This window comes from Flavobacterium omnivorum, assembly GCF_900099915.1.
In the GTDB taxonomy this organism is placed as follows: domain Bacteria; phylum Bacteroidota; class Bacteroidia; order Flavobacteriales; family Flavobacteriaceae; genus Flavobacterium; species Flavobacterium omnivorum.
Genome location: NZ_FNDB01000005.1, coordinates 173,015 through 230,685, shown reverse-complemented (window position 1 = coordinate 230,685; position 57,671 = coordinate 173,015). Strand labels below are relative to the sequence as shown.

The window sequence follows — 57,671 nt, the reverse complement described above, 5'->3', positions numbered from 1 at the left end:
AAGTGCTTTCTTTTTTTACTTCTAATGATTCATATTTATTATTAATTGCTAAAACAATAACACCAAATAATACGGCAGTTACAATAAGAACGGTGTTCATAATCCCTTCTGTTTCGAAAGAAAGTTTGATTAAGATTGTTGAAATTATGAATCCTGAGTTTCGAATAACTCTATTGAATTTATCGGATAGAAAGAAAGAGAATAATAGTAAAAGTACTTCTGTTAGAATTAAAATTGTAAAAAACTTTTCGAAGAAAATCTTGTTGATATCCTTAATATTATCTACTATTTCTCGCAATGAAAAAAAACTTTCATATATCCAGTGTCCTAAACTGTATATCGATAACACGAAAAATATAGGAATGAGTGCAATTGCAAAAATGTTTTTTAGAGTGATAAATTTTGTTAATTCTATATTTTTTTGAGTAATGGCTTGATTTATTTCATTTTGTCTGTTGAGCTTATAAAAAATATAAATAAGGTAAAATAAAATTACAGTTGCTATTATATCTAACGTAAAATTGATATTGGCTTTAACTTCAAACCAATTCGAGTTAATTTCTAACTTAGTTAAGTCTTTGAATATTCTACGAATTATAATTAATGTTATAATTTCATATTGTTTGCCTATGTAAATTGTTGTTGATTTAGGTAAATAATAGACTAAAAGATATACTTCGTATATCAATATAAAGGAAAAAGGAGTATAAATGGCAGAGATTGGATTGCTCAACAATTTCGAATAATCATTGACCAAAATAATTTCAAGATCAACCAATGCTATAACAAGCAAATGAAGTAAATAGCTTATTATAGCTACAGAGATAAAAAACTTTTCGGTTATTTTCTTTGTCTTTTCAGATAAAAGTTTGTCGTAAACAATACTATTTAATGATTTAGTTTCTGTCATTTGAGTTATATAGATAGTAAACGTAATCAAAAAAGCCTGAAACTCATTTGAATTTCAGGCTTTTAACTTTCGTTTAAGCGTCTTTTAGCTATTAAATATCATCAAAATCGATATCTGTAAAACTAGATGTTTGCGGTAGGATCTCATCATCTGATTTTTCAGATGCATATTCTTTTTTGAAATCTTTTTGGTGTCTTTCTGAAATTACCTCTTCGCCTTTATGGTTCAAAACGTAAGTAGTCATATCTCCTAAAATTTCAGCAAAAGCAGCAAAATCCTCCTTGTATAAATAGATTTTATGTTTTTTGAAGTGGAATGATCCATCTTCCTCAGTAAATTTCTTGCTTTCGGTAATGGTAATGTAATAATCATCTGCTTTTGTAGCTCTCACATCAAAGAAATAGGTTCTTCGTCCAGCTCGTAAAACTTTAGAAAATATCTCTTCTTTTTCTAACATGTCATGTTCTCTCATAATCCTTTCTGTCAATTTATGGTTGTTAACTAGTTTCCAAAAATCTATAAAAAATATGTATTACACAACAATTAAAGCATTTCTTTTTCTGAAAGTTGTTTCAAGTACAAAGCGGCGTAATAGCCTTCCTGATTTATCAATTGATTATGAGAACCTTGTTGTATAATTTGGCCTTTATCAATGATAATAATTCGGTCTGCGTTTTTAGCCGAAGAAACACGATGACTAACAATAATAGTTGTTTTGTCTTTGCATATTTCATGCAAGTTGTTTAGTATCTCTTCTTCGGTTTGGGTGTCCACAGCGGATAAGCAATCGTCAAATAGCAAAATCGGAGGATTCTTAATAATAGCTCTCGCAATAGAAACTCTTTGCTTTTGACCACCTGAAAGGGTAATTCCTCTTTCGCCCAAAACTGTTTCATATTGTTTACTGAAGCCCATAATATTATCATGAACAACAGCGCTTTTAGCAGCAGATTTCACTTCTTCTTCTGTAGCATTTTCCTTTCCGAACATAATATTGTTCTTGATACTGTCTGAAAATAAAAAGGCATCTTGCGGTACAATCCCAATACTGTTGCGTAAATCAAAAAGATTGATGGTGCTTATTTCATTTTTATCAATATTTATTATTCCTTCTGAAACATCGTACATTCTTGAAATTAGAGATAAAATGGTAGATTTTCCAGACCCTGTTTTGCCTAGGATAGCTAAAGTTTCTCCCTTTTGTACGGTGAAAGATATGTTTTGAAGCGCTTTAATATTGGTGTCCTTATAGGTGTAACTTACATTTTCAAACGAAATAGTTCCTTCTATTACCGATTTGTTTTCATTTTTATTTTTTATTTCTGGTTCTATTTTTAGAAATTCATTAAGCCTTTTCTGCGATGCTTCTGCTTCTTGAACCATAGATGAAACCCAACCTAAGGATGCTACTGGCCAAGTAAGCATATTGACGTACAAGATAAATTCAGCAATGGTTCCAATGCTTTTAATGGTGCCATCGATATACATTAAACCACCAAAATAAATTACCACTAAGTTACTGATTCCTATTAGAGCCAACATTAATGGACCAAATAAAGACTGTACTTTGGCCAAATTCAAGCTTTTACTTTTGCTTTCATTCGCTAAATTAACCATGTTGTTTTGATGTTGATCCTCCAAAGAATAAGCTTTTATCACGCGGATTCCAGAGAATATTTCTTGTGAAAAGCTGGAAACTTTGGATAAATATTGTTGAAAAATGGTGCTTCTTATATTGATTTCTGAACTTAACTTGAAAATCGCATACGATAAAAGGGGTAAAGGCAAGAGTGTGTACAATGTTAATGTAGGCGATACATTATACATGTAAACAATAACAATAGCAAAACGGATAACCGTGTTTATGGTATACATTACTGCGGGACCAACATACATTCTCACTTTTGAAACGTCTTCGCTGATTCGGTTCATCAAATCTCCTGTCCGACTTTGCTTGTAAAAATTTTGAGATAAATTCTCATATTGACGGAATACTTCATTTTTAAGGTCAAATTCAATATGGCGCGACATAACAATTAGGGTTTGTCGCATTAAAAAAGTAAGGAAACCCGCAATAATCGTCGTGGCTATAATCAGTAAAATATTCGTAATTAATTCTTGATGAATTACTGATTTAGCAACTGTTTTGTCTTTGGCGAAAGCTTCAATAACCATAAATGATTTGCTGATCAACTTAGGAGTGAACAACATAAAAATCTGAGCTATAATCGTAAAAACGATTCCGAGTAGAAAACTGTATTTGTATTTGACGAAGTATTTGTTTAAATAACGTAATTCTTTCATTTTTTTAATATATTCTGTGTTGAAATGATTTTATTTTTAGGGTAAAATTTCATTTTTAATAATTTAGAGGCTTAACTTTTAATTGTAAATTTTGCTAATTTGGCGATTTTTTGACAAAGCATTCGTATATGTTTATATTTTGTGTAAATTTGGATTGTCTTTTTGACAAATTCATAATTTATCACTATTAAAACTTACACTATGAAGGCAGCTTTCACAACTGGCAAGGAACTTCAAAAAATGGATCCCGTTTTTGGCCAATTATCATTTGATGATCACGAACAAATTGTATTTTGCAACGACAAAGATACAGGTTTAAAAGCAATTATTGGTATTCATAATTCGGTTATGGGTCCTGCTTTAGGAGGAACACGAATGTATAATTACGCAAATGAATGGGAAGCATTAAATGATGTTTTGCGTCTGTCACGGGGAATGACTTTTAAGGCAGCAATCACAGGATTGAATATTGGTGGTGGTAAAGCAGTTATTATTGGTGATGCTAAAACACAGAAAACACCAGAGTTAATGCGTAAATTTGGTGAATTTGTACATTCTTTAAGCGGAAGATATATTACTGCTGAAGATGTAGGAATGGAAACCGCAGATATGGATATCGTTAGAGATGTAACGCCGTATGTTACAGGAATTTCTGAATCTAGAGGTGGTTCTGGAAATCCATCTCCAATTACGGCTTATGGAGTGTATTTAGGAATGAAAGCAGCGGCTAAACAACAATTTGGTTCGGATGTTTTAAGCGGCAAGAAAGTATTGGTTCAAGGAATTGGTCACGTTGGTGAAACTTTAGTTGATTATTTAACCAAAGAAGGAGCAGTCGTTACTATTGCTGATATCAATGAAGAAAAATTGAATGAAGTAGGATCGAAGTACAATGCACAAATTTTTAGAGGTGACGATTTGTATAGCGCAGATGTTGATATTTATGCGCCTTGTGCTATGGGAGCCACGTTAAATGACGCTACTGTTTATAAAATTAAAGCAAAAGTTATTGCTGGTGCAGCTAACAATCAGTTGGCAGATGAAAATGTGCATGGAGCAATTCTACAAGAAAGAGGCATTTTATATGCTCCTGATTTCTTGATTAATGCGGGTGGAATTATAAATGTTTATGCGGAATTAGCACATTATGACAAAGTTGAAATTATGCGTAAGACAGAAAATATTTATAACACAACGCTAGAGATATTTGATTTTGCTCTTGCTAATAAGATCACACCGCACCACGCTGCTTTGACGATTGCTCAAAATCGAATCAATCAAAGAAAATTGGAGAATAGCAAAAAGTAATTTTAACTGTTCCGTAATCCGTATTCAGTGTTCATTTCGTCTTGATTGAAGCATACGGATTATGGAATACTTTTAAAATAAGCGATTATATATTTTATTTTAAAAAAGTAAAGACTTATTTTTGCAGGCTAATTAATAAAAGTTCTTACAAGGTGGTAAATAGAAGACACATTCGCGTTAAAGTCATGCAATCCATTTATGCGATGCATCAAAGCGGTTCAGATAATTTAGAAAAAGAAGAGAAATTTCTTTTTTACAGTATCGACAATATTCAAGATTTATACCTAATCATGCTTTCTTCGCTGATTGAGATTTGTAAAACAGAAACAATCTTTTTGCATAAGTCAAGTTTAAAGCATCTTGCAACCGCAGAGGAACGTAAGCCCAACGAGAAATTCATCAAAAACAGGATTTTTCAAATTCTTTCCGAAAATAACTCATTAAGTATTGCGCTGGAAAATCGTAAAATTAATAATTGGACTTTAAACGACGATTATATTTTATTGCTTTTGAATGCTATAAAAGCAAGTAGTTTGTATTCCGATTACATGAGTAATGCAGTAAATACCTTTGAAGAAGACCGACAATTTATTGTTGATTTGTTTATGGAGGTTATTGTTCCTAATGAAAAATTGTATGATTATTTAGAAGATGATAAGTTGACTTGGGTTGATGATATTCCATTAGTCAATACTCATATCATTAAGCAATTGAAAGCGATTAAACCAGGTGAAGATGACAATTTTAGAGTTCCAAAATTGTATAAAGACAATGAAGACAAGGATTTTGTAAAAGACTTGTTTCGAAAAACAGTTTTAAATGAAACTGAATTGGCAAAGGAATATCTAGATAAAACGCCCAACTGGGACAGCGATAGAATTGCTGAAATTGATACGATTATCCTTAAAATGGCAATTTGTGAATTCTTGAAATTCCCGTCCATTCCAATAAAAGTTACTCTTAATGAATATTTAGAAGTCGCTAAGGAATATTCTACACCAAAAAGTAGTATTTTTATCAATGGAATTTTAGATAATTTAGTAAAAGAGCTGCAAACCAATAAAAGAATCATCAAAGCTGGTCGTGGTTTAATGTAATAATTAACAAATAAAAAGAGAATTAAAATTATGGAACAATTAACTCAATTTGCACCGTTTATATTAATGTTTGTGGTGATCTATTTCTTTATGATTAGACCACAACAAAAAAGAGCTAAAAACGAAAAAGAATTTGAAAGTACGTTAAAAGTAGGTGACAAAATCATCACAAAAAGCGGTCTTCACGGAAAAGTTTCAGAATTAGCGGATACAACTGTTGTTGTAGAAACGATGTCAGGAAAATTAAAAATGGAGCGTTCTGCAATCTCTATGGAAATGAGTGCTGCATTGAACAAAAAATAATTCACTCCTTCTTATTAGTATAAAAGTCCCAATCCGATTTTCGGTTTGGGACTTTTTTTATGTAAAAAACAATCCTATTATTTCTTATTCTTTTTATTCTTCTTTGCTTTTTTAGATTTTGCCTTGGCTTTTTTTGCTTTTATCTTGGTTTTAACTTTTGCTTTCTTCGCTTTATCTTTTTTAGCTTTTTTAGCTTTTTTTGCCTTTTTAGCTTTCGCTTTCGCTTTTTCTTTTGCATCGGCTTTTTTAGCCTTTTTCTTGTCTTTGTCTTTCATTTTCACTGTCTTTTTAGTGGTTTTTTTCTTGTCTTTTTTTTCTGCTACAACAGGAGTACTAGTGTCGCTTTCAATCGCGATAGTTATTGTTTCTTCAATAATTTCTGTTGTGATGTTCTCGTCTTGAGGTTCTATAATCGCTACAGGCTCGTCTTTAACTTTGATTACGGGTGTTCTTTTGGCTCTAACCGACTTTTTAATCTCTGGTTTTGATTCAGACGGCTTTGTTGTTTCCTCTTCGTTTTGTTGTGTCATAGTTTATATTGTTAGTTTACCAATTATTTTAATTACATTCTATATTCTGAATAATGTTATTAAATTGTTGTGTTATTGTAAGTAAATATAGTGATTTAAAACATAATGCAATGTTAAGCTTTTCATAGAATAGCTTTTTTTTATTTCAGTAAATCAATTATTTTAGAAACGATGACATCTGAATTAGAAGTGTAAAACAAGGTTTTAATTTTGTTTTTCAAATAAAAATCGATCAAACTTATGGATGTACGTTGGCTTATTAAAACAATAAAGCCCCAACTGTGAATTTCAGAAATGGGGCTTTATTTTACAGTAACAATTATTTAAACCTATGTTTTTTAATAACACTGGAGATAAAGAAGTATTAATTTTATACTATCAACAGGTTAACTAGTTATATTCCAATATTTTATTTTCTTGCACTATTTTCTATAGCGGTCAATTCAGCTATTTTAACGATTACTTCGACTGCTTTTTGCATGCTTTCTGCAGGAACATATTCGTATTTTCCGTGAAAATTATGGCCACCTGCAAAAATATTAGGGCATGGCAATCCTTTGTATGATAATTGAGAGCCGTCTGTTCCACCACGAATAGGTTTAATTAATGGTTTTATTCCAATTTCTTTCATTGCTTGTTCTGCAATATCCACAATATGCTTCACCGGTAAGACCTTTTCCTTCATGTTGTAATATTGATCCTTTATTTCGGCATTAACGATATCTTCACCAAACTGTTTAGCAAATTTCTTATTTATTTTTTTTGTTATTTTTTCTATTAGCTCTTTACGCTTTTCAAATTTTTTCTTGTTGTGATCGCGAATGATTAATTCCAAAACGGTTTCTTCGATACTTCCTGATAAGTGATGAACGTGAAAAAAACCTTCATATCCTTTTGTTTCTTGTGGAGTCTCTCCATGAGGAAGTTCATTAATGAAATTATTAGCGATCAGCATGGAATTGATCATTTTACCTTTGGCATAGCCAGGATGCACGCTTTTTCCTTTGAAAGTTATTTTGGCTCCCGCTGCATTAAAATTTTCATATTCTAGTTCCCCAACTTGGCTACCATCCATAGTATAGGCCCAATCAGCTCCAAATTTATCTACATCAAAATGATGGGCACCACGGCCAATTTCTTCATCTGGTGTAAAACCTACTCTTATTTTTCCGTGTTTGATTTCAGGATTATTGATAAGAAATTCCATTGCCGTTACAATCTCTGTAATACCGGCTTTATCATCGGCACCTAATAATGTAGTTCCGTCAGTGGTAATCAACGTTTGTCCTTTGTAAAGCAATAAATCTTTGAAATAACTAGGCGATAAAACAATATTTTTATCGGCATTTAAGAGGATGTCTTTGCCATCGTAATTTGGTACAATTTGTGGTTTTATATTGGCTCCACAAAAATCAGGTGAAGTATCGAAATGCGAAATAAATCCAATGGTTGGTACCTTATGTTTCACATTACTTGGTAGTGTAGCCATAATGTAAGATTTATCGTCTATTGTAACGTCCTGCATTCCAATGTTTTTCAATTCCTCAACTAGTTTATGAGCTAAATTCCATTGTTTTTTGGTACTGGGAGTTGTTTCTGAATTCGCATCGGATTCTGTATCTATAATTACGTAGCTGATGAAACGATCGATGATATGTTGCATGGATTTTTAAATGTTTAATTCAAGCAAATATATAAAAATGGAAAGGATAAGAATGTTTAAAAAAGTATAATTTATTAATTGTTTCCAAACATATTATAGGGATCGTAGGGTGAGGCGCTCACTTCTATAGTATCAATCGTGCCATTTTGATCGATGTCATTTTCAAAGGAAAAAGTAAAATTAGTAGCTGTTAATGCAATCACTTTGTAAGTCAAAACAACTTGATTTCCAATGTAGAAATATAGTGTATCCTTTTTTATTTTCCAGTCTAATGTAGCACTGTTGTTCGTGCAATAATCATTTGTAAAAGTGGTTTCAATAAATTGATAAGCTTGTCCAGGTCTATTTAGAAAACCAAAAAAATCATTATTACAATTTGGATTATGCTCGTAATTATAATAGATTCCGTTTATTTTTAAAACGTCATAACGCCACCCTTTTAATAGTAAATTGACATTGAATGTAGGTTGGTCAATTGAACTTACCTCTTCGTCGTCATTTGAGCAAGAAATAGTTAACAGAATTAGCGCAAGCAAAATTATTTTTTTCAAGTAATTTATTTTAGTGGTGATTGTACAAAAATAGCTTTTATTGTAACTAATTGTTCAAATGTATGTAGCGAAATAGCAACTATTTTCTATTTTTGCACCACACAACTATGTACCCATGTATAAATTACTTATTCGCCCCATACTTTTTAGCTTTGATCCTGAAAAAGTGCACTATTTTACTTTTTCATTGATTCGCTTTGTGTCAAAAATACCAGGTTTTCCAGCACTTTTTAAATCCCTTTATGAGGTAAAGGATTCTAGATTAGAGACGGAAGTTTTTGGATTAAAATTTAAAAATCCAGTTGGATTAGCAGCAGGTTTTGATAAAGATGCAAAATTGTATAAAGAACTATCGAATTTTGGTTTTGGTTTTATTGAAATAGGAACACTCACGCCAAAAGGACAGGATGGAAATCCTAAGAAACGCTTGTTCCGTCTAAGGGAAGATAATGCGATCATTAATAGAATGGGCTTTAATAATGGAGGTGTTCATGAAGCAGTGGCACTTTTAAAGAAAAATACAAACGTTTTAATAGGTGGTAATATTGGGAAAAACAAACTGACGCCAAATGAGGAAGCTACCTCAGATTATGAAATCTGTTTTGAGGCGTTGTATGATTATGTTGATTATTTTGTGGTTAATGTGAGTTCGCCTAATACACCTAATCTTCGTGCTTTGCAGGATAAGGAACCGCTGACCCAGTTGTTGCAAACACTGCAAAACAAGAATTTGGCAAAGCCAAAACAAAAGCCAATTTTATTAAAAATCGCACCTGATTTAACCGATGAGCAGTTACTAGATATTATTGATATCGTAAACGAAACTAAAATAGCAGGCGTTATTGCTACCAATACTACTATTTCCAGAGAAGGTTTACAGTCCGAAAATAAAAATGAAATGGGCGGATTGTCAGGGAAGCCGTTAGCAAAACGTTCTACTGAAGTGATTCGGTTTTTATCCCAAAAAAGTAATCAATCTTTTCCAATCATTGGAGTAGGGGGAATTCATTCTGCGGCTGACGCCCTAGAGAAATTAGAAGCGGGAGCAAGTTTGGTACAATTGTATACTGGTTTTATTTACGAAGGACCCGCATTGGTAAGAGCCATAAATAAAGAAATTTTAAAAAGATTGTAGTTTTTAAATTGTAGTGAAAGACAGTTCAATATCAATTTTAATGAAATTTGAAAACCATAATTTTAAATTCCTAATTGTTTTTCTATCTTTGGCTGTCTATGGAAGCAATAAAAATTATAGAATGCCCACGTGATGCCATGCAAGGTATCAAACCATTTATTCCTACGAAAAAAAAAGTGGCTTATATTCAGTCTTTGTTGCGTGTAGGTTTTGACAGTATTGATTTTGGGAGTTTTGTTTCGCCGAAAGCGATTCCGCAAATGCAAGATACAGCCGAAGTTTTGGCACAACTTGATTTGTCTCAAACCCAAAGCAAATTACTAGCAATTATTGCAAATACACAAGGCGCGACGCTAGCTTCTGTTCATCCCGAAATACAATATCTAGGTTTTCCATTTTCGATTTCTGAAAATTTCCAAATGCGAAATACGCACAAAACTATAGCCGAATCCTTAATCACACTTCAGGAGATCCTTGAGATTGCAGATAAAAGTGACAAAGAAGTAGTGGCCTATTTATCCATGGGTTTTGGTAATCCGTATGGAGATCCATGGAACATGGAAATTGTTGGGGAGTGGACGCGGAGATTAGCTGCTATGGGTGTTAAGATTCTGTCGCTCTCGGATACAGTGGGAAGTTCTACACCTGAGGTAATCTCGTATTTGTTTTCCAATTTAATTACCAAGTATCCTGAAATAGAATTTGGAGCTCATTTACATACCACTCCAGATAAATGGTTTGAAAAAATTGATGCAGCTTATAAAGCGGGATGCCGCCGTTTTGATGGCGCTATCCAGGGTTTTGGCGGCTGTCCAATGGCGACTGATAATCTCACGGGTAATATGCCTACGGAGAAATTGTTGTCCTATTTTACTGCTCAAAAGGAATTTACCAATTTGAGTCCAATGAGTTTTGAAAGTGCTTACAATGAAGCTTCTAAATTGTTTGGAGAATATCATTAAAAATAACATCCTGTTATTTACAAACATCAAGTACTTCAAAAATAATAAATTTAGGATTGGTTCGTTAGTTATACTGTTCTCTAAATTTTACCATTAAATTACATAATTATGAAATTTCGGACTCTCCATAAAGTTTTAGGAATACTACTGTTGTTTCTTTCATTTTCCTGCGCAAGTGATTTGGATTTCAATCAGGTGAATGATGTAAAAATAGAACCGGTAGTGGTGACTAATTTAGCGTATTTTGATGTACTTGCAAAACAATTTGTCACCAATGGAGTAGAACAAAATATAATTTTTGATGCCCCAACGGTTGATATATTCAACGGCTCTTTCTTTAGACAGCGATTAAAAAAAGTCGAACTTTTCTTTGAAATGGAAAATACAATAAATAGAGGGTATGCAGTAGATTTAGTATTTTTAGATAGAAATAATCAACCTGTTCACGCTATTAATCTGGCTATTCCGCCGTACTCAGGTGTAGAAAATAAAGTGACCAAAACGGAAGTGTTTGAAAATACGAAACTTGATCTTTTAAAAAGAACTACAAGAATTGCCTTTACAATGACCATGTTGCCAGGTGCTGCATTAAGCCAAAGTAGTACAGGTAGTTTGAAATTGCGTTCAGGTGTAACCGCTTATTTAGTAGTAGAATGAAAAAAATAGCGTGGGTTTTAGTTCTAATGCTAACGATAAATTGCTTTTCACAAAACAAACAAATATTATATAATTTTACTTCGGTTCCACAGTCATTGCTGACTAATCCTGGTGCTGATTTCAAATATAATTTTTATTTTGGGATTCCTCTCTTGTCTGGAATTTCTGCAAATGTAGGTTCCAGTGGGTTTTCAGCATATGATTTATTTGCGGATAATGGTATCGATTTTAATGTAAAACTGCGGAATGTTGTGTTTTCTACTTCAAGAAAAGACAGGCTGGCGATAAATGAGCAAATAGAAGTTTTTAACGGTGGTTTTAAAATTGCTGGAGAACAAAGTGATTCCTACATTTCGTTTGGTATGTATCAGGAATTTGATGCATTGAGTTATGTTCCTAAAGATTTAGCCATTTTAGCTCTAGACGGAAACAGAGACTATTTGGGTAAAGTTTTTGATTTAGGGGATTTAAATGTAAAAGCTGAAATGCTATCCGTTTTTCATATAGGATTCCATAAGAACATTAATAAAAACTTTATTTTAGGTGTACGGGGAAAGATTTATTCTAGTATTTATAATGTCAGTTCTACAAATAACTCCGGTTATATTTACACTAATCCATCCTCAACCGGCGTGTACGAACAGATGATTTATTCTCAATTGCAACTTAATACATCGGGCATTGCAAAATATGACGACGATAATTATGAACCTAATATAGTGAAAGACATCACAAAAAGGGCTTTTCTAGGTGGTAATTTAGGTTTGGGATTTGATGCTGGTTTTACTTATTATCCAAAGAAAAATGTACAGCTTACTGCAAGTATCATAGATGTTGGATTTATTAAGCACAGCAAAGAAGTGGAAAGCTTAACCTATAAAGGAACGTATGAATATAAGGGTGTAATTCCGAAATTCGGTTCAGGTGAATCTGTTGAGAACGGATTTCAAGATTTTAAAGACGCTATTCCTTTGGACACTTTATATGCAGATTATACTACTTGGCGCCCGGCCAAATTCAATTCTTCCGTTCAGTTTTCATTTGATGAAGAAAGACCAGAGGACTGTAATTGTTTGGATTATAATCCCGAAACGATCTATAAAAGTGCGGTTGGAGCTCAGTTATTTGTGATGTCTACACCTAGAACACCGTTGGTTGCCTTTACTACCTTTTACCGAAGAAAGATTTTCAAGTCATTGCAAATGAAGGCAACATATACTTTAGATTCGTATTCCTACAAGAACATAGGTTTGGGATTATCCAGCAACTTTGGACCCGTAAATTTCTATGTTCTTGTTGACAATCTTTTGGAATACAGAGATGTTTCCAAGGCGAACAGTCTTTCTTTTCAACTGGGACTAAATGTCATCTTTAAGAATAGAAAAAAATAAATGTTATTGTAAATCGGAGGCCTTCCGCCGTTTAAATCCTTTGTAAATTTCTATCCAAAGTACGGACGCAATCCCTACTAAAATACTCAATCCCATTTGGATTCCAGAAACCCTTTCAAAGTGGAAAAAAGAGGCGAATAAAGGGACAAACAACAAGGAAGCTGTTACTAAAATGGTAGTACCGATGATCCATAAGACCAAATTATTCTTATACTGTAATGTTGTAAAAATGGAGTAATAAAAAGAACGATTGGTAAGTGTTAGAAAAATATTGGACGATATTAAGGTTAGGAATACTACGGTTCTTGTAGTATTCTCAGAACAATTCGTAGCTACGCAATACTGGTACATGAATAACAGCCCTATTGTAATGACTAGACCTTGAATGATACTGATTGTTATTTCTTTAAGTTTAAAAAATGTACTCGTAAAAGGTCTGGGTTGTAATAGCATTAAGTTGCGTTCCATAGGTTCGTTCTCATATATTATTGAGCAAGTTGGTCCCATTATTATTTCTAGAAAAATAACGTGAACTGGGGAGAAAATATTAGGATAAATCCATCCTAATGCCAAAGGGATAAAGACAATCAAGATGATAGGGATGTGTATTGAAATGATATATTGGATGGCTTTTTTTAGATTGTTGTATATTTTCCTACCCATGGCAACCGCATCAATCATTTTGGAGAAATCATCCTCAATCAGGATCAGATTGGCAGCTTGTTTTGCAATTTCTGTTCCCTTTTTTCCCATAGCAATTCCTATATGGGCTGATTTTAATGCGGGGCCATCGTTTACACCATCACCAGTCATAGCTATAATTTGATTGTTGTCTTTTAGCGCTTTTATAATTTTTAGTTTAGCTTCGGGAAACATTCTTGTGAAAATGGCAGTTTCCATAACCTTTTCTCTAAGTGTTGCGTCGTCCATTGCCATTAATTCATCTCCATTTATTGTTTTTTCGGCATTTCTAAAACCAATTTGTTTAGCAATTGTCGCTGTTGTTTCCGCATTGTCGCCTGTAACTATTTTTACTTGGATTCCAGCTTTGTATAGGGTTTCGAATACAGCTTTTATATTTGCTTTTGGAGGATCGTAAAAAGCAACTAATCCTTTAAATTTAAAAGAAAAATTCTGTTGTTTTTCAGGATAATCAGAGCCTGAAAATGCTGCAAGTCCAACACCTAAAACCCGATAACCTTCTAAAGCCATTTTGCTCATTGCGGCTATAATTTTTTGTTTTTCATTTTCGGACAAATTTGAAGTTGCTATTAATGCTTCAGTAGCACCTTTGGCAGCGATAATTCTGTTCCCATTTTGATTCTCGAAAACATGAGTCATCATAGGTGGTTTTCCATCCAATGGATATTCATGTACAAGTTTAAAATTAGGCCGTTCGTCTGCTGTTTTTAATTTGGAATAGGCTTCATGCAACGCGATTTCCATTGGGTCAAAAGGAATGGGTTCGCTGGCCCACATCGCTATAGTTAATAATTCAGTATTATTGTCCGAACAAGGTTCGTTAATAGTATCATTCGACAGCGTATAGCATTGGGCCAGACTCATCTTATTTTCTGTAATGGTTCCTGTTTTATCTGTACAAATTACGTTTGCACTTCCTAAAGTTTCTACGGTTTTTGTTTGTTTGACGATAATCCCCATTTTCATCAAGCGCCAAGAACCAAGAGCCATAAAGGTGGTAAAAGCAACTGGAATCTCCTCTGGAATAATACTCATCGCCAAAGTTAGCGCTTTCAATAGGCTGTCTAGAACCTCTTTTGAATTGTAATAATTTATAAACCAGACAAAGCCAAAAATCACCAAACCAACAAGAGACATTTTTTTGACAAAATTTCCGATCTGAATTTGCAAAGGTGTTTTTTCTTCCACAATAGATTCTAGACTTTTGCCTATTATTCCCAATTGAGTTTTGTTGCCTGTAGCGGTTACTTCACAAATCGCCAAACCACCTGTGACAATTGTTCCAAGAAATACAGTATTATTTTTTGTTGTTTCATTTTTAAAAACAGCCAGCGATTCTCCAGTAAGAATAGATTCATTAACAGAGAAATCATTGGATTGCAGGATGATGCCGTCCGCAGGAATAAAAGTGCCTTCTTCCGCTTGGAGCAGATCACCTATGACAATTTCCTCGCTTGGAATTTCTATTATTTCATTGTTGCGAATGACTTTACTTTTGGGCTGGGATAATTTTTTTAAAGCTTCAATTGCTGACCTGCTTTTTGATTCCTGATAAAGTGAAATAGTAGAAACTAATAGTATTGCTACGGTCATGAAAATTCCATTTCCAAAATCGCCTGTAATGAAATAAATACTAGTTGCAGTAAGTAAAAGCAGGAACATGGGTTCTTTGACCATTTCAAATACCGAATTCAGAAAAAGATTTTTTTTCTGTTGAATTATAGCGTTTGATCCAAACATTGTTCTCGAAAGTACTACTTCTTCATTTGAAAGTCCTTTCAGCGGTTGTTGGGTTTCTGTCATAACAAAATAAATTAATCAGATTCAATAGATTGGAAACCATAGCGTAAATCAGGAACAAGGATTGCCTTCGAAATGCAATTTAATTATTTATTGTAGAAAGAAGCTGTTTTTTTTGCTTAAAATTGTCTATATTTGCACGCAATTAAACTCCAACTACAATTGCAATGATCGCACACAACTCTAAGATTATCGGTGAAGGATTAACTTACGATGATGTTCTATTAATACCCAACTACTCTAATGTGCTTCCGCGCGAAGTGAGTATTCAATCAAAATTTTCAAGAAATATAACACTAAATGTTCCAATTGTATCCGCTGCAATGGATACGGTAACCGAAAGTGCAATGGCAATTGCTATGGCTCAAGAGGGTGGAATAGGTGTTTTACATAAAAATATGACAATCGAGCAGCAAGCTGCTAAAGTACGAAAAGTAAAGCGTGCTGAGTCTGGAATGATTATCGATCCAGTTACTTTGCCGTTGACTTCCACTGTAGCTGATGCTAAAAATGCGATGAAAGAATATGGAATTGGAGGAATTCCAATTGTAGATGATAATCAAATTTTAAAAGGAATCGTCACTAATAGAGATTTGCGTTTTGAAAAAAATAGTGCCAGACCTATTATTGAGGTGATGACCAGCGAAAATTTGGTTACTGTTGCTGAAGGTACTTCGCTAGAACAAGCAGAAGTAGTTTTACAGGGACACAAAATCGAAAAATTACCAGTTGTTAACAAAGATTACAAATTAGTAGGCTTGATAACATTTAGAGATATCACTAAATTAACTCAAAAACCGATAGCAAATAAAGATGTGTACGGTCGTTTGCGTGTAGCAGCTGCCATAGGTGTAACTGGAGATGCGGTGCAAAGAGCTGAGGCATTAGTTAATGCAGGTGTTGATGCAATCATTATTGATACGGCTCATGGTCACACACAAGGCGTAGTGAATGTACTGAAAGAAGTAAAGAGTAAATTTCCTCAAATTGATGTTATTGTAGGTAATATTGCAACGCCTGAAGCGGCTAAGTTTTTAGTTGAAAATGGAGCTGATGGCGTAAAAGTAGGAATTGGACCTGGTTCAATTTGCACCACGCGCATTGTTGCGGGTGTTGGTTTTCCTCAATTTTCTGCTGTTCTTGAAGTGGCTGCAGCTATCAAAGGAACTGGAGTTCCAGTTATTGCTGATGGTGGAATTCGGTATACAGGTGATATTCCTAAGGCTATTGCTGCTGGTGCTGACTGTGTAATGTTAGGTTCTTTATTAGCAGGTACCATGGAATCTCCTGGTGAAACTATTATCTTTGAAGGAAGAAAATTTAAATCGTACCGCGGAATGGGTTCTGTTGAAGCGATGCAGGAAGGTTCAAAAGACCGTTATTTTCAAGATGTGGAAGATGATGTAAAGAAATTAGTTCCAGAAGGAATTGTGGGTCGTGTACCTTATAAAGGGGAATTGAATGAAAGTATGCAGCAATTCATTGGGGGTCTTAGAGCCGGAATGGGTTATTGTGGTTCGAAAGATATTCCTGCACTACAAGAAACTGGGCGCTTTGTTCGTATAACTGCTAGTGGAATCAATGAGAGTCATCCTCATAATGTAACTATTACAAAAGAAGCTCCAAATTATTCAAGATAAATTTTAAGCTAAAAGCATAAAAAAGGCTGCCTAGAGTGTTGAAACTTTAGGCAGCCTTTTTTAATAGTAGTTAATCTCTTTTTGGAGTGTTTTTCTTGTCTCTCTTTTCTTCTTTCTTTTCCTTAGCCGTTTTCAATGGCTCTTTTTTAGCTGTTTTCTTTGCGTCTTGACTTTTTGCCATGATATAGATTTTTAAGATTAGTTTTTTATGATGTAAGTAAAAGTATATAATTTTTTTGATTTGGAATCAAAAAATATTTTTAAAACGTTCCTTCAATGATTAATTATCAATACTCCCATGGCATACAAAGAGTGAGATGTAATTGACATATTGAAAAGATGGAGGAGTCTCTCTTCGTAAATAAGAAGTTCTGTTCTAGATTTTAATTAACATATAGAATCTTTACCGCAGTAATAATTATTTTGAAACTAACAATTGTCGCGATAGACCCTGATAAAAAATACTACCAAGTTTAAAGTTTACGGCATTGACACCTGTAAATTCCTATAATTGTATTATCGTTATTGTTGTAGTGTATACTTTGAAATGCAATCCTATCAATCGATTAAATTTTATTGGAATTTTAATTCTGACATAAATGTATCGGATTAAAGTAAAAATTTCTAATCGCTACTGCTAGCGAGGAATTGTAGAATTAGAAATTAAACCGACTGGATTTTCATTGTATTTATTTCTTTTTCAAAACCTTATATTCCTCATAACAACCACTTATAGCATCCATGATTTGTAAGTCGTTTGCGGATTGTATAAAAGATTCGGAATAGTTGCAACGCTGGAGAATTTCAGCTATTTCATTTTTTTCAACGCCTAAAAGTACGGAAATCATTTCTCTGTCAAATTTAGATTCTAGTAGATTTCGAACCGTGTCATCTTTTTTCATCTCTTTAAGTTTCTTAAGCTCTTTTGGGTTTTTACCAAAAAAATTATAGAGCACATCTGCTGGATTAAAGATGGATCCAAGTACTCTTCCAAAGGCATTTGGAGAATAAGCGCCTGCTTCATATCCTTGGGTTAACCCTGAAATGCTGTACCTGTAGTTTTCTTTAACGGGAATAATTTTAGTGTCAACTTCTAGATATCCTGTTAAATTAAAGGGACGTATTACTATTTCTTCAAGTGCAATGGCTTTTTCAGTAAGTTGTATTTTTGTGCTTTTATTTTTGATCCAGTCATTGGTAACGCGCACGCGGAGCGATTGAAAACCTAAGCTAGTAATGTGAAGTGTGTCGTTGAGCTGCACATCGATTTCAAAATATCCTCTTGAGTCAGTAGTTGCACCTCTTACTTTATTGATATTTATGATATTCACATTAGGTAAAGACTGTCTAGTTGTGTTACTGATGATGATGCCATCAACTTTTTGGGAAGGTTCTTTAACTTGTGCAACAGCAATCGCAGAGAGGATTGTAAACAAAAAAACTACAAAATATTTCATACACTGATTTAAGACTTTAAAAGTAATAAATCAAGATTAAATATTTTGTAGTTCCAGTATATAATTACAAGAAAATTAACAATGAATGTTAGTCTCTTCTTGGTCTTCTTGGTCTTGGTGCGTCACCAAAGCTTTCAGAGCGTCTAGGTGCTCTATCTGATGAACCTTCAGTTCTAGGTCTGTCAGATGAAAAACCACCTTCTCTTCTTGGAGCAGCACTTCTAGAATCGCTTCTTCCGCCAAATCCACCTTCTCTTGGAGCTGAATTTCTATCGCTTCTAAAGCCACCGCCTGAACCTTCTCTTCTTGGTGCAAAACTACCTTCTCTTCTTGGAGCAGAACTTCTTTCGCCACCAGAGCGACCTCCGCCAAAACCACCACCAGAGCTTCTTCCATTATGGTCACGTCTTCCGCCACCTTCATTTTTAGAAATTTCAACATTGATTCTACGTCCTTCTAATTGTACGTTGTTCAATACTTCCATTACTTTATCAGTATGTTCCGGATCAGTGTTAAAGAAAGAGAAACCTTCTTTTACATCAACTTTGAAAACGTCATCACGACCTAAGTCTAATGTTTCTTTCAAGTAATCTTTCAATGACATCCAATCAAAGTTATCTCTAGAACCTATGTTCACAAAATATCTCGTTGCACCACCATTGTTGTTTTCTCTTGGAGCACCATCTCTGTCATCACGTTCTCTTCGTTCGGAACCTGAAGCTTGATTAGAAAGGTCTCTCGTTTTCTTGTAGTAATTGATAAAACGATTAAATTCAACCGATACCATTTTCTTGATTAATTCTTCTTTCGAAAGATCTTCAAGAACGCTGTTTATTGCAGGTAAATAGTTGTCAATTTCGTGATCAACCTCTACATCTTTAATTTTATTAGCTAAGTGCAATAATTGGATTTCGCAGATTTCAATCCCAGATGGAATAGTTTTTTCTTCGAATTTTTGTTTGATGATTCTTTCAATAGAAGAAATTTTACGCAATTCGCTTTTAGTTACAATTACAATAGAAGTACCCAATTTACCAGCACGACCCGTACGACCTGAACGGTGGTTGTACGTTTCAATTTCGTCAGGAAGTTGGTAATTTACTACGTGAGTAATATTATCAACGTCAATTCCACGAGCAGCGACATCTGTCGCAACAAGCATTTGGATTTGGCGACCTCTAAAAGATTTCATTACACCATCACGTTGCGCTTGAGATAAATCTCCGTGCAAGGCAGCAGCGCTGTATCCATCTTCGACTAATTTTTCAGCAACAGCTTGTGTATCTCTTTTGGTACGACAAAATACTACTGAGAAGATGTCTGGATTAGCATCAGCTAAACGTTTCAAAGCTTCGTAACGGTCACGTGCATTTACAAGGTAAAATTCGTGAGAAACGGTAGCTGAACCTGAATTTTTAGCTCCAACAGTAATTTCAATTGGATCAGTCATGAACTGTTTTCCAATACGTGCTACTTCAGCAGGCATTGTTGCAGAGAATAACCATGTGTTTTTTTCGTCTGGCGTGGTAGACAGGATGTTTACGATATCTTCGTAGAAACCCATGTTTAACATTTCGTCAGCTTCGTCAAGAATGCAGTAGTTGATTTGAGAAATGTTTACCAATCCTCTATTAATCATGTCTTGCATTCTTCCTGGAGTTGCTACAATAATTTGTGCTCCTCTCTTTATGTCTCTCGCTTGTTCTGTAATGCTAGCTCCACCGTAAACTGCTACCACATTAATACCTTTTTCGTATTTCGAGTAGTTTTTAATTTCGTTGGTAATCTGCAAACAAAGTTCACGTGTTGGAGATAAAATTAATGCTTGTGTGTTTCTGTTGTTGGCATCAATTTTCTGAATAACTGGAAATCCAAATGCTGCCGTTTTCCCTGTCCCTGTCTGAGCCAACGCAACCATATCTGTGTCTTTTTCCAATAATAGGGGAATCGCTTTCTCCTGTACTTCGGTCGGATTTTCAAATCCTAGATCTAAAATCGCCTTCAGTAACGATTCACTCAATCCTAATTGTTCAAATTTATTCATATGTATTTTTAAAATAGGGTGCAAAATTACTGTTTATAATCCATATAAACTAATGCTATTTTAAGAATTAATGATTTATTACAATTTGATTATCAGATTGTTATATTTTCAATTGTAAATTATACTATGCAGTCACAGCTATTTTAGTGGGATTATACCCTTTAGAATTTAATAATTTGCTCGAAAGAGTGTGTTTGCAGTGCTCTATTCGGATGTTTTCAAAAAATCAATTAGTTTTTTAGTTGCCTTTCCCCTATGACTGATTTTATTTTTTATCTCTAATGATAATTGGGCGAATGTTTCGTCATATCCGTCTGGCTGAAAAATGGGATCGTATCCAAAACCCTGATCTCCAATTTTTTTTGAAGTGATCAATCCTCGTGCTATTCCAGTAAAAAGATGCTGGTTGCCATTTAGATTTAATGCCATAACGGTTTTAAACTGTGCAGCTCTGTTATTTTTGCTGCCAAGCATAGCCAATAATTTATTCATATTATCATCTGCGTTGCGCTGTTCCCCCGCATAGCGAGCGGAGTAAACGCCAGGATCACCATTCAAAGCGTCTACTTCTAGTCCAGTATCATCGGCAAAGCAATTGTAGCCAAATTTTTCAGTCACATAATTTGCTTTTTGAATTGCATTCCCTTCAATAGTTCCAGCTGTTTCTGGAATGTCTTCAAAGCATCTAATACTTTCAAGACTCAATATAAGTATTGTATCAGGAAGCATGCTTTGTAATTCTAGGATTTTGTTTTTGTTATTAGAAGCGAAAACGAGTTGCATTTTTTTTGATTTAATTTGATTCTCCAAAGATACATTTTTTAAATATTCTACAATATATGTCATCAATACCATTGCCGAGGCACTTTTTCAGTATTATAATCTGCTGCTTTTGTTTTAACAGAAATCATTTGTAACTAATTGTAAATTAGTATTTTAATGAATAGTTAAAATCTTTATTTTTAATTTTTTTAACTAACATAAGTTGTATCTTTGATATGTGGTTTTGATTAATCACTTGAGTAAAACCATCTGCAAAGAGAAGCTTATTCAAATAGTCATTTCATACTGAAAGGTATGAGTTGATAAATGGTAAATCAAAATCTACAATCGGAGGCCCTTCAAAAGGCCTCCTTTTTTTATTATTGATGCAGTCGTTCATTGCTTTTATTGATTCGGGCTTAAAATGCTTAAAATCATTAAGTTAATAATTAGTTAAAGTGCTTTTTTTGAGTATTTTAAATTATAATATGCCTTATCTTTGAGTATGATTTTGCTTTGTTCTTGAATATGGCCATCTGCAAAGAGTAGCGTATTTGATAGTTAGGTGCATCGAAAGATGTAATCTGATAATAACAAATCAAAATCTGAATTGGAGGTCTGTAACAAGACCTCCTTTTTTTATGGCCTTATGCCAAAATAGGATTTTTGACCTGGTCTATTTTTTTGATCCAATTTTTGTTGAATTAATTTTTTATTAAAATTTCCTAAACTAATTTAACGGTATAATGTGTAATTGAAGACAATTTGTAGACCACAAATTAATTGCGTTAAATATTGGTTAAATGCTGATTAACAGTTGATTGTTGTAGAAACAAATTATATCTTTGGGAGTGATTCTGATTGAATACTTGGGAATGTCAATCTTATAATGAGATTGATAACTCACAATAGACTATACCAGCAACGGTAAGAGTTAATATCGGTAATTCAGAATCACATAGGAGGCCCTTTAAAAAGGCCTCCTTTTTTGTGGCTTATGTTAAAATGTATTTTACCGTTCTTAATTAATATATTGAATATCATATAGTTAATAATTAGTTAAAGTGCTTTTTTAAAATTGTTTAAAATGAAATTTGCGGTATCTTTGAGTATGATTTCGCTTTGTTCTTGAATACGGCCATCTGCAAAGAGTAGCATATCTAAGAGTTAGTTGTATCGAAAGATATAAGCTGATAATAACAAATCAAAATCTGAATTGGAGGTCTGTAAAAAGACCTCCTTTTTTATGTCTTCACTGAAAATTAATATTTATTTGTCAATTCATTTTAAAACATATTTTTCAAAAAAGAGGCTAATGAATAATGCTGTTTTAATGGTTTATATTCAGATAGTTAATGATTAGTTAAGACCATGATTGATGTCTTTTTTACTGAAAGTAAATGGTATCTTTGAGTGTGGTTTTGATTAATTACTTGAGTGTTTATCTTCACCAGAAGATTATTGACAATTCAATAATCAGCTATACGATATACAGTATGAGTTGATAATGGTAAATCAAAATCAACAACTGGAGGACTCAAAAGGTCCTCCTTTTTATTGGTATAATTTTCAATTTTAATTTCTGATTACGCTTTTTAAATTATCGGGAAAGTACAAATCGGTTAAATGAGCAAATTCATCACCACGCATGAAAATGTTTATATCTATCTTTGTAGCTTTTTTTCCTGCGGCAGCGAGTAGTTCATTTGCCGAATGCAATGTGTTTTTATGAAAATGAAAAACACGTTCTGATTTGTCTGTTACAACTAATCCTTTTATTAAAATTTTGTCTTGTGTAGCCACTCCTGCAGGGAATGTATTGGTATTGCAACGTAATGCTTGAATACAGCCTATTGAAAACATAAAGCTTCGAGCGCTATTGCAAATATGTGCACCAAGTGCAACTGCGCTCAATATTGAATAGCCCGATATCATTTTCCCACTGCAAATAATACGTATGCTGTTTCTAATTTCAAAACTTACTAAAGTTTTATTGACAAATATAAGTGCAGGTTCAAATGGCATTCCCGCACAATCTGCAAATTCTAATGGTGCAGCTCCCGTTCCACCTTCGGCACTGTCAACAGTGATAAAATCGGGGAAGCAGTTTTGATTAATCATTTCTTGGCAAATCATCTCAAATTCTGTAGTGTCCCCGATGCAAAGTTTCAAGCCTATTAGTTTTCCATTTGAAAGTGCTCGTAATTTTGATATGAAAGCAATCAAACCTTTAAAATCTTCAAAAGCAGAATGATTGTGTGGTGAAAGAATCGTTGTATCTAGTGAAATACCTCTTATTTTAGCAATTTGTACCGTGTTTTTTGCTGCCGGTAAAACTCCTCCATGGCCTGGTTTAGCTCCTTGTGATAATTTAATCTCAATCATCTTTACTTCTGGTAAATTTGCTTTTTTAGCAAATTTACACCGTCAAATCCACCTCTATCATCGCGACAACCAAAATAACCCGTTCCTATTTGCCAAGTAACATCACCTCCTTGCTGATGGAATTCGGTTAAGCCGCCTTCACCTGTATTGTGATAGAAGTTTCCTTTTAATGCTCCTTTATTTAGAGCCATGATAGCATTCTCACTCAAAGAACCAAAACTCATTGCAGAAATATTCAATAAAGAAGCTGAATAAGGCTGTAAACAGTTTTTTCCTCCAATTGTTATTCGAAGAAGTTCCTCATTGACAACCGGAGGAAAAATGGAATGTTTAATGCCTTCATAATGGGTATCGTTTAAATTGAGTTGTGTTCCAAAAGGAGTAGTAGAATCGATATTTTTGGCTCTCTGATATATGAGGGAACGCTCATTTCTTGAAAAAGGTTTTCCATCAGTGGAACGTTCTATAAAATATTGTTGTATTTCTGGAGCTATCATTTTGAATAAATATCTGAAATAACCCAAAACCGGAAAATTTCTTAAAATAGCATGTTTGTGTTGGATGCTGTTAGCCAAACCAATTAATAATATAATGGTCAAGAGAATCATAAATAGCAGGCCTATATTGAAATAAAAATAAATAATACCGTTTCAAATTAATGCGGATAGTACTTAAATGAACAACTTTTGTCTCATTCTCAGATTTGTTTAAGCCCCTAAAATACTAAGAACGTTAAATATTTCTTACTTTTAAAGCTTTTAATTATAGAGGATTTTTTTAATTCGCATTCGCGTTCCTGATTAAGGACGTGGTTTGAAAACCAGAAGGTCCTTTTTAACGTATCTGTTTTTAATTAATAACAATTCACAAACTATGAGTCTAAAAATAGATAAACAGCCACTTGCTGTTTCAAAATTTTTATTTTTCGTCTTGTTTTTTTCTAATACGTATGCACAGTATGTCTTCCCAAGAGATGCAATTCCTCAAAAAATTTCTTTACACAAATACACCACGATTGCTGATGTAGGTCAAAGAAATTTAGATGTGAAATTTGTTATGGCTAATTTTGATGCTTTGAAACCACTACAATTAGAAACTGAAAATGACGATTTAGGTTTTACTCAAAATAATTTCTGGTCAAAAACAGTACTAAAAAACCCGACTAATTCTAGCTTGAATTACTACTTAGAAACGGCCAGACCTATTACTGATTTAGTCGAATTATATAGCGTAGATAGTATTAATGGGAAAATTACAAAATTAGTAAGTGGTGATGCCATTCCGTATTCGGAACGAAGTTTTGAGAACCGTAAAGCTATTTTCAAAATAGACCTTGCGCCAAGATCGACTCAGCAGTTGTATTTGCATTTAAAGAGTGATGGTGAAGCTATTAAAATTCCAGTCATGCTGTATTCAGCAGAAAGTTTTATGACAATGATATCAAATGAACAATTATTCTTTGGTATGTTTTATGGAATTTTAGTCATTGTTGCGATAATCTATTTCTTCTTCTTTTTTGCTTTGAGCGATAAGATCTTTTTATACTATAGTTTGTATGTTTTTTTTGTGGGTTTGTTACAATTTGCTTTAGATGGATTTTTCTTTAAATTCGTTACGCCAAATGCAGGTTGGTTTTCTAATCATGCCTTATTGTTTATAGCGATTATTGCGGTTTTTCTATCGGGTAAATACAGTGAGTTATTTTTGAAAATTAAAAGTAATAGTCGAAAAATCTACATTCTTTTTAATGTTGCCTATGGTTTGTTGTTTTCCTTATTGTTCTGCGTTATTTTTATCCCGTCCATTTTGTTGTTTTCTTACATTTTGGTTAATGTGCTTACACTCGTATTTCTAATCTTAATTGTTTATTCGATAGCCTATCTCTATTATAAAAGGAAGCCCGTAGATGCCTTCTTTACTGCTGGTATTTTATTTTTAATCACAGGTTTTGGCATCTTTATTTTGTACAATTTCGGATTATTACCGAATACCTTTTTTACTCAAAACAGTTCGAAATTGGGAACCGGTTTAGAGGTTATTTTCCTATCCCTTTCGATGTCCAAATTAATTAGAAATTTGAAAAACGAAAAAAATGAACTCAATCGGATAGCCTTGATCCGTTCTGAAGAAATGAACGATTTGAAGTCTTACTTCTTGTCCAACATCAGTCATGAATTGCGAACGCCATTGAATGCTATTGTAAACTTGATTGATTCCATTTCTAGTGAAGTTCAGGATGATAAAATTAAACAAAACTGTCAGGTCATAAAATATTCATCTCATAGTTTATTAAGTTCTGTTAATGATATTTTAGATTTTTCTAAAATTGAAAAAGGGGAATTGAAGTTGGAAATGAATCAATTTGATCCCTTGCAGGTTTTGCAGCATTTAAAAGATAATGCCAATCGAATTGCCATAGAAAAAGGATTGCAGTTTGAATTTTCTGCCTCAAGAATTGTTCCTCATTTATTATTTGGGGATCAAACTCGTTTACAACAGATTGTTAATAATGTTCTAAATAATGCTTTAAAATTTACATCCACAGGTTTTATTAAATTTATTATTGATAGTGAACTGAAAGCGAACAATAGAGCTCGTTTAATTTTGACTATTTCTGATTCAGGTGTAGGAGTTCCAAAAGAAAAAATGGACCGTATTTTTGCTTCTTTTTTTCAAAATAATAGTAATGATAAGCGCCAATTTGGTGGACTTGGATTGGGTCTTTATATCGTGAAAACATTGGTCAATATGCAAAATGGAACTATCGAAATGAATAGTACAGTCAACCAAGGAACAACGTGCATAATTGAATTAGATTTTGATGTAATAATACAGGAAAAAAAGGAAGTAACAGGAATTGAGCCCGTAGTTTGCGATTTAGGCGGTAAAACTATTTTGGTAGTGGAAGACAACCCCATTAATCAAATGGTTGTTAAAATGATAACTAAAAAATGGTTGAACACCACCGTTATTTATGTCAATAATGGACAAGAAGCACTCGAGGCATTCAAAATAAATCAATTTGATATTGTCTTAATGGATCTTCAAATGCCAGTTATGGATGGATACGAAGCGACAATTGCAATTAGAAATGGAGAAGCAGGAGCAGAGAATGTAAATATACCTATTATTGCCATAACCGCTGATGTGATGGAAACCACAAAGCAGCGGGTTAAGGACATTGGGATGAATCATTATTTATCCAAACCTATAAAGAAAGAAACCTTATATGAAACAGTAAAAAAATTAGTTTAGCTGAAACGCAATCGTACATATACATGTTTGATTCCTTTTTTTTCAGATTCTCGTTCGTCTATTTCCAAGATATCAGTTAATGATTTTAGCATAGGAGTTAATTTTACAAAACCATAATTTCTAGGATCAAATTCCGGTTTTCTTTTTACGATTAGGTTTCCCACATCACCTAGAAATGCCCATCCATCATCATCGCAAATATCTTCTATGGTGGTTTCAATCAATTCAATGGTTTCTGTGTCGATTTTGCTCAATGATTTCTCTATCGGTTTTTCAACTGTTTTTCCAGCAGGTTTTCCAGCAGGTTTTATAGTATCTGCGGAACGTTTTTTAGCTTTTTTCTGGATAGCGCCATCTAAAACCTCGATATAAATAAATCGGTCACAAGCAACAATAAAAGAATTGGGTGTTTTTTTCTCTCCAATTCCAATAACTTTCATTCCAGATTCTCTCAAACGAATGGCTAGACGCGTAAAATCAGAATCGCTAGAAACAATACAAAAACCATCGACTTTATCCGAATATAACAAATCCATAGCGTCAATAATCATCGCTGAATCCGACGAATTTTTACCCACGGTGTAGCTGTATTGTTGAATAGGTGTAATGGCATGTTCTAATAAAACACTTTTCCAGCCGCCAGCATTTGGTTTAGTCCAATCGGCGTAAATGCGTTTGGTGGTTGGCGTACCAAATTTAGCAATTTCTTCCATCATTCCTTTTACATTGCTGTATGGAACATTATCAGCATCAATGAGAACAGCCAATTTTAATTCCTTAGTATCTTGTGACATTTTGTAATGTTGTTAATTTTCGTACTTGAAAGGTACAGATTATTCTTTTGAATTGTATTTTTTTTATTTTTTGGATGCCAAATCTTTAATTGAAACTTCATTGATACGAACATCTATGAGTACCGCTTCTCCATTTTTTACAGCCACTAAAGCGTACGTTTCGTTTTTCTTTTTGATAGAGAATTCCTGATAGATTTTCTCGGCTTTTTGCGCTATATCTTCATTCATATAATACCGATTGAAAGGAAAATCAATTATTATTTTGGAGTTCATATACCCCAAACTAATTTTTGTTTTAATATATGATTCGCTATTTTTTGGTTTCATTTTAGAAATAGAACTGATTTTGGCGAACCCATTTTTGTCGGTAGTGAGTGTTGCAAAAACCGTTTCACTGCTACGCCATTTAATATTGTTTTGCACCGTGATTTCTCTTTCTTTAAAGAATAAAGTAATGTATTTCCCTCTCAACGGATCATAGGGATCTATTGGAGCCGTCTGGAATTTGAATTCGGTTCCAGTTTTCATAATATCTTCCTGATTGAACATCATTTGCAATGGAACGTAAAATTGCGCGACAATAACCAAGATGAAAATTAGGAGTGTGATTTTCTTATTTTTCATTTCTATTTCTTTTTTTAAGGATGAAATAATTAGCTAAGAAGAATCCTAAACCAATCGTTATAAATAGAATCCCTCGAAGGACGAAACTTAAATCCGTATCAAAAAAACGACATATAATAAGAATAGTAATTAGGAGTAATCCAAAATTCAATAGTCCCAGATGATTTAATTTAATACCACGTTTAACCTCGAAGATACCAATGAATAAAACGATTACATTGGCCACTATTGAAAACTCATAGGCACTAATAAGAGGAAATATATTCATCAAGAATACAAGTTCTAAAAGAGAAACTTCCTTAAAATTCGTTCGACTGTTTTTTTTGTAAAATAAGAGAGCGGCAATCAATGTGAGTGCACAAGCAATTATGAATTCTATCGATAGCAGTGTTTCTGAAATTGAATCCGTTTTGTAAAAAGATTTATTCCAAAACCATTTAAAACTATACAGTAATAACAGATAAAGTATTCCTAATTTTCCAACGATGAGAAAGCTGTTATTTTTTAATTTTTGTTTGTCAAAGAATGATGTTTTACCAATGAAATAAAAAATAGTGAACAAACTCATGTAACTCAAATACAGTAAATATCCATTTTTATGAGAAATTGTATCGAGACAAATTACAATTGATATAGAAATAAACCAGTTGTGAAACAGTGTAAAGTTGCTTAATGCTTTGGTTTTTACCAGCTGATAATAATGTGGAACGATTCCTAAAAGCAATAACCAATATAAAAAAGATTGAGTACTTGGATAGGTAAAGTAATTAGAATTACAGCAATAATATGTAATTCCTACAATATATAAAAGTGAAACTATAGAGGATTGAAGTAGATAAACCAAAGGCAAACTCAATAGCATCCAAGTAATTATAAAAGAATCTAAATCTCCAGGAATGTTATACACTTGAGCAACTAATGAAATGTTTGCGCCAATGGCAAAGAATAAAAAAACGGACGATGTTTCTTTCCAAACAGTGCTTTCAGATTTTTTTAAAATAGAATAACCACATAATAATTGACCAACAATAAGGGGAAGGAACGACAAGATTATTTTAGTTAATCGGGAAAGATTGTCCCAATTGTGAGCGAAAACAAGAATAATTCCAAGTCCAACAAGGATAGCTCCCAAAATTCCAAAAATAGAAGAGAGTCTGTTGTGGCTTTCTTCCTTTTTTTGGTGGAAATATTCGCGTATATTTTCGGCGGTTTCTGTAGTCACTACGTTCGCATGGAGTAGTTCTTCCAGTTCATTTATTATTTTGTCAGACATAAACTATGTTTCTATGAATCAAATATACAATGTTTATCATTGAAAATGGCACGAGGCTTCCGGTTTAATATAATCCTTTATTAGGTAACATTAGTTCATTTTGTATTGTCATACTAAGAAATCACGCATTATTTCATAATCTCTTAAATCGTATATTATACAACAGAAACTAGTTCTAAAGAGACAATAACATAAAGCCTGAAAAATAAATTTACTTTCAAGTCCTTTATAAAATTTAAATAATTATTTTTGCAACTTCTTAAAATTAAAATTATTACTTGATATATTATGGTAAAAGATTTATTCGAAAGGATTCAAAACAATAAAGGACCGTTAGGAAAATGGGCATCACAAGCAGAAGGATATTTTGTTTTTCCTAAATTAGAAGGTGAGTTGGGTCCAAGAATGCAGTTTGGTGGAAAAGATATTTTAAATTGGAGTTTGAATGACTATTTAGGGCTTGCTAATCACCCTGAAGTACGTAAGGCTGATACAGAAGCAGCTGTACAATACGGTGCGGCTTACCCAATGGGAGCGCGTATGATGAGCGGTCACACTAAATATCATGAGCAATTAGAGAATGAATTGGCAGCTTTTGTAAAGAAAGAGTCGGCATATTTATTGAATTTTGGATACCAAGGAATCATGTCTACAATTGATGCTTTGGCTACAAAAAATGATGTAATTGTATATGACGTTGATGCTCATGCTTGTATTATTGATGGAGTTCGTTTGCACATGGGGAAACGTTTTACATACCGACACAATGACCTAGCGAGTATGGAAAAAAACTTGCAACGTGCTACAAAATTAGCTGAGGTAACAGGAGGAGGAATTCTTTTTATTACAGAAGGTGTTTTTGGAATGCGCGGACAACAAGGGAAATTGAAAGAAATTGTTGCCATGAAGGAAAAATATAATTTCCGTTTATTGGTTGATGATGCACATGGTTTTGGGACACTTGGAAAAACAGGAGCCGGAGCAGGTGAGGAGCAAGGTTGTCAAGATGGTATAGATGTTTATTTCTCTACTTTTGCAAAATCGATGGCTAATATTGGTGCTTTTATAGCTGCAGATAAAGATATTATTGACTATTTGAAATATAATTTGCGTTCCCAAATGTTTGCTAAGGCATTACCAATGATTCAAACAATTGGTTCGTTGAAGCGTTTAGAATTGTTGCGCAATCACCCAGAATTAAAAGATAAATTGTGGGAAAATGTAAATGCATTACAAAACGGATTGAGAGAACGTAACTTTAATATTGGAGATACAAATACTTGTGTGACTCCTGTATATCTTGAAGGAAGTGTACCAGAAGCAATGATTATGGTAAATGATTTAAGAGAGAATTACGGTATTTTCTTGTCTATTGTAATCTATCCGGTGATTCCAAAAGGAATTATCTTGTTGAGAATGATTCCGACCACGTCTCATACGTTATCAGATGTAGAGGAAACACTTACTGCCTTTGAAGCGATTCGTGAAAAATTAGAAAATGGAACGTACAAAGAAATTGCATCTAGAACAACAGTAGATTTAGACGCATAGTTCCACAGCCACTCTTTTCGTTATAAGAAAATGAGGCAATAAAACTGAAAATTAAAAAGTAAAAAATCTCATTCACCACGGTGACTGAGATTTTTTTTGGTTCCAATCCAATGGAAATACCCTATATTTATTAAAATTAAACAAAGGGATATGACAAAAATACGTGTGTTGATTCTCGCTTTGGTGAGTGTTCTCGTTTCTTGTAAAAAACAAAAAGGAACTGATGTAACTCCAGAAAAAAATGATATTGAAGAGCCTATTTCTCAGCAGTTTTATAGTGGTAACATTAAAAAAGATACTATTTTAATGAATCTGACAATAAAAGGAAATCAGATACTATCGGGAAAATTAATTTACAATTTTTACGAAAAAGATAAAAATGAAGGAACACTTATTGGAGAACTAAAAGGCGATACGCTTCTTGCCGAATATACCTTTATGTCTGAAGGTATTTCATCCGTTCGACAGGTTGTTTTCTTGAAAAAAGGAAATACGTACGTAGAAGGTTATGGAGATGTTGTCGAAAAGGCTTCCGGAAAAGTAATTTTCAAAGATAGAAAACAATTAAAATTCGATGGAAAAAGCATTTTGTATAGAGAGAAATTTCACTCGAAACCTTTATAGAGTAAAGCAAGCCAAAATCGGAGATAGAATCAAAAAACCCCATTGGTAAATGGGATTTCCTCTCTAGACTCTATGATAATTCTTTCCGAAAAGTACATCTTCGTTTGTGAATAACGGGATAAAAATGCTTCCATAAGTTAATACTAGCTGCATTATCAGCTAGCTCAGGAGTTCTGAAGCAGTTTATAATTCCCTTTTCAGTGAAGGTCTCATAGTATTCATTGAAAATTATTGCAGTTACCGCCTTGTTTTGATAGTCAGGATGGACGCCTATTAAATAAAAAATAACACTTTTACTTTGCTTTTTAGCCCTTAGCAAATGCAAAAATCCAAAAGGGAATAATTTTCCTTTCGATTTTTTTAAAGCTTCCGCAAAATCAGGCATCACAATACTAAAAGCTACAATATTATGATCTTTATCCTCCACGAATTTGACATATTCGGGATTGATAAAGCTGATATAGTTTTTCTTGAAATATTCTTTTTGGGTATCTGAAATTGCTACAAAAGAGGATAACGAAGCATAAGATTCATTGAATAAATCAAACATTTTATCCACATGAGGCATTATTTCTTTAGTGGTTTTAAAATTTAACGGCGCCAATTGATATCTTTTCTTCACTAGATCATTGGCTTTCTTGAAAAATTCCGGTTTTACATTCGCGAAAGGAAATTTACTTTCAATATATTCTTTCTCTTTGATGTAACCCAGCTTTTCAAAATGATCTGCATAATACGGATGATTATACCACGTGATCATGGTTCCAATTTCGTCAAACCCTTCAGTTAGCACACCAACTTTGTCTAAGTTTGAAAACCCCATTGGGCCTTCAACATATTCTAAGTTGTTTTTTCGCCCCAATTCATACACTTTTTCGAGTAATGCTTTTGTTACCTCAATATCGTCAATGGTATCAAACCAACCAAAGCGGACTTTCATTTTTTGTTGATTTTTTACTTCTTTCCAATTTATTATTGCTGCAATTCGCCCTACGATTGAATTGTCTATATAGGCTAGGAAAAAATAGGCTTCGGCATCTTCAAAAGCAGGATTTTTTGTTTTATCAAAGGTTTCTAATTCGTCAGCAATAATAGGGGGAATCCAATATTTGTTGTCTTTATATAAAGAAAAAGGAAATTTTATATACGCTGTTAATTCACTTTTCGTAATCGCTTCTTTTATTGTAATCATGGTATTTCTTAAAATTCTATATTATCCTTTTTTTGTCTTTTTGGCTCTTTTCTCTGCTTTTTCTCCTGAATCACCGGAGTCAATATTTACGCGTACTTCTTTATAATTAGCATCATAACGCCATGAAAATCCAATTCCTCCATAAACGATAGACGGTGTGTCTTTCAGGCTTGAGCTTATGGACGCATCAATTTGAAGGTCTTTATTTATTAAATAAGCAGCACCTCCACGAACGATGGCATCGCTGTAAAAATCACTTTTAAATCCTTGGTTTTCCACAAATCCAGACCATTTGTCATTAAATCCTCTTGTTAACGTTACTACATAGCCATAACTTGGAAAATCGGTCGTTACATAATCTGCAATGATGTTAGTCACAAAAACCCATTTGCCATCACCTAAGTGATTTTGGGTGATCAACATGATTTTTGGCGATATACTGGATGCTGGAGAGAAAGCATAAGGATTATCTGTCATCGTGAAATTAGCCCCAGCAAATAATGAAACGGCAGGCATTAATTGGCGCCAATTGAATTTTCTGTTGGCTTTCCAGCTATAAATGTTAACTTTTTTCTCATAGTTTTTAAAAGGATCGTAAATTAAAAACTTAGCTCCTAAAATTGTCTGTTTGAAGTCTGCAATATTGGAGTTGTTAAATAACGAATTGTATTTCTCGTTTTGGTATTGTATGTCTGCTATCAATTCGAGCCTTTCCATGAACAATCCCCAGCGCAGTGTAGCATCAATTCCAAAACCAATAGCATCATAATTTAGTAGATTATGTTTTTGTTTGATTCCATATAGGCCTGTTTCTATTTGAATAACTGATTTTCCCACGGAGTAAGCAGACATAGTTTCGCCTGGTCTATTAGAGTTGATTTGATCAGTATGTTGTCCATAATGAATGCTTGATATTGTTAATAGGACTGTTGCAAGCAAGATTTTTATTTTTTGCATAGTAGTTTTTTAATTAAAAATTGACAACGCTTTTCAAATGTACTATATTTTATTATTTATTTAAGAATGATATTTTAATTTTGAACGTTGGATTTATTAATTTTGAAAAAAATTATACATTTATGCAAACAGCTTCGTTTACTGGTTTTATAAAAGCGCTTTTTTATATGATCGCTTTTTACTATATTTTTAGGTTTTTGGCAAAATTGTTTTTGCCACTAATTGTAAAAAAAGTTGTAGAAAAAGCAGGGCAAAACATGCAACAACAACAACAGAATACGTGGAATAATAATCAAAGTAAAGATGAAATAATATACAATTCGGAAAATGTCAAAAAACCACGTGAAACCAAAAAAGTGGGGGATTATGTTGATTACGAAGAAATAGATTAAATTTGCCGTTATTGACACTCTTTTTTACTGTAATCCTAACTTTTTTAAATTGAAAATAATAAATAAGTTCTATCCGCACGCCCTTGCCATCCTTGGTTTTATTATCATTTCTGTTCTTTACTTTTATCCTGTTTTGCAGGGCAAACAAATATTTCAATCGGATATTGTTCAATATACGGGAATGGCTAAAGAGCAAAATGACTTTAGAGCTACAAATAATATAGAACCGTATTGGACTAATTCAGCCTTCGGCGGCATGCCAACCTATCAGTTAGGCGCAAAATATCCGCATGATTATATTGGCGCTATTGATGATGCACTGCGTTTTTTGCCACGTCCTGCGGACTATTTATTTTTATATTTTCTTGGATTTTACGGCCTCATGCTAGTCTTAAAAATTGATCCTTTGAAAGCTTTTTTTGGTGCATTAGCCTTTGGACTATCGACCTATTTAATTATTATTCTTGGCGTTGGTCATAATGCCAAAGCTCATGCGATCGCTTATATGCCGCTAGTTATTGCAGGATTCATTCTAGTTTTTCAAAAAAGATATATTTTAGGAGGATTGCTTACTATGTTTGCTACTGCATTAGAAATCAATGCGAATCATTTCCAGATGACCTATTATCTGCTAATTTTCTTGTTGATTCTTTCGGGATATTTTATCTATCAGTTAGTGAAAGTGAAGGAATATAAAGCGTTGTGGTACTCTCTTGGAATACTCGCGATAGCTGGAATTTTAGCCCTTGGGGCAAATGCTACTAATTTATTGGCTACAGCCGAATATGCAGATTTCAGTACTCGTGGAAAAAGTGAATTGACTTACAATCCAGATGGTTCTAAAAATACAAGTAGTAGTGCATTAAGTCACGATTACATTACCGAATATAGCTATGGAATTACTGAAAGTTTCAATTTGATTGCTCCCCGACTTTTTGGTGGTTCAAACAATGAGGCAGTTGGGAAAGACAGTCACATGTTTGAATTCATGATCGGTCAAGGAGTGCCGGAAGATCAGGCAACTGATTTTGTTTCTGGAATGCCTACCTATTGGGGAGATCAACCTATTGTTGCTGCTCCAGCTTACATAGGTGTGGTCGTTTTCTTTTTAGGAGTTTTAGCTCTATTCATTGATAAACGTAAAATTAAATATGTTTTTCTCTCTGGAGCTGTTGTAGCATTACTACTTTCATGGGGTAAGAATTTTCCAGTACTGACCGACTTTTTTATCGATTTTGTCCCAATGTATAATAAATTTAGAGCAGTTTCATCAATCCAAGTTATTCTTGAATTGTGTTTTCCTGTTTTGGCGATTATGGGGTTGCAGTCCTTCTTTACATTAGATAAAAAAATACAATGGAAGACTTTGTACGAAACAGTAATTTTAGGTTTGGGAATTATTGTAATTTTATTTTTAAGTAAAAGTCTGTTTAGTTTTTCAGGAGGTAACGACGCCTATTTTCTAGAAAGCTATGGTCCTCCATTTGTAGAGGCATTAAAGCAGGACCGAATGAGTTTGTATAGTGCCGATTTATTGCGTTCTAGTTTTTTTATTTTAATCACTGCAGGTGTTTTGTGGCTTGCCATTAAAGATCGACTTGCCCAAAAAACAGCAATCATTATTATAGGAATCGTGATGGTTTCTGATTTGTTTTTTGTTGATAAAAATTACGTTTCAGGAAAGGATTTTGTTAGCGGAAGTCAAGTTGAAGTTCCTTTTCAGGAATCTCCCTCGGATGTTGAGATTCTAAAAGACACGTCCCATTACCGCGTTTTTGAGGTTTCGGGGAATTTGTCCAGCGCCAGAGCTTCTTATTTTCATAAATCTATTGGTGGATATAGTGCCGTGAAACCCAGAAGAATGCAGCAGTTATTTGATTATCAAATTGCCAATAACAATATGGAAATATTGAATATGCTTGATGTAAAATATGTGATTCAAACCGATAAAACAGGAAAAGAATTCCCAACATCAAATCCAGATGCTAACGGAAATGCTTGGTTTGTTAGCCAAGTCAAAGTAGTGAATTCTGCCGACCAAGAAATGAAGGCATTAGAAAATTTGGATTCTAAAAATGTGGCGATTGTAAACAGTAAAGATTTTCAACTTAAAAAAGTGGCTTTCGCCAAAGATACGCTCGCAACGATTATGTTAGATTCCTATAAACCCAATCATTTAGAATATACTTCGAATAACGCAAATGAAGGTTTGTCCGTTTTCTCCGAAATGTATTATGGAAAAGGTTGGAATGCTTACATTAACGGAAAAATCGTGGATCATGTAAGAGTGAATTATGTTTTAAGAGGATTACAAATTCCTGCAGGAAAACACAAGATTGAATTTAAGTTTGAACCACAAGTCGTAAAAACTGGAAGCACCATAACGTTGATTAGCTCCATAGGAATGCTGTTGCTTTTAGTTGGCGTGATTTACTTCGAAAGAAAGAAATCCGTGTAATTCGGTAGAGACGCACTGCAGTGCGTCTCTACAGTTCGTCTCTAACATAAAACAATTAAATTGAAACCAGAACCCAAGAAAATTTTAATAATCACCTATTATTGGCCACCAGCTGGCGGTCCAGGCGTGCAGCGTTGGCTTAAGTTTGTTAAATACTTGCCAGACTTTGGCGTTCAGCCAATTGTTTATATTCCAGAAAATCCAACATATCCTATTATTGATGAAAATTTAGTTCAAGAAGTTTCAGAAAAAGCGATTATTCTGAAACAGAAAATTTTTGAACCATATCAACTAGCATCTTTTCTTTCGAAGAATAAAACTAAAAAGATGAATTCTGGAATTATTCCAAATCAGAAAAAGCAATCTTTTTTAGATATAACGTTTCTTTGGATTCGAGGAAATCTTTTTATTCCAGATGCGCGTGTTTTTTGGGTTAAACCCTCGGTTGCTTTTTTGGAACAATACATTATCGAAAATAATATTGACACCATTATTACATCTGGACCGCCGCACAGTTTGCATCTTATTGGATTAGAATTAAAACAAAAATTAAATCTGAAATGGTTTGCTGATTTCCGTGATCCGTGGACCACAATTGGCTATCATAAATCCTTACGATTGTCTAGTTTTGCTGCTAAAAAACACAAAGCATTGGAACATCAGGTTTTGAATACAGCGGATACCATTATCGTAACGAGTAAAACTACCAAAACTGAATTTGAGGCGATTACCTGTAAGCCAATTGCGGTAATAACGAATGGTTATGATACAGAGCAAGTCGAAAATCAAACTTTAGATGCTAAATTTAGTTTAGCACATATTGGTTCCTTTCTGTCTGAGAGAAATCCTCTGATTTTATGGGAAAGTTTGTTTGAGCTGACACAAAAGATTCCAGATTTCAAATTGCATTTAGAAATAAAACTTATTGGAGCAGTCAGTCAGGAGGTTTTAGAGACTATTTCTCAATTCCGATTAAATCCGTATTTGAATAACATGGGTTATGTTTCACATGCAGAAGCGATTGCACATCAGCGAAAGTCGCAGGTTTTATTGCTTATTGAAATTGATTCTGAAGACACAAAGAGTATTATTCCTGGTAAATTGTTCGAATATATGGTTTCGAACAGACCTATAATTGCCATTGGCCCAAAGGATTCTGATTTTGCCGAAATTATCAGCAACACGAACACCGGCGTCTTCCTCAAGTATTCCGAAAAAATGAAATTAAAAAGTGTAATTTTGGAATTTTATAATCAATTTTTAGAGGGGAAGTTACAATCAAATGGAGTGGGATTACAGCACTATTCACGAAAGAACTTAACCAAACAATTGGTTTCGTTGCTAAACAAAATGTAAATTAGAAGTGAGGTTGATTATAACTTCACAAAATGATAATAATGGGAATAGTACTAAATCAATCTTTAAAGAATACAATAATTACCTACTTGGGTTTTGGAATAGGAGCAATAAATACACTTTATTTATATCCTATTTTTTTAGGTGCTACGTATTATGCTTTAACGAATTATATACTTTCTGTTGCTAATGTAATCATGCCTTTGTTTGCAATAGGAATGCAAAATACATTAGTTAAATTCTATTCTCAGTACAACACAGACGAAGAACGATCTCAGTTTTTGTCTTTTACTGTTTTGTTTCCGTTACTGCTATCCATCCCATTAATTTTTATAGGATTTATTTTTTTTGATGATATTTTAATTTTTGTATCCAAGAAAAATCCAGTCGTTAAGGATTTTATTTGGCTTATTCCTTTTATTGGACTCTGTATGGCCTATTTCGAAATTTTTTACGCTTGGGCCAGAGTTCACATGCACTCGGTTTTTGGTAATTTTATCAAAGAAGTAGGTTTGAGATTATTTTCCTTAGTTGCGTTGATTGGGGTGTACGATAATTGGATTACTGTGGTAGATTTTGTCTACATAACCGCTGGAATTTATTTTTTGGCGCTGTTGATCACCATGGCTTATGCATTTTATATTAAAAAACCTAGTTTTCAGATAGCTGTCCCAAAAAACGCGAAAGGTTTATTAGAATATACTTTCTACATTATTTTATCAGGAAGTGTGGCTAATTTGCTTTTGGATGGTGACAAAATTATGCTCAATCAATATATGGTTATTGAAAACATTGCCTATTATTCGATAGCAACTTTTATTGCTTTAGTAATATCAGTTCCAAGTCGCGCGATGCATCAAATTGTATATCCTATTACCGCTAAACTGATGCACGACGATAAATTTAGCGAATTGAATGTGTTATACAAAAAGACATCAATCAATTTACAAGTGGTAGGTGGTTTTGTAATGCTAGGAATTTTTGTAAATATTAATCAGCTCTATGAAATTGTACCAAAAGAATACAGCGGTGGAATATTAGTTGTTTTTATGATTGGATTATCAAAATATTTTGATTTGATTTTAGGAAACAACAATGCAATCATTTTTAATACAAAGTATTACCGTGCTGTTTTATTTCTAGGCGTTTTTCTAGTAGTTGTAGCTATTGGTTTGAATGCACTATTTATTCCTCTCTACGGTATTATGGGATCAGCTTTTGCTACTTTGGTGTCAATTACGTTGTACAGTATAGCTAAATTACTTTTTGTGGTCAAGAGATTGCACTTGTATCCCTTTACAAAGCAAACCCTATATTCGCTCGGAATCACATTTATACTATTTCTTTTGTTCTATTTTTGGGAATTTCCCTTTAATCCAATAGTATCTATAGGTTTAAAATCACTTTTAGTTACCGTTACTTACATTTATATTAATTACAAATTTGTCATTTCCGTTGAAATCAATGAAGCTATTGATTTGGTTTTAAAGAAACTACGATAGCAGATTTGTAGTTGTGGAATTAATATGGAGTAAAACAAACACTTTATTATCGGATATTTAGGATTTAATTTTAGTTTCTATGGTATGATAATAATTGAAATATCACTAAAAGTGGGTATTGTATGATTCTAAATTTGCTTTTATTTTTGTCTTTGTTGTTTTTAGAAATAACAAATCAAAAATGGGAATTAATGATCATAAGTAACATGAAAACAAACGATATTATCTTGGACGAGAATTTAATGAAATTTTCGTCTATTCTTGCCAATAAAACTAGCAACGGATTTGTAGTATTGGAACGAAATGACAAGTTGCCGTATGCCGTTTTATTTAAAAAGAAAAAAAAAGTAGACCATTTTTTTAATTTTGTTATTTTTTGTGCGACTCTTGGCCTTTGGTCAATTGCTTGGATTTACATCACACAAGTTTCATCAAAGGCTAAAAAAATCCTAATAGCAATTGATGAAGACGGCAATCCATTTGAAGAAAAATGTTATATGGGGTAATGCTCTCATAATTTATCTATCAAATAGTGTCCAGTAACTGAAGCTTTTATTTTTGCCACTTGCTCTGGAGTTCCCACTGCTAATAGTTTTCCACCATTTTCTCCACCCTCAGGTCCTAAATCAATAATCCAATCCGCACATTTTATCAGATCCAGATTGTGTTCTATCACAATTATCGAATGTCCTTTTTCGATTAAGGCATCAAAGGAAGTTAATAGTTTTTTGATATCGTGAAAATGCAATCCTGTTGTAGGTTCGTCAAAAACGAAAAGTGCTTTGTCCTTTGTAGCTCCTTTTACTAAGAAGGAGGCTAATTTGATCCTTTGTGCCTCGCCACCTGAAAGTGTAGAAGACGATTGTCCTAATTGTACATATCCTAATCCAACATCTTGTAGCGGTTGCAATTTTTGGATGATTTTAGCTTGTTTATTTGCTGTAAAGAAAGCAATAGCATCGTCCACAGTCATAGTGAGAATATCATGGATGTTTTTGCCTTCAACGGCTACTTCTAGAACTTCTTTCTTAAATCTTTTTCCATTGCAGGTTTCGCAAGGCAATTGCACATCGGCCATGAAGACCATTTCCACATTAATGGAACCTTCTCCTTTGCAGGTTTCACATCTTCCACCATCTACATTAAAAGAGAAATGTTTGGCCTGATATCCTCTTATTTTTGATAAATTTTCTTTGGCGTACAATTCCCGAATGTCATCATACGCTTTAATATACGTCACAGGATTAGAACGAGAACTTCGGCCTATCGGATTCTGATCGACATATTCAATGTGTTTTATTTGTGAAAATGATCCAGATATTTCACTGAATTGTCCCGCTTTTTCACCCACATTTTCCAGTTTTTTCTGCATCGCTGGGAATAATATTTTCTTGACAAGCGTGCTTTTTCCGCTTCCTGAAACTCCTGTGATCACAGTCAAAACATCCAATGGAAAGGTGACATCTATATTTTGAAGATTATTTTCTCTGGCGCCTTTTATTTCGATATAATTCTTAAATGATCTTCGTTTTTTAGGAACTGAAATCTCTAAATCTCCGTTCAAATATTTCGCGGTAAGCGATGTCGATTTAAGGATTTCATCAAATGTTCCCTGTGCTACTAAATGACCGCCTAATGTACCCGCTTCAGGACCAATATCGATGATCATATCCGCTGCCTTCATGATATCCTCATCATGTTCCACAACAATAACGGTGTTCCCTAAATCTCTAAGTGAAAGCAATACTTTTATTAAACGCTCTGTGTCTTTTGGGTGTAAACCAATACTTGGTTCATCCAAAATATACATCGATCCCACTAAGCTGCTCCCTAACGAAGTCGCTAAGTTGATGCGTTGCGATTCTCCACCAGAAAGGGTTGATGAATTTCTGTTTAACGTAAGATAATCCAAACCAACTTCAGTTAAAAAAGCAAGTCGATTGTTGATTTCAAGTAATAGACGTTTGGCGATTTGCTTTTCATAAACATCTAACTCAATGCTATCAAAGAAACGAACTAAATGTTTAATAGGTAAATCAACTAAATCAGATACCGTCTTAGAATTAATTTTCACATAAGAGGCCTCGATTCGCAAGCGTTTACCTTTACAGGAATAACATTTGGTTTTCCCGCGATAGCGAGAAAGCATTACCCGATTTTGTATTTTATAATTCTTTTCTTCTAATTCTTTGAAAAAAGTATTCAGACCTTGAAAATATTCATTTCCGTTCCAAATCAATTCTTTTTGGTCTTCAGATAATTGAAAGAACGGTTTATGAATGGGAAAATCAAACTTGTAAGCATTATTTACCAATTCGTCTCTAAACCAACTCATACTTTCACCACGCCAAGGGAAAATAGCGTTTTCATAAATAGATAAAGTAGTATTGGGAACTACTAATTCGGCATCAATTCCTATAATATTTCCGTACCCTTCGCAAACGGGACACGCACCATAGGGATTGTTAAAACTGAACAAATGAACATTTGGTTCCAAGAAAGTAATGCCGTCTAATTCAAAATTATTAGAATAAGAAAACTTTTTATCGGAGCCTAGCTCTTGAAGGTAACAAATTCCTTTTCCTTCAAAAAAAGCGGTTTGCACTGCATCGGCTAATCGATTGTAGAATTCTTCTTCCTCTTTGACTACAATTCGGTCAATGATCAGAAAGATTTCTTTTTTGCCTAATGAATCCGGTAAATCGTCTAAACGTACCATTTCATTATTCACTAATATTCGGGCAAAACCTTGTTGTAAAAGGACTTTTAATTTGTCTTCCAGTTTTCGTCCTTCTTCAAGGTGAATGGGTGCAAGAAGTAACCATTTGCTGTCTAATTCAAATGTTTTTACATCAGTAACCACGTCAGTAACTGTGTTTTTTTTGACTTCACGACCGGAAATAGGTGAATATGTTCTTCCAATTCTGGCAAAAAGCAATTTTATATAATCATAGATTTCTGTTGAAGTTCCTACAGTAGATCTTGCATTTGTCGTGTTTACCTTTTGCTCGATAGCAATTGCGGGGGCGATTCCTTTAATGTATTCTACTTTTGGTTTATCTAATCTTCCAAGAAATTGTCGGGCGTAAGAAGACAAACTTTCTACATAGCGTCTCTGTCCTTCGGCATACAGTGTGTCAAATGCCAAACTTGATTTTCCAGAACCTGAAAGTCCGGTAATAACCACTAATTTATTTCGGGGAATGGCGACATCTACATTCTTTAAGTTATGTACTTGTGCACCTTTTATGATGATATTTTTCTTTGGATCTAATTTTGAAAGGTCAACTTGCATAAAAATGATAATTTTTACAAAAGTAATCAATTTTGAACGGACTAAAAGAATTGAACAACTCACAAATATTGATTAAAAGAGCGGTAGAAATAAACTTTTTCCTTGTTGTATAGTTTTTATGTTTTCTATCCAATAAATAAATACTATTTTTAATATTATTTTTGGAATAATTAATATCGCTACACCATTGAAAACAAAACTATACATTTTTCTTTTTTTAATATCGTTTACTGTTTTTTCTCAAGAATTGCCACCAATTGTCAAATATGCCTCTTCTGTCTATGGAGCAGGAAACCAAAATTGGATGATTTCTCAAGATCAAAACCATTATATTTTCTTTGCTAATAATGAGGGACTGTTAGAGTTTAATGGTGCTGCATGGGAGTTATATCCATCGCCAAACGAAACTATTATTCGTTCGGTAAAAGTGATTGGAAACAAGGTTTTTACAGGTTGTTATATGGAATTTGGTTTCTGGACGAGGCAGGCAAATGGGAGGCTCAAATACGTTTCACTGAGCAAAACAATAAAAAGTAAAATTCTTGATGATGAACAATTTTGGAATATCTTAAATTATGATCAATGGGTGATTTTTCAATCCTTGAATCGCATTTATATTTATGATTCTAAAACAGGAGGCTTTGAAATCATTGCACCTAAAAATAACATAACCAAATCGTTTCGAACAAAAAATGCGCTCTTTTTTCAAACGATCAATGAAGGACTTTTTGAAATTGAAAGTGGAAAAGGACGATTGGTTTCTGACAATCCAATTTTACAAACGAATAAAATCGTAAATATTTTCGCTATCGATGAGGGCCTTTTAATCCAAACCCAGCGCAATGGATTTTACAAACTTATAGGCACTGTTTTGACTAAATTTGCTACAGAAGTTGACTCAGAGTTGGAGGAAAGCAGCGTGTACAGTAGTGAGTTACTGTCAGATGGAAGCTATGCTTTGGGAACGGTTTCAAATGGGGTTTTTATCGTAAAAAATGATGGAAAAATCAAATACCACATCACTCAAAATAAAGGTTTGAGTAATAATACGGTACTTTCTTTATATGAAGATGCCGATAAAAATCTTTGGGCAGGTTTAGACAACGGAATCAATTGTATTAATCTGCAATCTCCAATACAAAGTTTTGTAGATGATACCGGAATTTTAGGAACCGTATATACGTCCAAATTGTACAATGGCAAACTGTATGTAGGAACTAATCAAGGTTTATTTTATAAAAACTATCAGACTAATGATGAATTCAAGTTTGTAAATGGTACCAAAGGGCAGGTTTGGTCCTTGTTTGAATACGAAGGTACACTTTTTTGTGGTCATGATTCTGGAACCTTTATCATCGATAATGCGATTGCGAAGAATATATTTTCTGCATCAGGAACGTGGAAATTTGAAAGCATCCCCAATCACAAAGGGCTTTTACTTCAAGGAAATTATTACGGAATGTCAGTCCTTACTAAAATCAATAATCAGTGGAGTTTTAGAAATAAAGTAGCTGGATTTGATTATTCCTCTAAATATTTTGAAATCACAAAGACTTTGGAAGTTTTTGTTAGTCATGAATACAAAGGAGTTTTTAGGTTGCAGTTGGATCCTAAACTACTGAAAACGAATCGATTTACAACTTATAAAACACCTACGAAAGGGAAGAATGCAAGCCTTACTAAGTTCAATAATGTCATTTATTATGCAAATAAGGATGGGATCTTCAAATTGAATGACAAGACAAAACAATTCAATAAAGACAAGTTATTGAGCTCTATTTTTGAAAAAGAGGAGTACACATCGGGAAAATTAATTGTTGATAATTCTAACAAAATATGGCTTTTCTCGAAAAATTACATTCATTATTTTTCATTGAGTAAGTTAAGTAACCAACTAAAACAAAATATAATTCCAATTCCCGCTTCATTGACTAATTCTATGTTAGGATATGAAAATATTACTCAAATTTCAAATTCTAACTATTTGATTGGCACTACTGATGGGTATTATATTCTAAATCTTAACGATTTGAGTTTTAAAAACTATACAGTTTTAATCACTGATGTTTTGACAAATAGGCAAAATGAAATTTTTAAAAATCAAACTATTTTAAATGAAGGTCGTTTTCACTACGATGAAAATAACATCACTATTAATTACACCGTTCCAGAATATAATAAATATATAAATGCTGAATTTCAGTATTTATTAGAAGGGTTTCAAGAAGATTGGAGTGCTTGGAATGCAAAAACGTCGGTAAATTTTAAAAATTTGCCTTCAGGTGACTACACGTTCAAAGTGCGAGCTAAATTTGCTAATGGTGCTTTGAATGATGCTGTTGTTTATTCGTTTCGAGTTGAAAAGCCATGGTATTTGACCAATCTTGCACTCTTTGTCTATTTTATTTTCTTTTTAATAATGGCTCGACTTATTCACAAAACTTATAAAAACTACTATCAAAAACAAAAAGAAAAACTGATCGAAGAGAACAATCTTTTATTAGAAATTAAGGAGCTTGAAAACGAGCAAGAAGTAATGCGAGTTAGAAATGAGCAGCTTTCCTTAGATGTAGATACTAAAAATAGAGAGTTGGCCGTTTCTACGATGAGTTTAAATAGTAAAAATGAATTGCTAGCTTTTATCAAAGACGATTTAAAGAAAACGACGGAGGATGGAAATCGAAGTATCAAATCGGTTATTTCTACCATAAATAAGAATATTTCAGAAGGGGATAGCTGGAGTGTTTTTAAGGAAGCTTTTGATAATGCGGATAAAGATTTTTTGAAAAAAGTGAAGCTAGCTCATCCATCCTTAACTCCAAACGATTTGCGATTGTGTGCCTACTTAAGACTAAATCTTTCATCTAAAGAAGTGGCTCCTTTGTTAAACATTTCGGTTCGAAGTGTTGAAATAAAAAGATATCGTTTGCGTAAAAAAATGGAATTATCGCATGAACAGGGTCTTGTTGAGTACATTTTATCTGTATAGTTTTCTTCAATTCTCAAAAATACAACTATACATTGCCACAACAATACCGTTATTGTTGTGGTTTTTTTATTTTATATGAAAAGCAACTATCATAATTTCTTCTTAATATTCAATACTTTTTTCAGTATTGTAAATTAAATACCAAAATTTTTGCATTGTATGTTTTTTGTTGAGGTTCTTTTTGATTTATTATTAATGGTTCCGATTAATTTTATCATTCACAAAAAACATAAATTATGAAGTCAAACTATCTACTAATCCTTTTTCTATTTCTATCCTCTTTTGGTTTTGCCCAAGGATATGATATTGGAGGAGTTGTTAAAGAAGCAGGTTCTGGTTTACCTATACCGGGAGTAAATGTTCAAGTTAAAAATTCAACAATGGGGACATCGACAGATATGGATGGTCGTTTTTCTATAAAAGGAGTTGCTACTGACGCTACACTTGTCTTTACTTATATAGGATTTAAAAATAGGGAATTTAAAGTAGTAGCCAGCAATAGTGCGCTTTCTATTTCGTTGGAAGAAGATTCGAAAGTATTAGATGAAGTAGTGGTGATTGGATACGGAACTCAGAAGAGAAGAGAAGTAACAGGTGCAGTTTCTGTTGTGGACAGTAAAACTTTAGAGGCTTTAAAACCCGTAAAAATTGAACAAGCTTTACAAGGAACAGTTTCTGGGGTGAATGTGACCACTACCTCAGGTGCTCCTGGAGCCGCTTTGGATATTCGTATTAGAGGTATTGCCACCAATGGGGAGAATAGGCCCACCACTATAATTGATGGATATGTAGGAGAGTTGGGATTGTTAAATCCAAATGATGTAGAATCTATCACGGTTTTAAAAGATGCTCAAGCAGCTATTTACGGTACTATAGGTGCTAATGGAATCATCCTTATTACCACAAAGTCGGGTAAAAAAAATTCAAAAGCAAAAATTAGCTATAATACCTATACCGGTTTTCAGGAAACGTCAAGAACATTACCGACATTGAATGCTACCGAATACGCATTGTTATTAAACGAAAGCTATGCTAATGGAGGCAACCCGGTTCCTTTTCCTAATGTTTCTGGTTTAGGGAAAGGGACAAACTGGCAAAATGAGGTTTTTAGTACGAGTGTCCCTATCATCAACCATGACATTTCCTTTTCTGGGGGTTCTGATAAAATTACTTACGCCGTAAGTGGTTCTCATCTGGATCAAGAAGGGATTATTGGAGGAGCAAAATCTGGTTTTTTAAGGAATACAGCAAGAGTTTCATTAGGTGCTGATGTTACTGACAAAATGAAAATAAAAACAAATGTAATCTATACTTATTTTAATAGAAAATCATTAAATGAAAGTGGTTTAGGTTCTGTTTTATTTAATGCTTTAAATACGCCCTCTACATTATCACCTTATGATGCCAATGGAGATTTTACAAAAGTGCCGACAAATACGGGGTTGGGAATAGAAATTATAAATCCATTAGCCCAAATGGCCAATACTTATAATGATTACAACTTTAAAAAAGTAAATGGTAATTTTGGATTGGATTATAAAGTTTTCAAAGATTTTACGATTTCGAGTTCTATTGGTTTTAATACTTCAAATAGTGAATCTAAATCGTTTGCCAAACAAATTTTGTATTGGATAAATCCTTCGGATAAAGTATTTGATGTTTTGAGAAGTTCGGTTTCTCAAAGTGCTATTAATGATAATGATTATTCTTTTGATTTATTCGGAACGTATACTAAGAAAGTTGCTGAGGATCACAACATAACAGCCACAATAGGAAATACTATTTTTAAGCAGTTTGGAAACGGATTGTTTGCAACTGGATTTGATGTTCCTTACAATTCATGGGAATTTGCAGATATAGCGTTGACAAGGGGTATTTCTGAAACAGTTCCAAACAGTTCTTACAATTATGACGAAAGAAGACTTTCTTATTTTGCAAGAGGGCAATACGATTATAAAGGAAAATACCTTTTTTCAGCAATGATTCGTCGTGATGCTTCGACTAAATTTGGTCCTGGAAACAAAGTGGGTTATTTTCCATCGTTCACGGCAGGTTGGGTAATTTCAGATGAAGGATTTTTTGGAGAAGACAAAATAATAAACTTCATGAAGTTGAGAGGGAGTTATGGTACTTTAGGAAATGACCAAATTCCAAATAATGGGTATATTTCTCAATTGAGCGGAGAGGCAACTTATGTTTTTGATGATGTTTTAGTGAATGGTTTAGCAACGGGCCAAACTCCAAATCCAAATTTGAAATGGGAAGAGGCTAGAAAGTTTGATGTTGGTTTAGATTTTAAACTACTACAAAATAAAGTGTCTATAGTTGCAGATTATTTTATTGATACCAGAGCTGATTTATTAATCCCTTTTATTCCTGTTTCTGGAATCAACGGAACTGCAGCTCCAGGGGCAGCTTCACCAACAATCAATGCGGGAACGGTACGAAATTCAGGTTTGGAGTTCTCCATCGATTACAAAAATAAATTCTCTGATAATTTTTCGATGAGTGTTGGATACAATGTTACTTTCCTTAAAAATGAAGTGTTAGAAGTAAATAATGGAATAGGATATATTGAAGGTGGTGCATTTGGCGTAGGTCAACTTCCTCCTTCAAGAATGGAAGTGGGCAAGCCGATAGGTTATTTTTTCGGATATCAAACGGATGGGATTTTTCAAAATCAAGCGGAAGTTGCTGCGCATCCATCTCAATTAGCCCTAGGTGCAGAGGCGAGTCCTGGTGATCTTCGTTTTGTAGATGTCAACGGAGATGGAATTCTTGATTCTAAAGATAGAACAAGCATTGGCGATCCAATTCCGGCAGCGACAATGGGGTTCAATTTGCAAATGAATTACAAGAACTTTGATTTTGCAGTCTATACTTTTGCCTCTGTAGGGAATGATATGGTCAGAAATTACGAAAGAAATCTTACAGACGTGAATCGCCTTAATTATGTTCTGGATCGCTGGACAGGGGAAGGAAGTACTAATTCTACTCCAAGAGTCACTACTGGAGCAACTGGAAATTCAACTTTCTCTAGTTATTTTGTTGAAGATGCCTCTTATCTAAGAATTCAAAACATGCAATTAGGCTATTCATTAGACCCTAAATTTTCTGAAAAAGCGGGAATCACTAAAGTTAGGTTGTATGCGGGGGTAAACAATTTGTACACGTTTACAAAATACAAAGGTTTTGATCCGGGCGCATCCAATGGATCTCCAATTGGCGGTGGAATTGACTATGGTTTTTATCCAATTCCAAGAACCTATTTGTTAGGTTTAAATATTAATTTTTAATTCGAATAAAAATGAAAAAGTATCTATTTATTACCCTCATAACAACAATTGTACTCTCCACTGTAACCATTTCTTGTAGTGATGATTTTGTTGACAGACCTGTTGAATATTCGATTGATTCGGAAAATTATTTTAACTCGAAATCCGATTATGACAATGCTTTAATTGCTTCTTATGATTTGTTGCAATCTACTTATCTTAATGCTTTATTAGGCGAAATTGCTTCAGATAATACGTTGGCTGGTGGCGAAAGTCAATCCGATACGCCCGGTTTTCAGCAAATTGACAAAATGATTCATACTCCTGTGAACAGTAATCTTAAAAATTTATGGGATTGGATGTTTGCGGGAGTTCAGAGAACGAATTACATTATGGAATTTAAAGATAAAACTGATTTTGAAGGCAAAAATCAAGTACTTGCAGAAACACGTTTTCTAAGAGCGTATTATCATTTTGAATTAGTAAAATGGTTTGGTGGAATTCCCATGAAAGGGGATGCGCGCTTCAATCCTGGTGACGAAAAAGTAATTCCTCGCTCTTCTACTTCAGAAGTTTATGCTTCAATTGAAGCCGATTTAATTTTTGCTTCTCAAAACTTATCTGCAACAGCAGCACAAAAAGGAAGAGCAACTAAAGGCGCTGCTTTAGCATTACTAGGGAAAGCCTATTTATATCAAAATAAATATCCACAAGCAGCAACCACTCTTGAAAGTTTGATTACAGCATCTCCCTATTCACTGGTTTCAGATTACAATACTATTTTTGAAAATGCAGGAGAGAATGGTTTAGAATCGGTTTTTGAAGTGCAGTATACTGATGTGGAAGGTGCTGGTTTTGGATGTTTCCAATGCAGTGAAGGAAATGTAGCCGTAGGTTTTAGTGGACCAAGAAATTATTCAGGTGATTTATTTACCTCTGGTTTTAGTTTTAATGTACCAACTCAGAAAGTCGTAAACGCATTTGAAGCTGGAGACAGAAGAAAAGCGGTAGCAATTTTAGATATAGAAGCGTGGGCTACTTCAACAGGCGCTACTTTTGGAAAGGGATATGAACATACTGGTTTTTTTAATAGAAAATACATTCCAAGAAAAAGGCGTTCCGAAGCCCAAGGGGATTTAAATCTAACCAATCCAAATAATTACAGAGCGATTCGATACGCAGATGTTCTCTTGATGGCTGCGGAAGCCTACAATCGCGGTGGAATTGATGATGCAAAAGCAAGAGGCTACTTAAATCAAGTCCGTAGACGTGCTTTTGGAGATTTGAATCATGATATTTCAGTTTCTGGTGCTGCTTTAACTGATTTTATTTTAGCAGAAAGAAGAGTAGAATTAGTTGGTGAAGGCCACCGTTTCTTCGATTTAGTGCGCACAGGAAAAGCAGCTCAGGAAATTACTGGATTTAAAGCCAATAAGAATGAATTATTTCCAATTCCATTAGAAGAGATTCAATTTGCTAATGGAAATTGGGCACAAAATCCTGGATATTAAAACTAATATTATTTATATATGAAAAAGTTAAAATTAATACTAAGTATTTTTGTTCTAACATTCTTTTTGGGGTGTTCAGACGAAAACAATGATGTGGATTTGGATGGCGTAAAGGCTCCTTTAAACATAGCTGCTTTGACAACCATAACTCAAGACAATTCAGGGAATGTCACTTTTTTGCCAAAAGGGGAAGGAGTTACCCAATTTGAAATTTATTTTGGGGATGCAACTACAGCGCCTGTTTATGTAAATCCGGGTGGGACTGTTACTCATAAATATAGAGAAGGTAAGTATCAGGCAAAAATTGTAGGTGTAACGATCAATGGTAAAAAAACAGAAGCGATTCAAGAGGTTACCGTATCTTTTCAAGCTCCAACAAATTTTGAACCTAACATAACTATAGGCAGTAACCTTTCGATTAATGTCACCGCGAAAGCAGAATTAGAGACTTTCTTTCAGGTTTATTTTGGTGATGTTGCAAATGAAGTTCCGGTTAATTTTATGGAAGATGAAGTGATTACGCATACCTACTTAAATCCTGGAACATATCAAGTACGAGTGGTTGCCTTAAGTGGCGGTCTTGCAACAACAGAAAAAACACAGGCAATTACCGTAACTAATTTATTTGCAGCACCTATCCCTACAATTCCTGCGGCAAATGTAATTTCCATGTTCAGCGATAGTTATACAAATGTTGCAATTGATACTTGGAGAACTTCTTGGTCACAGGCCAACCTTGAAGATATAGATATCAGTGGCAATAAAACTAAGAAATATAGTGCCTTGAATTTTGTAGGTATTGAAGCGACTACAACTCCTATAAATGCATCAGCTATGACGTTTTTTCACCTAGATATTTGGTCCTCGGATTTAACAGAATTTAAAGTTAAGTTAGTCGATTTTGGAGCTAATGGCGCTTTTGGTGGAGGTGATGATAAAGAACACGAAATCACAATTTCAAACCCTGAGAAGGAGAAATGGGTGAGTTTAGATCTTCCTTTAAGTACCTTTACCGGATTGACAACTCGCAGTCATATTGCACAATTAATTTTAGTTGGTGCTCCCTCTGGAAATACTACGGTTTATGTAGATAATGTATTCTTTTACAATCAAGCAGGTTCAATTACTGCAGCGCCAACACCAACTGTAGCTGCCTCGAAAGTGATTTCTATGTTCAGTGATGCCTATACAAATGTAGCGGTTGATACGTGGAGAACTTCCTGGTCTAGTGCCACACTTACGGATTTAAGCATCAATGGAAATGCTACTAAAAAATACAGTGCACTTGATTTTGTTGGTATAGAAGCAACAACTACTCCTATAAATGCAACAGCTATGACCCATTTTCATACGGATGTTTGGTCTTCCGATTTCACAGTATTCAAAATAAAATTAGTTGATTTTGGTGCGAATGGTGCTTTTGGTGGTGGTGATGACAAAGAGCACGAGGTAACGATTACCGCTCCTGCAAAAGGATCGTGGGTAAGTTTAGATATTCCTTTAAGCACTTTTACAGGGTTGACCACACGTGCTCACATTGCACAGTTGATCTTTGTAGGAGCACCATCTGGAAATAACACTGTTTATATTGATAATGTTTATTTTCACAACTAATAAATCGGATAAAGTAAATTCATGATCAATTTAAAAGGATAGGATTTCAATCGATTATCACAACTAGATTTTAAAAAAAAAAATAGTAAAAATGAAAAAAATAATAACTAACATAGTATCCATTTTTGTCCTTCTTTTGATGGTCAATTGTCAGGAGGATAATTTGGGTTTTGGAGCAATAGATACTCCTGCCAACCTCCAGGTTGCGGTAGAAATAACAGGCAAGTCTGTTGCGTTTCCGAATGGAGATGGCTCTGGAAAAGTGAAATTTTCTAGTACAGCGGATAACGCTATTTCATATAAGTACATTTTTAGCGATGGAACTTCTCAAAATTCACCAAGCGGCGTTTTTGAAAATACTTTTGCTACACCAGGTATAAATACGTACACTGTTACTGTTATAGCTTCTGGAGCAGGAGGAGTAGCTACTAATACGACTCTAGAAGTAACTGTTTTTAGTGATTTTAAAGATGAACAAGCGTTACAATTCTTAACAGCTGGAACGTCCAGAAAATGGTATTGGGCGCAAACTGAGCCAGGACATTTAGGAGTAGGTCCAAATGTTGCTTGGTCAGATCCCACTTTTGGAATAAAAAATTATTACCCAGATTTCTATCAAGCTAAACCTAATGAGAAATCAGCTACGTGTTTGTATAATAGTGTAATGACTTTTTCTCTTGTTGGTCCAATAATGAAATTTGAGTTAGATAACAAGGGGCAAACGTATTATAATGGTGCCTTTAAAGGAGGTGGTGAGGATGCTTGTTATGACCTAAACACTAGCGGGTTAAAAACTGTCACATTGAGCAAATCCGAATCTTTCGTAACTAAGAATCCAGATAGTGCAACTCAAACCAGAGGAACTGTAATTAATATCGCAGATGGTGGTTTTATGGGGTATTTTGTTGGAACTAGTTCGTACGAAATCTTATCAATTACTGATAATAGAATGGTAGTACGCGTGATTCAATCTGGAAATCCATTTTTAGCTTGGTATCATACTTTTACCACTTCGCCTCCAGGTGCAACAGTAACACCAACTCCTACAGTTGATTATACTGTTTTGAAATTTTCTGATGAATTCAATAATGACGGTGCTCCAGATCCTACAAAATGGGGTTATGACCTTGGTGCTGGCGGTTGGGGGAATGGTGAAGCACAAACGTACACTAGTGCTGCTGATAATGTAATTGTTCAAGGTGGAAGTTTAAAAATTACTGCTAAAAAGGTAGGAACAAGTTACACTTCTACAAGATTAAAGACAGAGGATAAATACGAATTTACATACGGTAAAATAGAGGTTAAAGCTAAACTACCAGTAGGTGGAGGAACTTGGCCTGCAATTTGGTCCTTAGGACAAGATTACAAGACCAACACTTGGCCAAAATGTGGTGAAATTGATTTCATGGAGCACAAAGGAAATGATCCAAACGTTATTCACGGCACGTTACATTATCCTGGTAATTTTGGTGCAAACCCAAACACTGCCACAACAACAATTGCAAATGCATCTACTGAGTTTCATATTTATAAAACGATATGGAGTCCAACTTCGATTCAGTTTTATGTGGATAACAAGCTATTCCATACGTTTGCCAACAGTAGTTCAGTACCTTTCAACAGCGATTTTTTCATGATTTTGAATGTGGCAATGGGAGGAACTTTTGGTGGAGCTATTGATCCTGCTTTTACACAATCTTCAATGGAGATTGATTATGTGAGGATTTATCAATAAAATAAGGAATTAATATAAAAAGGTCGGAATTTATTTCGGCCCTTTGAATATAATAAAAATGGATAAAGATGAAAAATAAATCCCTGTTAGCATCATTTGCTATAGCAGCGCTACTAGTTGCAGGTTGCAGTAATAAAATCTTGAAATCTCCTGTTTCATATTCTAAAGAAAATGTTTTAGAGACTAAAGTAGATTCAGTTCTCCGATTGATGACTCTCGAAGAAAAAGTGGGGCAACTCAACCAGTACAATGGTTTTTGGGATATTACAGGTCCAACGCCAAAAGTAGGTCAGGCAGCAAAAAAATACGAGGACTTGAAAAAAGGATTAGTCGGGTCGATGCTGAATGTAAAAGGAGTTAAGGATGTTAAAGCGTTACAAAAAATAGCGGTTGAACAAACCCGCTTAGGGATTCCATTGATTTTTGGATTTGATGTTATTCACGGTTATAAAACGATTAGCCCTATTCCGCTGGCTGAAGCCGCAAGTTGGGATTTAGAAGCGATAAAAAAATCAGCTGCAATAGCCGCTGAAGAAGCCGCTGCCGTGGGACTAAACTGGACTTTTGCGCCTATGGTTGATGTTGCCCGAGATGCCCGTTGGGGTCGTGTGATGGAAGGTGCTGGTGAGGATCCATTTTTAGGTAGTAAAATTGCTGTTGCTCGTGTCCAGGGTTTTCAAGGGGAAGATTTAGCCGCTGTAAATACTATTTTGGCTTGCGCCAAACATTTTGCAGGTTATGCTTTTGCCGAATCAGGAAGAGATTATAATACAGTTGATATAAGCGAAACCGTGTTGCAAAACACTATTTTTCCGACTTTTAAAGCGGCTGTTGATGCTGGCGTTCGAACATTTATGAACTCATTTAATGAATTGAATGGCATTCCTGCAACAGGTAATAGCTATTTGCAACGAGAAGTCTTAAAAGGAGATTGGAAATTTGATGGTTTTGTAGTGTCTGATTGGGGGTCTATCAACGAAATGATTCCACATGGTTATGCGAAAGATAGTAAACAAGCTGCTGAAATAGCTATTAATGCAGGTTCCGACATGGATATGGAATCCAGTGCGTATGTGGAACATTTAGTGGCGTTGGTTAAAGAAGGCAAAGTCAAAGAAAGTGTTATTGATGATGCGGCAAGACGTATTTTGAAAGTAAAATTCGAATTGGGTTTATTTGACGATCCTTATAAATACTGTGATGAAAATCGCGAATTGGCAACCGTTGGAAAAGCAGAATTTCATGAAGGAGTTCTGGATATGGCCAAAAAGTCAATTGTACTTTTGAAAAACGAAAAGGACTTATTGCCTCTTAAAAAATCAGGTCAAAAAATTGCATTAATCGGTGGTTTGGCAAATGATAAAACAAGTCCTTTAGGAAGTTGGAGAATCGCTGCTGATGATAATACAGCCATATCAGTTTTGGAAGGATTGCAAAAATATCCCGGGAATCAGCTTACTTATACCAAAGGAGCTGATGTAACAGAAGGAAGAACGCAATTCGTTTGGGAAACCAAAATAAATATGACGGACAAAAGTGGATTTGCTGAAGCGATATCCGTTGCAAAACAAGCGGACGTAGTAGTTATGGTTTTAGGAGAACATGGTTTGCAATCAGGTGAAGGTAGGAGTAGAGCTGATATTGGTTTGCCAGGTGTGCAACAAGAATTATTAGAAGCTGTATACAAAGTCAATCCAAATGTGGTATTGGTTTTAAATAACGGTCGCCCATTAGCGATTCCTTGGGCTGATGAAAATATTCCGGCTATTGTTGAAGGATGGCATTTAGGAACACAAAGCGGTAACGCTATTGCTCAGGTTTTGTACGGTGATTACAACCCAAGTGGGAAATTACCAATGACTTTTCCTAGAAATGTGGGTCAGATTCCTATTTATTACAATTATAAAAATACGGGAAGACCAGTAATGAATGAACCTGAAAGTGTGTTTTGGTCGCATTACATTGATGAAAAAAATACGCCTTTATACCCTTTTGGTCACGGTCTAAGTTACTCTAAATTTGAATATTCCGATTTGCAATTCTCATCCAAAACATTTGCTAAAAAAGGTAAAATTGAAGTTTCTGTAAATTTAAAAAATACAGGGAAAGTTACCGGAAAAGAAGTGGTTCAATTGTATATTAGAGATTTGATAGGAAGTATCACCCGTCCGGTTAAAGAGTTAAAAGGATTTGAAATGATAGAATTGCAACCTAACGAGACCAAAAAAGTGGTATTTACAATTGATGAAAAAACAATCGAATATTTTACAGCTAATAGAAAATGGGAAGCAGAAGTTGGAGACTTTAAAGTATTCATCGGAGGCAGTTCAGTAACAAAGTTGGAAGGTGATTTTCAATATTCTAATTAAAATAAAATGAAAAAAATACTAGTACTATTACTTGTGGTTAATTTTTCTTTTGCGCAACAGAACAAACGAAAACTGGTTTGGGAGGAAAATTTCAGCGGTAAAACGTTAAACGAAAAGAGTTGGAATTTTGAACTTGGCGATGGTTGTCCTAATTGCGGTTGGGGAAATAACGAACGACAATTGTACACGAAACAAAATCATAAGCTTGCAAAAAATAAATTGGTCATTACAGGTAAAAAAGAAGGTGATAAATACACTTCGACACGAATCACTACCAAAGGCAAAAAAGAGTTTCAATACGGCCGTTTCGAGGCGAGAGCAAAGCTGCCTGTAGGTCAAGGTGTATGGCCTGCTTTGTGGATGTTAGGTTCTAATATCAGTGAAGTCGGTTGGCCAAAATGCGGTGAAATAGATATTTTAGAATATGTTGGTAAAGAACCCAATATGGTTTTTACATCTTTGCACACGCAGGACAGCCATGGAAATACTATCAATACAAAGAAAACGAGATTTGATGATATTGAGGAAGGTTTTCATATTTATGCTATGGATTGGACCAAAGACAAGATTGATTTTTTTGTGGATGATACTTTAGTCTACACGTTTGCGCCTGAAAATAAAACAGAGGCAATTTGGCCTTTCAATCAGCCATTCTATATTATTGTGAATATGGCCATCGGAGGAAATTTTGGTGGTCCTGAAGTGGACGATACAATTCTTCCGCAGGATTTTACAGTGGATTATATTAAAGTCTATCAATAATTGATAAAAATCATCTAAAAAGATTGCAACTAAAATAAGGTTTGATTCTAATCAATTAATAATCAAGTCTTATTTTGGTTCTTTTATTTTTAAGAATTCCTTGACATAAAATTTACTGTGTTAAGTAAAGGCATACTATTTGTATTGTTAATGTAAAAAAAGAAGAAAAATTTTAACAAATTTTATTTTTGATATGTTAATTTTTATTAATTTTACTTGCATGTTAAAATAATAATTGGTTAAATTTGAAAACTTAACAACTTAAACACTTTTTAGCCTATAATAGAAAACTACTTTTTAGAGAAAAATCTCGAATTTTAATTAACAACTAAAAAGTATTATTATGGTTAATATACAACTTCCAGACGCGTCATTAGTTAAGGAATATGTCGCAGGTAATGAGGATGCCTTAGCTAAACTAATAAAAAGGCACGAATCAAAAATCTACGGATTTATTTATTCCAAAATCCCAGATCGAGATATAACCAACGATATTTTTCAAGATACCTTTATCAAAGTTATAAAAACTTTGAAATCAAACT

At 34.0% G+C, this 57,671-nt stretch carries 40 protein-coding genes and 1 pseudogene (2 of these 41 running past the window's edge); 24 read left to right on the top strand and 17 right to left on the bottom strand.

Translation table 11 applies throughout. The annotated features are described in order from the left end of the window. The 3 genes from BLS90_RS07835 to BLS90_RS07825 form a co-directional block, all read right to left on the bottom strand. A protein-coding gene (locus BLS90_RS07835) for a hypothetical protein (RefSeq protein ID WP_091257104.1) crosses the window boundary here: on the bottom strand, positions 1-910 show its 5' portion. It extends 11 nt beyond the left edge of the window; only the first 910 of its 921 coding nucleotides appear in the window; it begins with the start codon at positions 908-910; its stop codon lies off the left edge, out of view. Between the two features lie 91 nt (positions 911-1,001). Further along, entirely contained in the window at positions 1,002-1,382 is a 381-nt protein-coding gene (locus BLS90_RS07830) for a PUR family DNA/RNA-binding protein (RefSeq protein WP_091257103.1), read from the bottom strand. Positions 1,383-1,453: 71 nt separating this feature from the next. Next, positions 1,454-3,214 carry an ABC transporter ATP-binding protein gene (locus BLS90_RS07825; RefSeq protein ID WP_091257102.1) on the bottom strand — a complete coding sequence of 587 codons (1,761 nt, stop codon included), beginning with the start codon at positions 3,212-3,214 and terminating at the stop codon, positions 1,454-1,456. 201 nt (positions 3,215-3,415) lie between these two features. Here BLS90_RS07825 and BLS90_RS07820 point away from each other — a divergent pair, with 201 nt between their 5' ends. The 3 genes from BLS90_RS07820 to yajC all read left to right on the top strand — a co-directional run bounded on the left by BLS90_RS07820 (position 3,416) and on the right by yajC (position 5,922). Then, the gene (locus BLS90_RS07820) at positions 3,416-4,522 is read left to right on the top strand and encodes a Glu/Leu/Phe/Val family dehydrogenase (RefSeq protein WP_091257101.1); all 1,107 of its coding nucleotides are present in this window, start codon (positions 3,416-3,418) and stop codon (positions 4,520-4,522) included. A 185-nt stretch (positions 4,523-4,707) separates the two neighbouring features. Further along, a complete protein-coding gene (gene nusB / locus BLS90_RS07815; protein ID WP_091257100.1) occupies positions 4,708-5,619 on the top strand; it encodes a transcription antitermination factor NusB in 912 nt (303 codons plus the stop codon). 30 nt (positions 5,620-5,649) lie between these two features. Beyond that, positions 5,650-5,922, top strand: coding sequence for a preprotein translocase subunit YajC (gene yajC, locus BLS90_RS07810; protein WP_066081751.1), 273 nt, complete (start codon positions 5,650-5,652; stop codon positions 5,920-5,922). A 77-nt stretch (positions 5,923-5,999) separates the two neighbouring features. Here the strand turns inward: yajC and BLS90_RS16830 are convergent, their stop codons facing one another. The 3 genes from BLS90_RS16830 to BLS90_RS07795 all read right to left on the bottom strand — a co-directional run bounded on the left by BLS90_RS16830 (position 6,000) and on the right by BLS90_RS07795 (position 8,666). Beyond that, on the bottom strand, positions 6,000-6,452 hold the full coding sequence (locus BLS90_RS16830) for a hypothetical protein (protein WP_175455446.1): 453 nt from the start codon (positions 6,450-6,452) through the stop codon (positions 6,000-6,002). 409 nt (positions 6,453-6,861) lie between these two features. Beyond that, positions 6,862-8,115 carry a peptidase T gene (gene pepT, locus BLS90_RS07800; protein WP_091257099.1) on the bottom strand — a complete coding sequence of 418 codons (1,254 nt, stop codon included), beginning with the start codon at positions 8,113-8,115 and terminating at the stop codon, positions 6,862-6,864. Positions 8,116-8,189: 74 nt separating this feature from the next. Further along, positions 8,190-8,666, bottom strand: a complete 477-nt coding sequence (locus tag BLS90_RS07795; RefSeq protein ID WP_091257098.1) for a hypothetical protein — start codon at positions 8,664-8,666, stop codon at positions 8,190-8,192. 115 nt (positions 8,667-8,781) lie between these two features. Here BLS90_RS07795 and BLS90_RS07790 point away from each other — a divergent pair, with 115 nt between their 5' ends. From BLS90_RS07790 to BLS90_RS07775, 4 genes are all read left to right on the top strand, one after another. Then, positions 8,782-9,801: a quinone-dependent dihydroorotate dehydrogenase gene (locus BLS90_RS07790; RefSeq protein WP_091257097.1), complete on the top strand. Its 1,020-nt coding sequence runs from the start codon at positions 8,782-8,784 to the stop codon at positions 9,799-9,801. Positions 9,802-9,899: 98 nt separating this feature from the next. Next, positions 9,900-10,763, top strand: coding sequence for a hydroxymethylglutaryl-CoA lyase (locus BLS90_RS07785; RefSeq protein WP_091257096.1), 864 nt, complete (start codon positions 9,900-9,902; stop codon positions 10,761-10,763). A gap of 108 nt (positions 10,764-10,871) precedes the next feature. Continuing rightward, on the top strand, positions 10,872-11,420 hold the full coding sequence (locus BLS90_RS07780; RefSeq protein ID WP_091257095.1) for a hypothetical protein: 549 nt from the start codon (positions 10,872-10,874) through the stop codon (positions 11,418-11,420). Continuing rightward, a complete protein-coding gene (locus BLS90_RS07775) occupies positions 11,417-12,811 on the top strand; it encodes a DUF5723 family protein (protein WP_091257094.1) in 1,395 nt (464 codons plus the stop codon). The genes BLS90_RS07780 and BLS90_RS07775 overlap by 4 nt, the downstream gene beginning before the upstream one ends. Before the next feature lie 3 nt (positions 12,812-12,814). On the opposite strand, the gene BLS90_RS07770 is transcribed toward BLS90_RS07775, so the two are convergent. Next, positions 12,815-15,316 carry a cation-translocating P-type ATPase gene (locus BLS90_RS07770; protein ID WP_091257093.1) on the bottom strand — a complete coding sequence of 834 codons (2,502 nt, stop codon included), beginning with the start codon at positions 15,314-15,316 and terminating at the stop codon, positions 12,815-12,817. 164 nt (positions 15,317-15,480) lie between these two features. On the opposite strand from BLS90_RS07770, the gene guaB reads away from it, so the two are divergent. Then, entirely contained in the window at positions 15,481-16,953 is a 1,473-nt protein-coding gene (guaB, locus tag BLS90_RS07765; protein WP_091257092.1) for an IMP dehydrogenase, read from the top strand. 689 nt (positions 16,954-17,642) lie between these two features. Here the strand turns inward: guaB and BLS90_RS07755 are convergent. The 4 genes and pseudogenes from BLS90_RS07755 to BLS90_RS07740 all read right to left on the bottom strand — a co-directional run bounded on the left by BLS90_RS07755 (position 17,643) and on the right by BLS90_RS07740 (position 24,245). Then, the gene (locus tag BLS90_RS07755) at positions 17,643-18,410 is read right to left on the bottom strand and encodes a carboxypeptidase-like regulatory domain-containing protein (protein ID WP_091257091.1); all 768 of its coding nucleotides are present in this window, start codon (positions 18,408-18,410) and stop codon (positions 17,643-17,645) included. An 88-nt stretch (positions 18,411-18,498) separates the two neighbouring features. Then, complete coding sequence (locus tag BLS90_RS07750) at positions 18,499-20,454, bottom strand: DEAD/DEAH box helicase (RefSeq protein WP_091257090.1); 1,956 nt, start codon at positions 20,452-20,454, stop codon at positions 18,499-18,501. 204 nt (positions 20,455-20,658) lie between these two features. Next, complete coding sequence (locus tag BLS90_RS07745; protein ID WP_091257144.1) at positions 20,659-21,237, bottom strand: non-canonical purine NTP diphosphatase; 579 nt, start codon at positions 21,235-21,237, stop codon at positions 20,659-20,661. Between the two features lie 1,554 nt (positions 21,238-22,791). Beyond that, a pseudogene (locus BLS90_RS07740) lies at positions 22,792-24,245 on the bottom strand (FMN-binding glutamate synthase family protein). Positions 24,246-24,474: 229 nt separating this feature from the next. Between BLS90_RS07740 and BLS90_RS07735 the strand changes: the two are divergent. After that, positions 24,475-26,856 (top strand): hybrid sensor histidine kinase/response regulator, encoded by a 2,382-nt coding sequence (locus BLS90_RS07735; protein ID WP_091257089.1) that lies wholly within the window; start codon positions 24,475-24,477, stop codon positions 26,854-26,856. Here the strand turns inward: BLS90_RS07735 and BLS90_RS07730 are convergent. From BLS90_RS07730 to BLS90_RS07720, 3 genes are all read right to left on the bottom strand, one after another. Beyond that, complete coding sequence (locus BLS90_RS07730) at positions 26,853-27,650, bottom strand: NYN domain-containing protein (RefSeq protein ID WP_091257088.1); 798 nt, start codon at positions 27,648-27,650, stop codon at positions 26,853-26,855. The genes BLS90_RS07735 and BLS90_RS07730 overlap by 4 nt on opposite strands. 63 nt (positions 27,651-27,713) lie before the next feature. Beyond that, positions 27,714-28,274, bottom strand: a complete 561-nt coding sequence (locus tag BLS90_RS07725) for a GDYXXLXY domain-containing protein (protein ID WP_091257087.1) — start codon at positions 28,272-28,274, stop codon at positions 27,714-27,716. Further along, the gene (locus BLS90_RS07720; RefSeq protein ID WP_091257086.1) at positions 28,264-29,547 is read right to left on the bottom strand and encodes a DUF2157 domain-containing protein; all 1,284 of its coding nucleotides are present in this window, start codon (positions 29,545-29,547) and stop codon (positions 28,264-28,266) included. Before BLS90_RS07720 ends, BLS90_RS07725 begins: the two co-directional genes overlap by 11 nt. 288 nt (positions 29,548-29,835) lie before the next feature. On the opposite strand from BLS90_RS07720, the gene BLS90_RS07715 reads away from it, so the two are divergent. Together BLS90_RS07715 and BLS90_RS07710 are read left to right on the top strand one after the other, a co-directional pair. Then, the gene (locus BLS90_RS07715) at positions 29,836-31,098 is read left to right on the top strand and encodes an aminotransferase class I/II-fold pyridoxal phosphate-dependent enzyme (protein WP_091257085.1); all 1,263 of its coding nucleotides are present in this window, start codon (positions 29,836-29,838) and stop codon (positions 31,096-31,098) included. A gap of 150 nt (positions 31,099-31,248) precedes the next feature. Beyond that, positions 31,249-31,722, top strand: a complete 474-nt coding sequence (locus BLS90_RS07710) for a hypothetical protein (RefSeq protein ID WP_091257084.1) — start codon at positions 31,249-31,251, stop codon at positions 31,720-31,722. 70 nt (positions 31,723-31,792) lie between these two features. On the opposite strand, the gene BLS90_RS07705 is transcribed toward BLS90_RS07710, so the two are convergent. Both BLS90_RS07705 and BLS90_RS07700 read right to left on the bottom strand, forming a co-directional pair. Then, positions 31,793-32,914 (bottom strand): GTP cyclohydrolase, encoded by a 1,122-nt coding sequence (locus tag BLS90_RS07705; protein ID WP_091257083.1) that lies wholly within the window; start codon positions 32,912-32,914, stop codon positions 31,793-31,795. A 21-nt stretch (positions 32,915-32,935) separates the two neighbouring features. After that, positions 32,936-33,871, bottom strand: coding sequence for a transporter (locus tag BLS90_RS07700; RefSeq protein ID WP_091257082.1), 936 nt, complete (start codon positions 33,869-33,871; stop codon positions 32,936-32,938). Positions 33,872-33,993: 122 nt separating this feature from the next. Here BLS90_RS07700 and BLS90_RS07695 point away from each other — a divergent pair, with 122 nt between their 5' ends. The 5 genes from BLS90_RS07695 to BLS90_RS07675 all read left to right on the top strand — a co-directional run bounded on the left by BLS90_RS07695 (position 33,994) and on the right by BLS90_RS07675 (position 40,085). Further along, positions 33,994-34,263, top strand: coding sequence for a DUF4834 family protein (locus BLS90_RS07695; protein ID WP_091257143.1), 270 nt, complete (start codon positions 33,994-33,996; stop codon positions 34,261-34,263). Positions 34,264-34,312: 49 nt separating this feature from the next. Further along, entirely contained in the window at positions 34,313-36,721 is a 2,409-nt protein-coding gene (locus BLS90_RS07690; RefSeq protein WP_091257081.1) for a YfhO family protein, read from the top strand. Between the two features lie 60 nt (positions 36,722-36,781). Continuing rightward, entirely contained in the window at positions 36,782-38,077 is a 1,296-nt protein-coding gene (locus tag BLS90_RS07685; RefSeq protein ID WP_091257080.1) for a glycosyltransferase family 4 protein, read from the top strand. Positions 38,078-38,118: 41 nt separating this feature from the next. Continuing rightward, positions 38,119-39,579 carry a lipopolysaccharide biosynthesis protein gene (locus tag BLS90_RS07680; RefSeq protein ID WP_091257079.1) on the top strand — a complete coding sequence of 487 codons (1,461 nt, stop codon included), beginning with the start codon at positions 38,119-38,121 and terminating at the stop codon, positions 39,577-39,579. Positions 39,580-39,770: 191 nt separating this feature from the next. Continuing rightward, positions 39,771-40,085 carry a hypothetical protein gene (locus BLS90_RS07675; RefSeq protein WP_317039395.1) on the top strand — a complete coding sequence of 105 codons (315 nt, stop codon included), beginning with the start codon at positions 39,771-39,773 and terminating at the stop codon, positions 40,083-40,085. Positions 40,086-40,090: 5 nt separating this feature from the next. On the opposite strand, the gene uvrA is transcribed toward BLS90_RS07675, so the two are convergent. Then, positions 40,091-42,874 (bottom strand): excinuclease ABC subunit UvrA, encoded by a 2,784-nt coding sequence (gene uvrA, locus BLS90_RS07670; protein WP_091257078.1) that lies wholly within the window; start codon positions 42,872-42,874, stop codon positions 40,091-40,093. Between the two features lie 187 nt (positions 42,875-43,061). On the opposite strand from uvrA, the gene BLS90_RS07665 reads away from it, so the two are divergent. The 8 genes from BLS90_RS07665 to BLS90_RS07630 all read left to right on the top strand — a co-directional run. Then, complete coding sequence (locus BLS90_RS07665) at positions 43,062-45,863, top strand: helix-turn-helix and ligand-binding sensor domain-containing protein (RefSeq protein ID WP_091257077.1); 2,802 nt, start codon at positions 43,062-43,064, stop codon at positions 45,861-45,863. Positions 45,864-46,099: 236 nt separating this feature from the next. Continuing rightward, the gene (locus BLS90_RS07660) at positions 46,100-49,159 is read left to right on the top strand and encodes a SusC/RagA family TonB-linked outer membrane protein (RefSeq protein ID WP_091257076.1); all 3,060 of its coding nucleotides are present in this window, start codon (positions 46,100-46,102) and stop codon (positions 49,157-49,159) included. Between the two features lie 11 nt (positions 49,160-49,170). Beyond that, positions 49,171-50,649, top strand: coding sequence for a RagB/SusD family nutrient uptake outer membrane protein (locus BLS90_RS07655; protein ID WP_091257075.1), 1,479 nt, complete (start codon positions 49,171-49,173; stop codon positions 50,647-50,649). Between the two features lie 18 nt (positions 50,650-50,667). After that, positions 50,668-52,263 carry a PKD domain-containing protein gene (locus tag BLS90_RS07650; RefSeq protein ID WP_091257074.1) on the top strand — a complete coding sequence of 532 codons (1,596 nt, stop codon included), beginning with the start codon at positions 50,668-50,670 and terminating at the stop codon, positions 52,261-52,263. 91 nt (positions 52,264-52,354) lie between these two features. Beyond that, positions 52,355-53,998, top strand: coding sequence for a family 16 glycosylhydrolase (locus tag BLS90_RS07645; RefSeq protein WP_091257073.1), 1,644 nt, complete (start codon positions 52,355-52,357; stop codon positions 53,996-53,998). A gap of 68 nt (positions 53,999-54,066) precedes the next feature. Further along, positions 54,067-56,367 carry a beta-glucosidase BglX gene (gene bglX / locus BLS90_RS07640; RefSeq protein ID WP_091257072.1) on the top strand — a complete coding sequence of 767 codons (2,301 nt, stop codon included), beginning with the start codon at positions 54,067-54,069 and terminating at the stop codon, positions 56,365-56,367. Between the two features lie 6 nt (positions 56,368-56,373). Continuing rightward, on the top strand, positions 56,374-57,129 hold the full coding sequence (locus tag BLS90_RS07635) for a glycoside hydrolase family 16 protein (protein WP_091257071.1): 756 nt from the start codon (positions 56,374-56,376) through the stop codon (positions 57,127-57,129). Between the two features lie 343 nt (positions 57,130-57,472). Then, positions 57,473-57,671, top strand: partial view of an RNA polymerase sigma factor gene (locus BLS90_RS07630; RefSeq protein WP_073351656.1) — the beginning only. It continues 386 nt past the right edge of the window; only the first 199 of its 585 coding nucleotides appear in the window; the start codon lies at positions 57,473-57,475; its stop codon lies off the right edge, out of view.

Bases quoted from the DNA above. Each gene is read 5' to 3' on its own strand.
- BLS90_RS07830 (WP_091257103.1), bottom strand. From the start codon at position 1,382: ATGAGAGAACATGACATGTTAGAAAAAGAAGAGATATTTTCTAAAGTT.
- BLS90_RS07825 (WP_091257102.1), bottom strand. From the start codon at position 3,214: ATGAAAGAATTACGTTATTTAAACAAATACTTCGTCAAATACAAATAC.
- BLS90_RS07820 (WP_091257101.1), top strand. From the start codon at position 3,416: ATGAAGGCAGCTTTCACAACTGGCAAGGAACTTCAAAAAATGGATCCC.
- nusB (WP_091257100.1), top strand. From the start codon at position 4,708: ATGCAATCCATTTATGCGATGCATCAAAGCGGTTCAGATAATTTAGAA.
- yajC (WP_066081751.1), top strand. From the start codon at position 5,650: ATGGAACAATTAACTCAATTTGCACCGTTTATATTAATGTTTGTGGTG.
- BLS90_RS16830 (WP_175455446.1), bottom strand. From the start codon at position 6,452: ATGACACAACAAAACGAAGAGGAAACAACAAAGCCGTCTGAATCAAAA.
- pepT (WP_091257099.1), bottom strand. From the start codon at position 8,115: ATGCAACATATCATCGATCGTTTCATCAGCTACGTAATTATAGATACA.
- BLS90_RS07790 (WP_091257097.1), top strand. From the start codon at position 8,782: ATGTATAAATTACTTATTCGCCCCATACTTTTTAGCTTTGATCCTGAA.
- BLS90_RS07785 (WP_091257096.1), top strand. From the start codon at position 9,900: ATGGAAGCAATAAAAATTATAGAATGCCCACGTGATGCCATGCAAGGT.
- BLS90_RS07780 (WP_091257095.1), top strand. From the start codon at position 10,872: ATGAAATTTCGGACTCTCCATAAAGTTTTAGGAATACTACTGTTGTTT.
- BLS90_RS07775 (WP_091257094.1), top strand. From the start codon at position 11,417: ATGAAAAAAATAGCGTGGGTTTTAGTTCTAATGCTAACGATAAATTGC.
- BLS90_RS07770 (WP_091257093.1), bottom strand. From the start codon at position 15,316: ATGACAGAAACCCAACAACCGCTGAAAGGACTTTCAAATGAAGAAGTA.
- guaB (WP_091257092.1), top strand. From the start codon at position 15,481: ATGATCGCACACAACTCTAAGATTATCGGTGAAGGATTAACTTACGAT.
- BLS90_RS07755 (WP_091257091.1), bottom strand. From the start codon at position 18,410: ATGAAATATTTTGTAGTTTTTTTGTTTACAATCCTCTCTGCGATTGCT.
- BLS90_RS07750 (WP_091257090.1), bottom strand. From the start codon at position 20,454: ATGAATAAATTTGAACAATTAGGATTGAGTGAATCGTTACTGAAGGCG.
- BLS90_RS07745 (WP_091257144.1), bottom strand. From the start codon at position 21,237: ATGCAACTCGTTTTCGCTTCTAATAACAAAAACAAAATCCTAGAATTA.
- BLS90_RS07735 (WP_091257089.1), top strand. From the start codon at position 24,475: ATGAGTCTAAAAATAGATAAACAGCCACTTGCTGTTTCAAAATTTTTA.
- BLS90_RS07730 (WP_091257088.1), bottom strand. From the start codon at position 27,650: ATGTCACAAGATACTAAGGAATTAAAATTGGCTGTTCTCATTGATGCT.
- BLS90_RS07725 (WP_091257087.1), bottom strand. From the start codon at position 28,274: ATGAAAAATAAGAAAATCACACTCCTAATTTTCATCTTGGTTATTGTC.
- BLS90_RS07720 (WP_091257086.1), bottom strand. From the start codon at position 29,547: ATGTCTGACAAAATAATAAATGAACTGGAAGAACTACTCCATGCGAAC.
- BLS90_RS07715 (WP_091257085.1), top strand. From the start codon at position 29,836: ATGGTAAAAGATTTATTCGAAAGGATTCAAAACAATAAAGGACCGTTA.
- BLS90_RS07710 (WP_091257084.1), top strand. From the start codon at position 31,249: ATGACAAAAATACGTGTGTTGATTCTCGCTTTGGTGAGTGTTCTCGTT.
- BLS90_RS07705 (WP_091257083.1), bottom strand. From the start codon at position 32,914: ATGATTACAATAAAAGAAGCGATTACGAAAAGTGAATTAACAGCGTAT.
- BLS90_RS07700 (WP_091257082.1), bottom strand. From the start codon at position 33,871: ATGCAAAAAATAAAAATCTTGCTTGCAACAGTCCTATTAACAATATCA.
- BLS90_RS07695 (WP_091257143.1), top strand. From the start codon at position 33,994: ATGCAAACAGCTTCGTTTACTGGTTTTATAAAAGCGCTTTTTTATATG.
- BLS90_RS07680 (WP_091257079.1), top strand. From the start codon at position 38,119: ATGGGAATAGTACTAAATCAATCTTTAAAGAATACAATAATTACCTAC.
- BLS90_RS07675 (WP_317039395.1), top strand. From the start codon at position 39,771: ATGATCATAAGTAACATGAAAACAAACGATATTATCTTGGACGAGAAT.
- uvrA (WP_091257078.1), bottom strand. From the start codon at position 42,874: ATGCAAGTTGACCTTTCAAAATTAGATCCAAAGAAAAATATCATCATA.
- BLS90_RS07660 (WP_091257076.1), top strand. From the start codon at position 46,100: ATGAAGTCAAACTATCTACTAATCCTTTTTCTATTTCTATCCTCTTTT.
- BLS90_RS07655 (WP_091257075.1), top strand. From the start codon at position 49,171: ATGAAAAAGTATCTATTTATTACCCTCATAACAACAATTGTACTCTCC.
- BLS90_RS07650 (WP_091257074.1), top strand. From the start codon at position 50,668: ATGAAAAAGTTAAAATTAATACTAAGTATTTTTGTTCTAACATTCTTT.
- BLS90_RS07645 (WP_091257073.1), top strand. From the start codon at position 52,355: ATGAAAAAAATAATAACTAACATAGTATCCATTTTTGTCCTTCTTTTG.
- bglX (WP_091257072.1), top strand. From the start codon at position 54,067: ATGAAAAATAAATCCCTGTTAGCATCATTTGCTATAGCAGCGCTACTA.
- BLS90_RS07635 (WP_091257071.1), top strand. From the start codon at position 56,374: ATGAAAAAAATACTAGTACTATTACTTGTGGTTAATTTTTCTTTTGCG.